At 60.4% G+C, this 57,166-nt stretch carries 53 protein-coding genes (1 of these 53 cut by a window edge); 40 read left to right on the top strand and 13 right to left on the bottom strand.

The genetic code is table 11. The features are described from left to right. The 4 genes from JFT63_RS00005 to JFT63_RS00020 form a co-directional block, all read left to right on the top strand. A partial coding sequence (locus JFT63_RS00005; RefSeq protein ID WP_198843153.1) for an adenosylcobinamide-GDP ribazoletransferase occupies positions 1 to 240 on the top strand: 240 nt, incomplete at its 5' end. Positions 241 to 282: 42 nt separating this feature from the next. Further along, entirely contained in the window at positions 283 to 687 is a 405-nt protein-coding gene (locus JFT63_RS00010; RefSeq protein WP_005790150.1) for a MarR family winged helix-turn-helix transcriptional regulator, read from the top strand. Positions 688 to 750: 63 nt separating this feature from the next. Continuing rightward, positions 751 to 1,950 (top strand): MFS transporter, encoded by a 1,200-nt coding sequence (locus JFT63_RS00015; RefSeq protein WP_167346918.1) that lies wholly within the window; start codon positions 751 to 753, stop codon positions 1,948 to 1,950. A gap of 150 nt (positions 1,951 to 2,100) precedes the next feature. Then, positions 2,101 to 2,652: a glutathione peroxidase gene (locus tag JFT63_RS00020; protein ID WP_198843154.1), complete on the top strand. Its 552-nt coding sequence runs from the start codon at positions 2,101 to 2,103 to the stop codon at positions 2,650 to 2,652. Between the two features lie 65 nt (positions 2,653 to 2,717). Here the strand turns inward: JFT63_RS00020 and JFT63_RS00025 are convergent, their stop codons facing one another. The 4 genes from JFT63_RS00025 to JFT63_RS00040 all read right to left on the bottom strand — a co-directional run bounded on the left by JFT63_RS00025 (position 2,718) and on the right by JFT63_RS00040 (position 5,876). Beyond that, positions 2,718 to 4,001: an OmpP1/FadL family transporter gene (locus tag JFT63_RS00025; RefSeq protein ID WP_057700939.1), complete on the bottom strand. Its 1,284-nt coding sequence runs from the start codon at positions 3,999 to 4,001 to the stop codon at positions 2,718 to 2,720. A gap of 146 nt (positions 4,002 to 4,147) precedes the next feature. Continuing rightward, a complete protein-coding gene (locus JFT63_RS00030; protein WP_198843155.1) occupies positions 4,148 to 4,630 on the bottom strand; it encodes a hypothetical protein in 483 nt (160 codons plus the stop codon). A 275-nt stretch (positions 4,631 to 4,905) separates the two neighbouring features. Continuing rightward, positions 4,906 to 5,130, bottom strand: coding sequence for a hypothetical protein (locus JFT63_RS00035; RefSeq protein WP_005790139.1), 225 nt, complete (start codon positions 5,128 to 5,130; stop codon positions 4,906 to 4,908). Positions 5,131 to 5,570: 440 nt separating this feature from the next. After that, positions 5,571 to 5,876, bottom strand: coding sequence for a hypothetical protein (locus JFT63_RS00040; RefSeq protein WP_198706419.1), 306 nt, complete (start codon positions 5,874 to 5,876; stop codon positions 5,571 to 5,573). Positions 5,877 to 6,333: 457 nt separating this feature from the next. Between JFT63_RS00040 and JFT63_RS00045 the strand changes: the two genes are divergently transcribed. Beyond that, positions 6,334 to 6,657 (top strand): hypothetical protein, encoded by a 324-nt coding sequence (locus JFT63_RS00045; RefSeq protein ID WP_057700936.1) that lies wholly within the window; start codon positions 6,334 to 6,336, stop codon positions 6,655 to 6,657. Between the two features lie 175 nt (positions 6,658 to 6,832). Continuing rightward, entirely contained in the window at positions 6,833 to 8,197 is a 1,365-nt protein-coding gene (gene rmuC / locus JFT63_RS00050) for a DNA recombination protein RmuC (protein ID WP_198843472.1), read from the top strand. Positions 8,198 to 8,330: 133 nt separating this feature from the next. On the opposite strand, the gene JFT63_RS00055 is transcribed toward rmuC, so the two are convergent. The 3 genes from JFT63_RS00055 to JFT63_RS00065 form a co-directional block, all read right to left on the bottom strand. After that, positions 8,331 to 11,801, bottom strand: coding sequence for a hybrid sensor histidine kinase/response regulator (locus tag JFT63_RS00055; protein ID WP_198843156.1), 3,471 nt, complete (start codon positions 11,799 to 11,801; stop codon positions 8,331 to 8,333). Positions 11,802 to 11,919: 118 nt separating this feature from the next. Next, complete coding sequence (locus tag JFT63_RS00060; RefSeq protein WP_198843157.1) at positions 11,920 to 12,303, bottom strand: YbaN family protein; 384 nt, start codon at positions 12,301 to 12,303, stop codon at positions 11,920 to 11,922. Between the two features lie 20 nt (positions 12,304 to 12,323). Beyond that, positions 12,324 to 12,911: a UPF0149 family protein gene (locus JFT63_RS00065; protein WP_057700933.1), complete on the bottom strand. Its 588-nt coding sequence runs from the start codon at positions 12,909 to 12,911 to the stop codon at positions 12,324 to 12,326. A gap of 275 nt (positions 12,912 to 13,186) precedes the next feature. Here JFT63_RS00065 and recQ point away from each other — a divergent pair, with 275 nt between their 5' ends. Then, positions 13,187 to 15,316: a DNA helicase RecQ gene (gene recQ, locus JFT63_RS00070; protein ID WP_186558427.1), complete on the top strand. Its 2,130-nt coding sequence runs from the start codon at positions 13,187 to 13,189 to the stop codon at positions 15,314 to 15,316. Positions 15,317 to 15,437: 121 nt separating this feature from the next. Next, entirely contained in the window at positions 15,438 to 15,872 is a 435-nt protein-coding gene (locus JFT63_RS00075; protein WP_003193007.1) for a MarR family transcriptional regulator, read from the top strand. Positions 15,873 to 15,992: 120 nt separating this feature from the next. Here JFT63_RS00075 and JFT63_RS00080 read toward each other — a convergent pair whose 3' ends face one another. Next, positions 15,993 to 18,182: a patatin-like phospholipase family protein gene (locus JFT63_RS00080; protein ID WP_198706417.1), complete on the bottom strand. Its 2,190-nt coding sequence runs from the start codon at positions 18,180 to 18,182 to the stop codon at positions 15,993 to 15,995. A gap of 84 nt (positions 18,183 to 18,266) precedes the next feature. Here JFT63_RS00080 and JFT63_RS00085 point away from each other — a divergent pair, with 84 nt between their 5' ends. Further along, the gene (locus JFT63_RS00085) at positions 18,267 to 18,554 is read left to right on the top strand and encodes a SelT/SelW/SelH family protein (RefSeq protein ID WP_057700931.1); all 288 of its coding nucleotides are present in this window, start codon (positions 18,267 to 18,269) and stop codon (positions 18,552 to 18,554) included. A 2-nt stretch (positions 18,555 to 18,556) separates the two neighbouring features. Here JFT63_RS00085 and JFT63_RS00090 read toward each other — a convergent pair whose 3' ends face one another. Together JFT63_RS00090 and JFT63_RS00095 are read right to left on the bottom strand one after the other, a co-directional pair. Continuing rightward, positions 18,557 to 19,438 carry a DMT family transporter gene (locus tag JFT63_RS00090; protein WP_186558429.1) on the bottom strand — a complete coding sequence of 294 codons (882 nt, stop codon included), beginning with the start codon at positions 19,436 to 19,438 and terminating at the stop codon, positions 18,557 to 18,559. Positions 19,439 to 19,538: 100 nt separating this feature from the next. Next, the gene (locus JFT63_RS00095; protein WP_198843158.1) at positions 19,539 to 20,288 is read right to left on the bottom strand and encodes a helix-turn-helix transcriptional regulator; all 750 of its coding nucleotides are present in this window, start codon (positions 20,286 to 20,288) and stop codon (positions 19,539 to 19,541) included. 137 nt (positions 20,289 to 20,425) lie between these two features. On the opposite strand from JFT63_RS00095, the gene JFT63_RS00100 reads away from it, so the two are divergent. Continuing rightward, the gene (locus tag JFT63_RS00100) at positions 20,426 to 21,235 is read left to right on the top strand and encodes a UDP-2,3-diacylglucosamine diphosphatase (protein WP_003192999.1); all 810 of its coding nucleotides are present in this window, start codon (positions 20,426 to 20,428) and stop codon (positions 21,233 to 21,235) included. A gap of 177 nt (positions 21,236 to 21,412) precedes the next feature. Here JFT63_RS00100 and JFT63_RS00105 read toward each other — a convergent pair whose 3' ends face one another. The 3 genes from JFT63_RS00105 to phhA form a co-directional block, all read right to left on the bottom strand. Beyond that, positions 21,413 to 22,606 carry an amino acid aminotransferase gene (locus JFT63_RS00105; protein WP_198843159.1) on the bottom strand — a complete coding sequence of 398 codons (1,194 nt, stop codon included), beginning with the start codon at positions 22,604 to 22,606 and terminating at the stop codon, positions 21,413 to 21,415. Next, on the bottom strand, positions 22,606 to 22,962 hold the full coding sequence (locus JFT63_RS00110; protein ID WP_057700926.1) for a 4a-hydroxytetrahydrobiopterin dehydratase: 357 nt from the start codon (positions 22,960 to 22,962) through the stop codon (positions 22,606 to 22,608). The genes JFT63_RS00105 and JFT63_RS00110 overlap by 1 nt, the downstream gene beginning before the upstream one ends. 98 nt (positions 22,963 to 23,060) lie before the next feature. Continuing rightward, positions 23,061 to 23,867 (bottom strand): phenylalanine 4-monooxygenase, encoded by an 807-nt coding sequence (gene phhA, locus JFT63_RS00115; protein ID WP_057700925.1) that lies wholly within the window; start codon positions 23,865 to 23,867, stop codon positions 23,061 to 23,063. Positions 23,868 to 24,123: 256 nt separating this feature from the next. Here phhA and JFT63_RS00120 point away from each other — a divergent pair, with 256 nt between their 5' ends. From JFT63_RS00120 to fliN, 30 genes are all read left to right on the top strand, one after another. Next, positions 24,124 to 25,689: a sigma-54-dependent transcriptional regulator gene (locus JFT63_RS00120; protein WP_057700924.1), complete on the top strand. Its 1,566-nt coding sequence runs from the start codon at positions 24,124 to 24,126 to the stop codon at positions 25,687 to 25,689. 853 nt (positions 25,690 to 26,542) lie between these two features. Next, complete coding sequence (locus tag JFT63_RS00125; protein ID WP_057700923.1) at positions 26,543 to 27,283, top strand: flagellar basal body rod protein FlgF; 741 nt, start codon at positions 26,543 to 26,545, stop codon at positions 27,281 to 27,283. A 62-nt stretch (positions 27,284 to 27,345) separates the two neighbouring features. Beyond that, the gene (gene flgG, locus JFT63_RS00130; protein ID WP_005790105.1) at positions 27,346 to 28,131 is read left to right on the top strand and encodes a flagellar basal-body rod protein FlgG; all 786 of its coding nucleotides are present in this window, start codon (positions 27,346 to 27,348) and stop codon (positions 28,129 to 28,131) included. Between the two features lie 53 nt (positions 28,132 to 28,184). Beyond that, complete coding sequence (gene flgH, locus JFT63_RS00135; RefSeq protein WP_057700922.1) at positions 28,185 to 28,880, top strand: flagellar basal body L-ring protein FlgH; 696 nt, start codon at positions 28,185 to 28,187, stop codon at positions 28,878 to 28,880. Between the two features lie 6 nt (positions 28,881 to 28,886). Further along, positions 28,887 to 29,996 carry a flagellar basal body P-ring protein FlgI gene (locus JFT63_RS00140; RefSeq protein WP_407071374.1) on the top strand — a complete coding sequence of 370 codons (1,110 nt, stop codon included), beginning with the start codon at positions 28,887 to 28,889 and terminating at the stop codon, positions 29,994 to 29,996. A gap of 4 nt (positions 29,997 to 30,000) precedes the next feature. Further along, positions 30,001 to 31,266 (top strand): flagellar assembly peptidoglycan hydrolase FlgJ, encoded by a 1,266-nt coding sequence (gene flgJ / locus JFT63_RS00145; RefSeq protein ID WP_057700920.1) that lies wholly within the window; start codon positions 30,001 to 30,003, stop codon positions 31,264 to 31,266. Between the two features lie 10 nt (positions 31,267 to 31,276). Next, complete coding sequence (gene flgK, locus JFT63_RS00150; protein ID WP_057700919.1) at positions 31,277 to 33,322, top strand: flagellar hook-associated protein FlgK; 2,046 nt, start codon at positions 31,277 to 31,279, stop codon at positions 33,320 to 33,322. A gap of 14 nt (positions 33,323 to 33,336) precedes the next feature. Further along, a complete protein-coding gene (locus JFT63_RS00155) occupies positions 33,337 to 34,947 on the top strand; it encodes a flagellar hook-associated protein 3 (RefSeq protein WP_186558436.1) in 1,611 nt (536 codons plus the stop codon). 276 nt (positions 34,948 to 35,223) lie between these two features. Continuing rightward, positions 35,224 to 36,153: a ketoacyl-ACP synthase III gene (locus JFT63_RS00160; RefSeq protein ID WP_057700917.1), complete on the top strand. Its 930-nt coding sequence runs from the start codon at positions 35,224 to 35,226 to the stop codon at positions 36,151 to 36,153. Positions 36,154 to 36,551: 398 nt separating this feature from the next. Then, the gene (locus JFT63_RS00165) at positions 36,552 to 38,264 is read left to right on the top strand and encodes a flagellin N-terminal helical domain-containing protein (protein ID WP_198843160.1); all 1,713 of its coding nucleotides are present in this window, start codon (positions 36,552 to 36,554) and stop codon (positions 38,262 to 38,264) included. A gap of 76 nt (positions 38,265 to 38,340) precedes the next feature. After that, on the top strand, positions 38,341 to 38,688 hold the full coding sequence (locus JFT63_RS00170; protein ID WP_198843161.1) for a flagellar protein FlaG: 348 nt from the start codon (positions 38,341 to 38,343) through the stop codon (positions 38,686 to 38,688). Positions 38,689 to 38,771: 83 nt separating this feature from the next. After that, positions 38,772 to 40,139, top strand: coding sequence for a flagellar filament capping protein FliD (gene fliD, locus JFT63_RS00175; RefSeq protein WP_198843162.1), 1,368 nt, complete (start codon positions 38,772 to 38,774; stop codon positions 40,137 to 40,139). A 129-nt stretch (positions 40,140 to 40,268) separates the two neighbouring features. Continuing rightward, on the top strand, positions 40,269 to 40,658 hold the full coding sequence (fliS, locus tag JFT63_RS00180; RefSeq protein WP_020302689.1) for a flagellar export chaperone FliS: 390 nt from the start codon (positions 40,269 to 40,271) through the stop codon (positions 40,656 to 40,658). Positions 40,659 to 40,683: 25 nt separating this feature from the next. Further along, complete coding sequence (locus JFT63_RS00185) at positions 40,684 to 40,980, top strand: hypothetical protein (protein ID WP_014719354.1); 297 nt, start codon at positions 40,684 to 40,686, stop codon at positions 40,978 to 40,980. Between the two features lie 169 nt (positions 40,981 to 41,149). Beyond that, the gene (locus tag JFT63_RS00190; protein ID WP_057700913.1) at positions 41,150 to 42,622 is read left to right on the top strand and encodes a sigma-54 dependent transcriptional regulator; all 1,473 of its coding nucleotides are present in this window, start codon (positions 41,150 to 41,152) and stop codon (positions 42,620 to 42,622) included. Positions 42,623 to 42,732: 110 nt separating this feature from the next. Continuing rightward, positions 42,733 to 43,944 (top strand): sensor histidine kinase, encoded by a 1,212-nt coding sequence (locus JFT63_RS00195; protein WP_233102178.1) that lies wholly within the window; start codon positions 42,733 to 42,735, stop codon positions 43,942 to 43,944. A gap of 7 nt (positions 43,945 to 43,951) precedes the next feature. Beyond that, positions 43,952 to 45,328 (top strand): sigma-54-dependent transcriptional regulator, encoded by a 1,377-nt coding sequence (locus tag JFT63_RS00200; RefSeq protein WP_186558439.1) that lies wholly within the window; start codon positions 43,952 to 43,954, stop codon positions 45,326 to 45,328. A 274-nt stretch (positions 45,329 to 45,602) separates the two neighbouring features. Next, positions 45,603 to 45,932 (top strand): flagellar hook-basal body complex protein FliE, encoded by a 330-nt coding sequence (fliE, locus tag JFT63_RS00205; RefSeq protein WP_005790083.1) that lies wholly within the window; start codon positions 45,603 to 45,605, stop codon positions 45,930 to 45,932. A gap of 16 nt (positions 45,933 to 45,948) precedes the next feature. Next, entirely contained in the window at positions 45,949 to 47,724 is a 1,776-nt protein-coding gene (fliF, locus tag JFT63_RS00210; RefSeq protein WP_057700911.1) for a flagellar basal-body MS-ring/collar protein FliF, read from the top strand. After that, on the top strand, positions 47,717 to 48,733 hold the full coding sequence (fliG, locus tag JFT63_RS00215) for a flagellar motor switch protein FliG (protein ID WP_003192957.1): 1,017 nt from the start codon (positions 47,717 to 47,719) through the stop codon (positions 48,731 to 48,733). The genes fliF and fliG overlap by 8 nt, the downstream gene beginning before the upstream one ends. A 10-nt stretch (positions 48,734 to 48,743) precedes the next feature. Next, entirely contained in the window at positions 48,744 to 49,508 is a 765-nt protein-coding gene (fliH, locus tag JFT63_RS00220; RefSeq protein WP_198843163.1) for a flagellar assembly protein FliH, read from the top strand. Continuing rightward, entirely contained in the window at positions 49,498 to 50,856 is a 1,359-nt protein-coding gene (fliI, locus tag JFT63_RS00225) for a flagellar protein export ATPase FliI (protein ID WP_057700909.1), read from the top strand. Before fliH ends, fliI begins: the two co-directional genes overlap by 11 nt. Before the next feature lie 3 nt (positions 50,857 to 50,859). Next, on the top strand, positions 50,860 to 51,309 hold the full coding sequence (gene fliJ, locus JFT63_RS00230; RefSeq protein WP_057700908.1) for a flagellar export protein FliJ: 450 nt from the start codon (positions 50,860 to 50,862) through the stop codon (positions 51,307 to 51,309). A 185-nt stretch (positions 51,310 to 51,494) separates the two neighbouring features. After that, positions 51,495 to 51,800: an STAS domain-containing protein gene (locus tag JFT63_RS00235; RefSeq protein ID WP_057700907.1), complete on the top strand. Its 306-nt coding sequence runs from the start codon at positions 51,495 to 51,497 to the stop codon at positions 51,798 to 51,800. Then, positions 51,797 to 53,515 (top strand): SpoIIE family protein phosphatase, encoded by a 1,719-nt coding sequence (locus JFT63_RS00240; RefSeq protein WP_198843164.1) that lies wholly within the window; start codon positions 51,797 to 51,799, stop codon positions 53,513 to 53,515. The genes JFT63_RS00235 and JFT63_RS00240 overlap by 4 nt, the downstream gene beginning before the upstream one ends. A gap of 30 nt (positions 53,516 to 53,545) precedes the next feature. Beyond that, the gene (locus JFT63_RS00245; protein WP_057700905.1) at positions 53,546 to 53,899 is read left to right on the top strand and encodes an Hpt domain-containing protein; all 354 of its coding nucleotides are present in this window, start codon (positions 53,546 to 53,548) and stop codon (positions 53,897 to 53,899) included. Between the two features lie 162 nt (positions 53,900 to 54,061). After that, the gene (locus JFT63_RS00250) at positions 54,062 to 55,375 is read left to right on the top strand and encodes a flagellar hook-length control protein FliK (RefSeq protein WP_198843165.1); all 1,314 of its coding nucleotides are present in this window, start codon (positions 54,062 to 54,064) and stop codon (positions 55,373 to 55,375) included. 210 nt (positions 55,376 to 55,585) lie between these two features. Next, positions 55,586 to 56,086, top strand: coding sequence for a flagellar basal body-associated protein FliL (gene fliL, locus JFT63_RS00255; RefSeq protein WP_057700903.1), 501 nt, complete (start codon positions 55,586 to 55,588; stop codon positions 56,084 to 56,086). A 9-nt stretch (positions 56,087 to 56,095) separates the two neighbouring features. Beyond that, positions 56,096 to 57,064 carry a flagellar motor switch protein FliM gene (fliM, locus tag JFT63_RS00260; RefSeq protein WP_005790068.1) on the top strand — a complete coding sequence of 323 codons (969 nt, stop codon included), beginning with the start codon at positions 56,096 to 56,098 and terminating at the stop codon, positions 57,062 to 57,064. Positions 57,065 to 57,107: 43 nt separating this feature from the next. Further along, positions 57,108 to 57,166, top strand: partial view of a flagellar motor switch protein FliN gene (gene fliN, locus JFT63_RS00265; RefSeq protein ID WP_057700902.1) — the 5' end (the start) only. The gene runs 409 nt beyond the window's last position; 59 of the gene's 468 nt are visible here — the first part of the coding sequence; its start codon is at positions 57,108 to 57,110; the stop codon falls past the right edge of the window.

Consider the following 57,166-nt stretch of genomic DNA (forward strand, 5'->3'; position numbering starts at 1 on the left):
GGCCAGGCACTGTCGGACCACTTGCCGCGAATTGTCGGTCAGCAGGTGCTGATCCTCAGCGGATTGGCCTGCATCCTGATTGGTGGTTTTAACGGTGGCATCGCGGTGTTGCTGGCGGCGCTGTGTTTTGTGTGGCTGCGTCACTTGATGATCAAGCGCCTTGGCGGCACCACGGGCGACACGGCGGGCGCGCTGTTGGAGCTGCTGGAAGTCGCGGTTCTGGTCGGGCTGGCGCTGTAACGCTTTCTTGCAATTCCTTAACTCCGGGTATATACACGCTCTATGCTTGCCTCCCAATGTTTATGCACCAACCTGCGACGTGCCGCCCGTGGCGTCAGCAGGCATTACGACGGCGCTCTCGACGGCTTCGGGATCAACGTCGCCCAGTATTCTTTGCTGTGTAACCTGCAGCGCCTCGACCAACCGAGCATTTCCAGTCTGGCCGAAGCCATGGGCCTAGATCGCAGCACCCTGGGGCGCAACCTGCGTGTCCTGGAAGGCGAGGGGTTGGTGCAATTGGTCGAGGGTGATGACCTGCGCAACCGCCTGGTGTTGTTGACTGAAAGCGGTCAGCAACGATTGGCCGCTGCGTTGCCGGCATGGGAGGCGGCGCAACAGAAACTGATTGATAAGCTCGGCGCCGAAAAGCGCGAAACCTTGTTGGCCTTGCTGGATGAACTTGCCTGAACGGCGGTTTGTTCGACTACAAGCGGGTATATACCCGCGAGCGGAGAATAAAAAATGACCTCGATGTGGCGCACCAGTGGCTGGATCCTTATGGGGAGTGCGCTGATCCTGGCGTTGTCCTTGGGCGTACGGCATGGCTTTGGGCTGTTCCTGGCGCCGATGAGCAGTGAGTTTGGTTGGGGTCGTGAGACTTTCGCCTTCGCCATTGCCTTGCAGAACTTGATCTGGGGCCTGGCGCAGCCGTTTACCGGCGCCTTGGCCGATCGTTTCGGCGCAACCAGAGCGGTGTTTATCGGCGGCGTGTTGTACGCCGTGGGCCTGGTGCTGATGGGCATGTCCGACTCTGCGTGGTCGTTGTCCCTGAGCGCAGGCTTGCTGATTGGTATCGGCCTGTCCGGCACCTCGTTTTCCGTGATTCTCGGTGTGGTCGGTCGCGCGGTACCGCCGGAAAAACGCAGCATGGCCATGGGCATTGCCAGCGCCGCCGGGTCCTTCGGCCAGTTCGCCATGGTGCCCGGCACCCTCGGCTTGATCGGTTGGCTGGGCTGGTCCGCAGCGCTGCTGGCGTTAGGCTTGATGGTGGCATTGATCCTGCCGCTGGTTGCCATGCTCAAGGATCGACCGTTGCCGGTCACGGTCGGTCAGCAAACCCTGCGTGAAGCGCTCAAGGAAGCCTGCTCTCACTCCGGGTTCTGGCTACTGTCTTTCGGTTTTTTTGTGTGCGGTTTCCAAGTGGTGTTTATCGGTGTGCACTTACCGGCATACCTGGTGGACCAACACCTGCCGGCCACGGTGGGCACTACGGTGCTGGCCTTGATCGGTCTGTTCAATGTGTTCGGCACTTATACCGCTGGCTGGCTGGGCGGGCGCATGTCCAAGCCGCGCTTGCTGACCGGCCTGTACCTGCTGCGGGCGGTGGTGATTGTGTTGTTTCTGTGGGCACCAGTCACTGAAGTTACGGCCTATCTGTTTGGTATGGCGATGGGGTTTCTGTGGTTGTCCACCGTGCCGCTGACCAACGGCACCGTCGCGACGTTGTTTGGTGTACGCAACCTCTCGATGCTCGGTGGGATTGTGTTCCTGTTCCATCAGCTCGGCTCGTTCCTCGGTGGTTGGCTGGGCGGGGTGGTCTATGATCGAACCGGCAACTACGATTTGATCTGGCAAGTGGCAATTTTGCTCAGCCTGCTCGCTGCCGCGCTGAATTGGCCGGTGCGTGAGCGGCCGGTGGCACGTATTCAGGCGCAGATGGAGGCAGCATGAGCATGACAGCGCGTCTTATGCTGTTGGCGGTGGGGATGGTGTTGCTGCTGCTGGCCTGGTGGGGCTGGCAGCGGGGCGGCCTGGCGTTGATGCAACTGGGCATGGCGATCTGTTAAGTTGTGGGTCTGAACCGACTCAAGGACTTTTGACATGCAGATGCGCTGGCTCGCTGTACCCGTCCTGATGGCTATCGGCAGCATGGCGATGGCTGCCAGTTGCCCGCCGTTGCTGGAGGGCCAACTGCCCAAGCTGCGGGCCAAGGAATCCATTGACCTTTGCCAGCAATTCGCCGGCAAGCCCTTGGTGATCGTCAACACGGCCAGCTTCTGCGGCTTTGCCCCGCAGTTCAAAGGTTTGGAAGGCTTATACCAACGCTATAAAGGCGAAGGCCTGGAAGTGATTGGTGTGCCTTCCGATGACTTCAAGCAGGAAGCCAAAAGCGGGGAAGAAACCGCCAAGGTTTGCTACGTGAATTATGGCGTGACTTTCACCATGACCGAGCCGCAGAAGGTCAGGGGGCCGGATGCGGTGCATCTGTTCAAGGTCCTGGCCGAGCAGGCCGATGCGGCGCCGAAGTGGAACTTCTACAAGTACGTAGTGGACCGCCAGGGCAACGTTGTCGCCAGCTTTTCCAGCCTGACCAAGCCGGATAGCCCGGAGTTGATCAAGGCGGTGGAGCAGGCCATAGCGTCCAAACCCTGATTCGCGAGCAATGAAAAGCCCCGCCTCCATTACAGGAGAGCGGGGCTTTTTTACACCTGTCTGAATTAGAAGGTGTAGGTCATGCCCAGGCCGAAACCGTTAGCACTGTTTTCGTACTTGGCCCGATAGCTGGCTGTTGAAGGCGCAGCGGCGGTTTGATTAACCTTCACATCTTCTTCTTTGAGGTACGAGTAGGCCAAGTCGATTGTCATGTTATCCATGACTTTGTAACCCAGGCCCACGCTGAAGATCGTGCGGTCACCAGTCGGAATGCGTGGCGAACGGTTGGTGTTGTTCGTCGGTGACTGGTCGAAGGTCAGGCCGGTGCGCAACACCACCTGCTTGGTCAACTGATACGACGTACCTACAGCGTAGGCCCAGGTGTCATGCCAGTTTTGTTCTTCGGTGATGGTGCCGAGCTGACTAGGTGCGAGCAAGCCGCCTGCGGCTGTTACACCGTCGTTGTTGACGGTGATCTCTTTAAGACGGCTCCAGCGCGTCCAGGTTGCACCACCGTAGAGTTTCCAGGCATCTGTCAAATCCTGAGTGACCGACAGATCGTAGGACTCTGGGGTGTCGATTTTCAGCGAAGCGTCGTAACGGTTGTTACGCAGGAAGGGCTGAGTGGCGGCCGGGCCGCTGACGGTCGTGTGTCCTTCCAGCTTGTATTTGACCTTGGAGTGGTAGGTCAGGCCAACGCGGGTGGTATCGGTTGCCTGAACCAATACGCCGATATTGAAGCCCAAGGCGGTATCGTCGCCCTTGATTTTAACATTGGTATCGGAAACCGCCGGGTTCAGGGTCTTCTCCGATTCCAGTACGCCGGCAATACGGTTGAAGGTCGGGCCAAAACCGACGGAAACGCGGTCGTTGAACGCGTAGCTGACCGTCGGTTGGAAGGTGATGACCTTCACTTCGCTCTTGCTGCCAAAGCCAGAGGCCTGTGCGCCTTTTTCGTAGTCAGTTACCAGCCCGAACGGAGCATAGACACCGAAGCCGACGGCCCACTGATCGTTGAGTTTGTTGGTATAAAAACCAAATGGCACGGCGGTGAAAGGAACCATGTCACCTTTGTTGGTGCCGCGAGAGTTGCCCCCGGTGTTGCTGATATCGGTAGAAGCATCAATGGCAGCAACGCCGCCGGTGATCTGTTGACCTTCCAGGCGTGCCATACCGGCAGGGTTACCGAACACAGTGCTTGCATCATCGGCAGAAGAAGATCGACCTGCAAAACCAGTACCCATCCCGCTGACGCTCTGTTCGTTCAGGGCAAAGCCGCTGGCGAAGAGTTGGGAGGATGCCATGGCAACGGCGAGGCTAAGTGTGGTCTTGAGCATTACTTTTTTCATTATTAGAACTCCGAGGTGATCACCGCAGCGGAAAGTAACAATAAATTTGCGATTGCGCTATAGGCTGTAATGCAGGAGATAGAGCGGTTTTGTAGGACAATCCGACCAGATTTCCGCATTTTTGCCGAATCTTGCAATTTGCCCGGTCAGCAGATCGCCTGTTTTATGGAGGGCGCGCAGCTTTGCCAGGCTTGGGTAAAATCCCGCAGCCGACCTTGAGGATGAAATATTTCTTTCCAGATACGCGCCATGCCCAGTACGTCACCCGGGGCGGGCAGCGTCGGGCGATGTTGTTCTACCAGCAACCAGGCAATTGCCGTGGCGTAACGCAGATTCACCGTCAGCTCCAACTGGGGCGCACTCAGAAAGGCATGTTGACTGGCCAGCCCGCGGACCAGACTTGCGCGGTCCGGGTCCAGCGCCAGGTATTCGTCCCAGAGGGCGCGGTGACGGGGCTCGGTGATGCTATAGAGCCCATGGCCGCGGCGATCATGCAGCGCCGAGCCCAGTTCTGACTGGCTGGCGGCAATGCCCAATAACAAGGACTCGGCAGTTGGGTTATGGCAGCCGAGGTAGGTCAAGGTCGGCCTGATCACATAACGACACAATTCGCTGGCGGCAATACCCATACAAGCCTCAGTCCGTAAATGAGGTCGACGAGCCTGAGAAGGAGGGCTTGGCAGCGGTGAATCGGATCTCAGGCCCGTCGCAAGCGGACGATGCCGCTTGAGTTGAAGTGTAGTGTCATATTCATGATGTAAAGGACTGTTTTTAAAACATCTTATTTATTCAGTTATAACGTTTATATCTATCGGTGCTTAGTAAATGCAGGCCAGCGCCAAATTTAAGGCAATAAAAAACCCTGTTTTTTAGACAGGGTTTTTGATTTCAGCGACGTGGTCGATCAGGCAGTCAGTGCCTGACGGGTACGCTCGATCACGGCCTGCAGCGGTTCTGCGCTGGAGTATTGATCGGGGTACAGGCGTTCGCTGTGACGAGCGATGCCGTGTTCATTGACCAGGGTGAAGCTGAAGCAGCCTTTGCGAGCAGCCATGATCAGGCAGTTCATTGGGGCAAAAGCGTTAGTGAGGGTGCGAATGGCATCCTGAGTGTGGATTTGAGCGTTCATATTATTGGTGTTCCTACAAATGACACGGATAAGAACCGTGCAACGTTAAAACGTTCCAGTAACGCTGATCACCATTGATCAAGCGAAGAACCTGACTGGAACAAAGCAGCCAGTTTGAAGCGCTATTAAATTAGGCGCGCTTGGGCTGGCAGGTAGGTACTTAGGAGGGCAGGCAACACAACAGGGGCAAAGGTTCTGGGCCCGGGGTGAAGATCCTGATCAATTTGCAGGTTGGTTCGGTCAGAGTATTTAAACTTCGCGACACCCTTTGCTTGTTCAAAGGCTGTGTCGTCGCAAGCGATACCTGGAAACCATCGAGGTGGTCGATCCCGTGTGGTTCAGGGGACTTTTTCGACCAGAATTGACTTTCAGCTTGGTACTAACGCCGCGGATAGTAACGGATTGAATCAGGGAAAGGAAGGGGGTAGTAAAAAATTTAATCAGCCGCCGAGCCATCCACGATAGACCAGTACGGTCACAGAGGCAGCCAGGGAGCAGCCCAGTCCGTAGGCGGCGAGGGTAAGGCGCAAGGATTGGCCGGTCTCGATCAGTTTCATGACCTCGTGCAGATCATTGATCCTGCCGTCACCCAGTTCGATGCACAGGCTTGCGGCGGTAAAAGCGGCAAAGAGCAAAATCGCGATGGCGAACAGCGCGCCATCCGGGGAGGGGAGCGCGGCATTGATTCCCAGCGATGTCGCGCAGATGGCCAACAGCAACATGGCGAACAGCAGAATTCCTTTCATCGGCCCTACAGGGTTGCGTTGTCGGTGGCGCAGTGTGGCGAGCCGGGACAGATTTGAAAAGCCCCTGGATTTGTCGTGGCAGTAACATGTTTAACGCGTGTTGAATCAAAAAACGCTGACGTTATAACTCGCGAATGGGTACTTGTGCACATTAGTTGCGGCGCGTGTAACCCTCCTGTTGCTCACCGCGAAGCGCGCCCATTTGCCTGTAATCAAAATTTAAGTCAATGAAAAATCTGGCTTTTTTTTATTGGTGAAAAAATCGTCAGTTTGAGCGGGGGCCCCGTGCCATGGGGCTTTGAGCGAGTTCAAGGAGGGTTGTCCACTGAGTTATCCACAGCTTCTGTGGATTGTCCCAAGCGCTTGCTCTAGAACGGGCGTGCAGGTTTTTTTCAGCTTTACCTGTACGAAAAAAAGAGTAGAGTGGCGCGCCTTCCGTTCTGTCCCACAGTGCTTTATGAAGTTTCGCTCAGTATCACCTTCTGTTACCGACACTCCTCCAACTGTTACCGCACCCAAGCGTTTTTCCTTGAAGGTCGCCTTGTGGCTGCTCGACAGCCCGCGTCTGGGCCAGAGCAGCAACGTCAAGCACTTCGCTGGACGTTTGCTCAAACAGCCTGCCCGGGAAGGGGTGGTAGCCGCGCAGAGTCGTCTTGGCCAGCTGATGTGTCGTGAATGCGGGAACGCCCGCGATCGGCGCATTGGTCATGATCTATTACGCTCGGCCGCTCGCGCCGGCGATCGCCTCGCCCAGCGTGAACTGGGCCAGGTCGAAGACTGAGCTGTCTTCGCGCCCTTTGCTTGGTTACCCTTGTTCTTTTTTGGTGATGGCAGAAATGGCTATGGTTTTTGACTGGACCAGTATTGCCCTGGGGCTTGTTGGCGCAGCCGTACCTTTATTGGCGCTGTGCTGGCAGATTCAGCGACGCTTGAACGCGCGCACCACCGGTTGGGAACTGCTGGAAGAGCGCCTGGCAAACGCGCAGCTGGCCCAGGAAGGGCTCGCCGCCCAACTGGATGCCAGCCGTGATGAAATCAGCGACCTGAGCCAGGCCAATGCCGCCAAGCAAGCCGACCTGGCGGCACTGGGCCGCGAAGTCGAACTGTTGCAGATCGACCGCGATAACGCCCGCGATGCCGCCCATGCCTGGAACCTCGATCGCAGCGCCAAAGAAACCGAACTGCGCCGCCTCGATGCGTTGGCTGCGGCCCTGAGCGCGGAACTGCGCGAGCAGCAGGAGAGCCATCAGCAGCGCCTCACCGACCTGCAAGGCTCACGGGACGAGCTTCGTGCGCAGTTCGCCGAGCTGGCCGGCAAAATTTTTGACGAGCGTGAACAGCGCTTCGCCGAGACCAGCCAGGAACGCTTGGGCCAGTTGCTCGATCCACTCAAGGAGCGCATCCAGTCCTTCGAGAAGCGTGTGGAAGAAAGCTATCAAAACGAAGCCCGTGAGCGGTTCTCCCTGGCCAAGGAGCTTGAGCGCCTGCAGCAATTGAACCTGCGCCTGTCGGACGAAGCCACCAACCTGACCCGTGCGCTCAAGGGCCAGAAAACCCAAGGCAACTGGGGGGAACTGATTCTTGAACGTGTGCTGGAACACGCGGGCCTGGAAAAAGGCCGCGAATACCAGACGCAAGTCAGCCTCAAGGGCCCGGATGGCGAGCGCTTCCAGCCGGACGTGCTGATCATGTTGCCGGGCGACAAGCAGGTGGTGGTCGACTCCAAGGTCAGCTTGACCGCCTATCAACAATACGTCGCGGCGGATGACGACGTGATTGGCCAGGCGGCGTTGAAGCAGCATGTGCTGTCCTTGCGTAATCACGTCAAAGGCTTGGCCGGCAAGGACTACAAGCGTCTGGAAGGTTTGCACAGCCTGGATTTCGTTCTGCTGTTCGTCCCGATCGAGGCCGCCTTCTCCGCGGCCTTGCAAGCTGAACCGAATTTGTTCCAGGAAGCCTTCGACCGGCATATCGTGATTGTCAGCCCTACCACCTTGCTCGCCACCCTGCGGGTGATCGACAGCCTGTGGAAGCAGGAGCGACAGAGCCAGAACGCCCGGGAAATCGCCGAGCGTGCAGGTTGGCTGTACGACAAGTTCGTGCTGTTTATCCAGGACCTGGACGAAGTGGGCAACCGACTGCAGCAGTTGGACAAGGCTTACAGCGCGGCGCGCAACAAACTGACGGATGGGCGTGGGAATCTGGTCAGCCGTACCGAGCAGTTAAGATTGCTCGGCGCCCGAGCCAGCAAGAGCCTGCCAGCGGATTTGCTGGAGCGAGCAATGACGGATTCGGATGGCGTGGCGCATCTCCCCGAATAGACTTGGGGCCAAATGTGGGAGAGGGCTTGCTCCCGATTTGTAGGAGCGAGCTTGCTCGCGAAAAACCCATAGGCGCCGCGTTTATTCAGGAAACACGCGTTATCGTTGACGTCTTTCGCGAGCAAGCTCGCTCCTACAGAGGCAGATGCCTGCTCAATAGGGCCCGCAACGCCGCCGGTTTCACCGGCTTGGCCAGGTAATCCAGCCCCGCCCCATGCACCTGCGCCACCATCTCCGGGCGTCCGTCGGCACTGATCACCACGCCTGGGATCGGCTCGGCCAATTGGGCCCGCAGCCAGCCCATCAGTTCGGTGCCGGTTTCGCCGTGGTCCAGGTGGTAATCCACCAGCGCCAGTTGTGGTCGCATACCGTCGGCCAGCAGCGCTGCGCACTGGGCCTGGTCGGTGGCCGTCCAGACTTCGCAGCCCCAGCGCGTCAGCAGGCTGCGCATACCGATCAGAATGCTTTCCTCGTTATCCACGCACAGCACCCGCGCACCGCTCAGGGGCAGGCCATTCTCTACGGCGGCTTTTGGCTGAGGGCTTGCCTGGTTGCGCGCCAGCGGCACGCACACGCTAAACACGCTGCCTTTGCCCGGCCACGAGCGCACGCTCAGGCGATGGCCCAGCACGCGGCACAGTCCGTCGGCAATCGCCAGGCCCAGTCCCAGGCCCTTCTCGGCGCGGGTCTGGTGGCTGTCCAGGCGCTTGAACTCTTCGAAAATCACCTTTTGCTTATCCGGTGGAATGCCCAGGCCTCGATCCCATACTTCCAGGCACAGTTCACCTTCGCGTCGACGTACGCCCAGCAACACAGGACCGTCGGCATAACGGAAGGCATTGGTCAGAAAATTCTGCAAGATCCGCCGCAGCAACTTGATGTCGCTGTCCACCCGCAGACGGCTGCCGCGCCAACGAAAGCGCAAGCCTTGCTCATGGGCCAGCGCCTTGAATTCTGCGCCCAGTGTGTCGAATAGCTCACTGAGTACAAAGGGCTGGCGTTGTGGGTTGATCTTGCCGTTTTCCAGGCGCGATATATCCAGCAAGTCGCTGATCAGGTCTTCGGCCGAGCGCAACGAGCTGTCCAGATGCTGCACCAACTGCCGTGCCTCGTCGGACAGGCCATCGTGCTGGTGGGAGAGGGCGGCGGAGAATAACCGCGCCGCGTTCAACGGTTGCATCAGGTCATGACTGACTGCCGCCAAAAACCGCGTCTTCGACTGACTGGCAGATTCGGCCACGCCTTTGGCGTCGGTCAGCGCCACGTTGAGCTGCGACAGCTCATGGGTGCGCTCGGTCACGCGTTGCTCCAGGCCCTCGTTGGCCTCGGTCAACGCTTGTTCGGCTTCGCGGAACGCGGTGATATCGGTGAAACTCATGACAAAACCGCCACCGGGCATCGGGTTGCCGATCAACTCGATTACCCGGCCATTGGGGAACAGGCGCTCGGAGGTATGCGCGCGACCCTGGCGCATCCAGTGCAGGCGTCGCGCCACATGCACCTCGGCTTCACCCGGCCCGCACAAACCGCGCTCGGCGTTGTAGCGAATGATGTCGGCAATCGGCCGGCCAACGCTGATCAAACCGTCCGGGTAGTTAAACAGCTCCAGGTAGCGGCGGTTCCAGGCCACCAGCTTGAGCGACTGGTCCACCACGCTGATGCCCTGGGTGATGTTCTCGATAGCGCCTTGCAGCAGGGCGCGGTTGAATTGCAGCACCTCGGAGGCTTCGTCGGCGATGCGTACGACGTCCTCCAGCTGCATTTCCCGCCCTTCGATCGCAGCTTTCACCACTGCCCGCGTCGAGGAGGCGCCGAGTACGCCGGCCAACAAACGCTCGGTATGGGCGATCCAATCGTTGTCGGCATTCTGGTTGGGGTTAAAACCTTTGCCCTGGCGATAGGCGAAGCGGATAAAGCTCTGCTGGGCACGCTCCTCACCGACAAAGCGTGCAGCCAGGCTCAGCAGGTCGCTGATCTGCACCGACAACATGGATCGTGCGCTGGCGCGCTGGCTGATTTCCTGGCCGATAAAACGGCCTGCCTGCCAGTGTTCGGAAACCCGCGTACGCGACAGCATCGACACCCACACGAAGAGGGTGAAGTTACCCGCCAGGGAGCACACGGTGCCCAAGGTCAGCGACGTCACCGACAGCCCGAATGGGTGGGAGTGCATCCAGGTCAGGCCGGGGAAAAGGCTGAGCGACCAGCCAAGACTTTTCGCCGTCACCGGTAGGACCAAGGTGTAGAACCACAGGAAAGTCCCGGCGGCCAGACCGGCAAATACACCACGGCGGTTGGCCTGCTTCCAGTAGAGCGCGCCGAGCATCGCCGGTGCCAGTTGGGTCACGGCGGCAAAAGCGATCTGGCCGATGGTGGCCAGGCTGGCGGTCGAGCCCAGCAGGCGGTAGCTCACATACGCCAGCAGCAGAATGATCACAATGCTCACCCGGCGTACCGAGAGCATCCAGTGGCGGAACACTTCGAACGGCCGTTCGGCGCTGGAGCGGCGCAGCAACCAGGGCAGCAGCATGTCGTTGGAGACCATGGTCGACAACGCGATGCTCGCCACGATGACCATGCCGGTGGCTGCCGACGCCCCGCCGATGAATGCCAGCACGGCGAGGGCCGGATGGGCCTGGGCCATCGGCAGGCTGATCACGTAGGAGTCGGGCAGCACTGAACCGGGCAACAGCATTTTGCCGCCCAGGGCGATGGGCACTACAAACAGCGCGGCGAGGATCAAGTACGCCGGGAACACCCACTTGGCCAGGCGCAGATCCTGCGGGTCAATGTTCTCGACGACGGTCACATGAAATTGCCGGGGCAGGCAGATGATCGCCATCATCGCGACGCCGGTCTGCACCACCATTGAGGGCCAGTTGATGGTTTCTTTCCAGTATTCCTCCAAGCGCGGCGCGAGCATGGCCTGGCTGAACAGATCGCCGAAACCGTCGTACAAGCCGTAGGTCACAAACGCACCGACCGCGAGAAATGCGAACAGCTTGACCAGGGACTCAAAGGCAATCGCCAACACCATGCCCCGGTGGTGTTCGGTGGCATCGAGGTTGCGCGTACCAAACACGATGGTAAACAGCGCCAGCACCAGCGACACGATCAAGGCGGTGTCCTGAGCCCGGGTGCCGGTGGTGTCGGGTCCGGCGCCGATCAACAGGTTTACGCCCAGCACAATACCTTTGAGTTGCAGGGCGATGTAGGGCAGCACGCCGACCAGACAGATCAACGCCACCACCACCGCCAGGGATTGGGATTTACCATAGCGAGCGGCGATAAAGTCAGCGATGGAGGTGATGTTTTCCTGCTTGCTGATCAGGATCATCTTCTGCAGCACCCAGGGCGCCAACACCAGTAACAGCACGGGGCCCAGGTAGATCGGTAAAAACGCCCACAGCTGCTCGGCGGCTTGGCCTACCGCTCCGAAGAACGTCCAGCTGGTGCAGTACACCGCCAGCGACAAGCTATAGACCCACGCACGCACCCGTGGCGGCAGCGGCGCATGGCGGCGGTCACCGTAAAAGGCGATTGCAAACATAATGGCCATATAGGCCAGGGCAACGGCGGCGATCAGCCCGCTGGACAGCGTCATGGTAACTCCGAGCATAAGAACACCCGGGCATTCCGGGCCCGGTTGGACAGTCTCGCATGATGCCTGTTGTTAGTCAGTGTCGACCAAGGTCGTGTGGGATCTAATGTCGCAGGTGCGTTCAGCGCGGGGGCAGGGTTTTCTGGCGCAGGATGTAGATCGTCACCAGCACGGCGCTGGTCAGCATGAAGCCGCGAGCCCACGGCAACGGCACCAGGTAACAGGACAGCGCAATGCTCAGCCACATCAGGCCGATGGCGTAGACCTTGCCCTTGAGGGGAATGCCGTTGCCCTCCAGGTAATCACGAATCCATGGGCCCAGCCGTGGGTGGTCCACCAGCCAGTGGTAGAAACGCGGGGAGCTTCGAGCGAAGCAGGCGGCGGCCAGCAGCAGAAAGGGCGTGGTTGGCAGTACCGGCAGGAAAATGCCGATCACTCCCAGCGCTACGCTCAGCCAGCCGATGGCCAGCAGTACGTAGCGCAGGAGCAGTGAACGGTTGCCCATGGGTGCCACGGGCAAGCGACTCAGTGGTGACGTGGCTTGAGGATCGCCGGTTTTTCGTCAGGCGCGTTGCACAGCAGATACAGCGCGGTCAGGGCTTCCGGGATCTGCACGATCATGTCGTCCATCAAGTTGGCATCGGCGGCGATGTCGGAAAACTCTGCTTCTTCTTCGAACAAGCCCGAGCCGACCATGATCGGCAGGAGCATTTCGCTGACTTCTTCTTCAGCGGTTTCGAACCAGGCGGCTTCACGCAGGAACACGCCTTCCATGAAGCCAATGCACCAGCCGCGCAGGTCGGAGTCATCCGGGTCGTCGCCCAGGTCGAGGTCGCATGGCAGCTCGAACTCTTCGTCGGCGGCCAGTTGGCGTGCGATGTGGGCCTTGAGGGCGATCAGGGTGGATTCGATCTCTTCGCGCTGGGCGGCGTCGCTGTAATGAGGCTCTTCAGCGAACAGTGCGTCGATCCATTCACGGTCCGGGACGGGGTCGGAGCAGATCGACAGGGCGGTCAGGTAGCCGTGGGCGGCCACGTAGTCCAGCGCCTCGTCATGCAGCTCATCGGCGTCGAGGAAGGCTTGCAGGCGGGTTAGTTGCTCAGCGAAGGACATTGAAGGGCTACCTTGGGAATAAACGATGCTGAATTCTAGGCTTTCTTGAGCGCCCAGGCCAGCCGCACGGCATATTTGCCCGGTTTTAGAGCGAGCGTCTATTCGTCAGTCGCGCCCTTTGGCCTGTGACGCTCGGGTATACTGCCGCGTTTTGTGATGCCCCTGCAGGCCCAGCGCCAATCCGGGAAAACTTCGCTTACGGATTATTTTCCGTGAAAGCGCGTTTTTTCGGCCAGCCTGTACAGAGGGATTTCGGCACCATTTTGGAGTTTTACATGCTCGATCAGGCTCAACGCGTCCTCAAGGACATCTTCGGCTACGACAGTTTTCGTGGCCGCCAGGGTGCGATCATTGAGCGCGTGGCCAAGGGCGGCGATGCCCTGGTACTGATGCCTACCGGTGGCGGCAAGTCGTTGTGCTTCCAGGTACCTGCGCTGTTGCGCAATGGCCTGGCGGTGGTGGTATCACCGTTGATCGCGTTGATGGACGATCAGGTTGCCACCCTCGAAGAGCTGGGCGTCGCCGCCGCTTCCCTGAACTCCACCCTCAGCGCCGAGCAGCAACGCGACCTGGCCGCGCGAATCAAGCGCGGTGAAGTGAAGATGTTGTACCTGGCGCCGGAGCGTCTGGTGCAGCCGCGCATGTTGGCCTTCTTGCAGAGCCTGGAAATCGCCCTGTTTGCCATCGACGAAGCCCACTGCGTATCGCAATGGGGCCACGATTTCCGTCGCGAATATTTGCAGCTGGGTCAATTGGCGCAGCTGTTTCCCGACGTGCCGCGCATCGCCCTGACCGCCACGGCCGACAAGCGTACCCGTGAAGAGATCGTCGAGCGCCTGCACTTGCAGAACGCCGAGCGTTTCCTGTCCAGCTTTGACCGGCCGAATATCTTCTACCGCATTGTGCCCAAGGAGCAGCCACGCAAGCAGTTGCTCGCGTTCCTCTCCGAGCGGCGCAGCGATGCGGGTATTGTCTACTGCCTGTCACGCAAGAAGGTCGATGAAGTCGCCGCGTTCCTGTGCGAGCAAGGCTACCCGGCGCTGCCTTACCACGCCGGCCTGCCCAATGAAACGCGCTCTGCGCACCAGAAACGCTTCCTGAACGAGGAAGGCCTGATCATGGTGGCGACCATTGCCTTCGGCATGGGTATCGACAAATCCAACGTGCGTTTCGTGGCGCACATGGATCTGCCCAAGTCCCTTGAGGCTTACTACCAGGAAACCGGTCGTGCCGGCCGTGATGGCTTGCCGGCGGATGCCTGGATGGTCTACGGCCTGCAGGACGTGGTGATGCTCAAGCAGATGCTGCAGAACTCCGAAGGGGACGAGCGCCACAAGCGTCTGGAGCAGCACAAACTCGACGCCATGCTTTCGTTGTGCGAAGAAACCCGCTGCCGCCGTCAGACGCTGCTGGCGTATTTCGACGAAGATATGCCGCAACCTTGCGGCCACTGCGATAACTGCATGGATGGCGTGCAAACCTGGGACGCGACCGAGCCGGCTCGTCAGGCATTGTCGACGATCTATCGCACCGGCCAGCGCTACGGCGTGGGTCATCTGGTGGATGTGTTGCTCGGCAAGGACAACGAAAAAGTGCGCAGCTTCGGCCACGAGAAATTGTCGGTCTACGGTGTCGGCAAGGCCCGTGCCGAAGGCGAATGGCGTTCGCTGTTCCGTCAGATGGTTGCCCGTGGCCTCGTCGACATTGATATCGAAGGCTATGGCGGGCTGCGCCTGAACGACAGTTGCCGGCCATTGCTCAAGGGTGAAGTTAGCCTGGAACTGCGCCGCGACCTCAAGCCGCAGACCACCGCCAAGAGCAGCAGCACCAGCCAGGCCAGCCAGCTCGTACGGGGCGAGGAGCGCGAGCAGTGGGAGGCGTTGCGCACCCTGCGACGCAAACTGGCGCAGGAACACAGCGTGCCGCCCTACGTTATCTTCCCCGACTCCACCTTGCTGGAAATGCTGCGCGAGCAACCGACCACCATGGCCGAGATGGCTCGGGTCAGTGGTGTGGGTGCGCGCAAGCTGGAGCGCTACGGCCAGGCCTTCCTGGAAGTACTTGGCGGCCAGGCAGAAGCGCCGAAAGAGATTGCCGATATACGCCACGAACTGATCAGCCTGGCCCGCGCCGGCATGACCCCGATCCAGATCGCCGGCCAGCTGCAATGCTCGGAAAAAAACGTGTATACGCTGCTTGCCGAAGCCATTGGCAAACAACAGTTGTCGCTGGAGCAGGCCCTTGATTTGCCTGAGGATTTACTCGGCGAAATCCAGGATGCCTTCCTTGATGGAGAAGGCGAATTGCCACCTGTGGTGGAGATCGCCCCGTTGTTCACCGGGCGTGTTCCCGAGGGTGTTTTGTACTGCGTGCGTGCCGCTTTGCAGTCGGAATTCGAAATTTAGTGTGGCAATTACGACAATGTAACGAATCAGTACATACCGGGCCTTGCCTACTGGCATGGCTCATGCTTAGCTGACTAATAATTAGCCACATTTTATTTTCAGTCTTAAACATGAGTTTTTTATGCCGTTAACCGATCAACACCGTTTTGGCATGCAGTTGGCGCAAATGTCCCGAGGTTGGCGCGCCGAGCTGGATCGCCGTTTGGCGGGGCTGGGCCTGTCCCAGGCGCGCTGGCTGGTATTGCTGCATCTGGCCCGTTTTGTCGAGGCACCTACTCAGCGAGAACTGGCACAAAGTGTCGGCGTCGAAGGGCCGACCCTGGCACGTCTGCTCGACAGCCTGGAAGGCCAGGGCCTGGTGCAACGCCAAGCCGTGGTGGAAGACCGCCGGGCCAAACGCATCTTGTTGTGTGATACCGCTCAACCGCTGATCGATCAGATTGAGACCATCGCTACGGCGTTGCGCCATGAGTTGTTCGTGGGCGTGAATGAGGAAGACTTGAGGGTGTGCATGCGTGTGCATGAGCACATCCTGGCGAACCTGGAAAAGTCCTGATCTAAATAATGTGGGAGCTGGCTTGCCTGCGATGACGGACATTCAGTCAAGTGATTAGCTGACTGACGCACCGCTATCGCAGGCAAGCCAGCTCCCACATTGGGTTTAGTGTTCGGCTTCTTAGAACGTCTGTCCCAGGTTCAAGTACACGGCCTTCTGATTATCGTCATTGAACCCATAGCTGAAATTCAGTGGCCCCAGTGGCGTATCAAACCCCAGGAAGATACTCGCGGCGTTGATATAGCCGCTGTCGAACTCATTGTCGTTGTTCCACGCCCGGCCCCGTTCCAGTGAGGCGCCCAGGTACAACGGGAAGTCCAGCGGCAGGTACGAGCGCGGGGTCAGCCGGCGGAAGTACACCGCACGCATCAGGCTAATGTTCTGGCCTGAAATTGCATCCTGACGAAAGCCCGACAATTGCCGCGCCCCGCCCAGCAGGAAGCTGGAAATCACCACATCCGAATTATCCAGCGTGCGTCCATAACGTCCGCCGAGTATCAGGGTGTCCGGGCCATGGCTCATGGCCTTGTCCAGTTTGAACTCCCACTGACGGTAGCGCTGGTCCGAACCCAGGCCAGGTTCGAACTCGCGAAAGGCCAGGCCGATGTCCTCACCGCTGTGCGGAAAGTAGACGTTGTCGAGGGAGTCGAAGGAATACTTAAGCTCATAGAAGCCTTCGCTGAAACTCACGCTCGGCTGGTCGCGCTCGCCGATACGCACATCCGCCTTGCCCCACGCCTCACCTACGCCGAAGCGGATTTCGCCGCTGTTGCCGATCTGGCGTCCAACGTTCAAGCCGAAGCCATAGCGCTCCAGGCGATATTCTGAGATGGGATCGTTGTCCAGAATCAGCTCGACGTTCTGCGCCTCGGCTCTGATATAAGGCGCGACGAAGTAGCGAGAGCCGGTGTCCATCGGCTGGTAGAACTCGCTGTACAGCTCCTGTCGATCACCGATCTGCACCCGCGTCAGCCACTCCGCGCCGAGGCGGTTGATGCCGTTCACTCGATAGCTGGCACCAAGGTTGAAGGCGCTGTCGCCGCGCATGTCATCCGACAGGTTCAAGCCCAGGCGCAGGTAGTCGGTGCCGCTGCGCTTGCCACGTGCGCTGATCACCAGGGTATTGTCCTGGCCCTTTTTGACCACGCGGTATTGCACCTGCTCGAAGTAATCCAGGCCGTACAAGGTGCCCATGTCCGACTGCAGACGCCCCAGGTTCAGCGGTTCGCCCAACCCCTGGCGAATGTAATAGCGGATCACGTCGTCGCTGACTTTGGAGTCGTTCTCCACCTTGATGGCGGTGATCACCGGGGTGCGCTCGCCCGGGGTGCGTGCAGCCACCAGTTGCGCGTCAATGGGCTCGACAGGTCGCAGGTTCGCCAGGCGCACATCAAGGGCGCGGGTGGCGCGGTAACCGGCGTCGATCATGTCTTTGGCGCGGCCGAAGTCGGTCACGCCATAGGCGGCCAGAGGCGGTTGGATCAGCACATCCTTGGGGTTCAGGGCCTTGAGTTGCTCCTCGGAATTGCGCCGGGTCATCAGGGTGATGGACTGGTTGAGCACGTCCACCACAGTTGCCAATTGCTTGCGCGAGCGCAGCGGGGTGCCGATGTCGACCACGATGGCAATATCGACGCCCATCTCCCGCGCCACGTCCAACGGGATGTTGTCAGTCATGCCGCCGTCAACCAGCAGGCGACCGTCCAGCTCCACCGGGGCGAACACGGCGGGGATCGACATGCTGGCGCGTATCACCTGGGGCAGGTGGCCCTTGCTGAACACGACTTTTTCGCCGGTGGTGATGTCGGTGGCCACGGCGCGGAAGGGAATCGGCAGCTTGTCGAAGTTACGGGTGTTGCTGCTGTGGGCAAACATGCTTTCCAGCAACAGCGCCAGGTTCTGGCCCTGGATCACGCCCAGTGGCAGGCCCAGGCTGCCGTCGTCGCGAAAACTGAGTTTCTGCTTGACCAAAAAATCCCGGTCATCCTGTTTGCGCCGGAACGGTACGTCCTCCCGCGGCGGTGCGTCCGACAGCGCCTGTTGCCAATCAATGCCCAGCGCCAGCTTCTCCAGCTCGTCGATCTTGTAGCCCGATGCGTACAGCCCGCCAATCACCGCACCCATGCTGGTGCCGGCAATCGCATCGATATGGATACCCTGTTCCTCAAGCGCCTTGAGCACGCCGATATGCGCCAGGCCACGGGCGGCACCGCCGGACAACACCAGGCCGATCTTGGGGCGGGGTGCTTCCAGGGCGTCGGCAAGCAGGGGAACTAAGCACAGGAACAGGCAAGACAGCAGGCGGCGCATCATCAATCTCAAGGCTGGGCGATAAAGGCCGCTATTATAGCCACTCGATCCGCCGAGCCCGTAACGTCAGGAACCTCTCAAATCATGTCCGCAAGCAAACCCGAGATCGTTATCACCTATTGCACCCAATGCCAGTGGTTGCTGCGCGCCGCGTGGCTGGCGCAAGAGTTGCTCAGTACGTTTGCCGATGACCTGGGGCGCGTGGCGCTGGAACCGTCCACCGGTGGCGCCTTTCGCATCACCTGTGATGGTGTGCAGATCTGGGAGCGTAAGGCGGATGGTGGTTTTCCCGAGGCCAAGGTGCTTAAGCAGCGAGTGCGCGACCAGATCGATCCGCAGCGCGATCTGGGGCATAACGACCGTACCGCGTAAGGTCAGACTACTGCTGGTTGCTTGGCCTGGCTGGCGCTGCCCATCAGGCCGGAGAGTACGATGGCGACGATGATCAAGGCGCCGCCCAGCAACATGCGCAAGGTTGGGGTTTCGGCAAACAGCAGCCAGGCCAAGGTAATGCCGTAGACCGGTTCCATGGCAAACACCACCGAGGCGGTGCGCGCCTTGATCACGGCGAGGCTGGCGACGAACAGGCTGTGGGCCAGGCCAGTACAAAACACTCCCAGCAGCCCGATCCACAGCCAGTCGATTGCACGCACATCCGCCAGCCCCGGTGCGGCCACCGGCAGCAGGCACGCGGCGACCACGACGTTCTGGCAAAGGGCGGCCTGTACCGCCGGAATGCGCCCGGAACTGGCGCGATTGTTCAGCGACAACAACGAGAACAACAGCCCCGAGGCGATGCCCCACAGCAGGCCGCCCGTGGCCTCGCTGGCGAGATTGAAGTCCGGGGTCACCAGCACCAGGCCAACGGTGACCAGAACCACCAGCAGTACTTCATTGGCGCGAATGCGCTCGCGGAAGATCAGCCCCTCAAGGATCACGGTAAAGGCCGGAAACGCGGTGAACCCCAGGGTCGCCACGGCCACGCCGGCGACTTTGACGGCGATAAAGAACGTCACCCAATGGGCAGCCAACAACACGCCGCTGACCAGCAGCCGGCGCCAGTCACGCATCTCCAGTTTTTTCCAGGGAGCGTTGCTGGCAAAGCGCGCAAAGACCGCCAGTGCCAGCACGGCAAACGCCGCCCGGCCAAATACGATGATGGCGGGGGAGGCCGCCGCCAACTTGCCGAATACGCCAGTGAGGCCAAACATCAATGCGCCGATATGCAGGGCGCCAAGGGCTGAGCGGGGAGTCATTGCGTTCCTTGATCCAACAGGGGGTGACAGCCTCGCAGTCTAGAGGGTTGGCGAGTGGGCGTCTGTCGAGGGTGGGGTGATTTTTAGCGCAAGACTCTTGCTAGTCCGCTCGACGCAACGCCCCAGGCGAGGCGCCAAAAAACCGTAGCATGGCCGCGCAAAATGCACTTTGCGAGGCGTAGCCGACGCGCTCGGCAATCTCGCCGATGGGCAGGGAGGTTTCGCGTAACAGCCTGAGCGCCATGTGCAAGCGACGATTGCGTAGATAGTCCATCGGCGTCTGTCCGCATTCAGCCATAAACCGGGCATGCAGGCGCGGCACGGACAAATCGGCAATCCGTGCCAGGTCGGCCACCTGGAGCGGACGCGCCGCATGGCGCTCGATATGGGTATTGAACGCAGCATAAGGCAGGCGCCGGCCAGGCAGCGGTTGGGCCTGAGGGTGGTTGAGGCTGGCCAGTAACAACACAGCGCCTTGCTGGACGATCAGCGGGTCGTGCACCGGGCTTTGTGCCAGCCACTGCACCAGTTGGTGTTGCCGGGCATCCAGCGCCAGGTGCGCGGGTTGGTCGAGCAAGCGGCGGCTGGCGTCGGCATGTTCGCCCAAGGATTGCACCACCCAGTGCTCAGTCGGTACATCCAGCACCAGGCAGTGGCTGCCATCGCGGCTGATGCAGGCATGATGGGTGGAGAAGGGCAGCACCATCACGCTGCTTTCGCGCACCTGGCTGCCACGGCCATCCACTTCCAGGTCCAGGTGCCCGGACAGGCCGAACATCAACTGCGCATGGTCATGGCTGTGGGCAATGGGTGCTTCGAGATAGTGGCGTAGCGTGAGGGTCGGGCTCATCGCGGTCTCCAGGGCGGCAAGTTGTCAGTCTACAACGCTTGGCGAGCGACGAGCGCTGTCATCAGACTGACGCACGCTTGTCATGGGCTATTAATCGCCAAGGCGCAAGCTCGCCAAAACAGCGTCGAGGGATGCCCATGACCCGTGCCGAGTTCACCAAGCCCAGCCGCAAGCAACGGGTGCGAACCCTGTGGATTTCCGATGTGCACCTGGGCACTCGGGATTGCCAGGCCGAACACCTGTCGCACTTTCTCAAGGGCTACCACGCCGACAAGGTCTACCTGGTCGGTGACATCATCGACGGTTGGAAAATGCGCGGCGGCATGTATTGGCCCCAGGCTCACACCAACGTGATCCGCCGCTTGCTGACCATGGCCAAACGTGGCACTGAGGTGATCTATGTCACCGGCAACCATGACGAGTTCCTGCGTCGCTATTCCAAGCTGATCCTGGGCAATATTCAGTTGGTCGATGAGGCTGTACACGTCACCGCCGATGGCCGTCATTTGCTGGTGATTCATGGCGACCAGTTTGATGTGATCACGCGCTATCACCGCTGGCTCGCCTTCCTCGGCGACTCGGCCTACGAATTCACCCTGACGCTGAACCGCTGGCTGAATCACTGGCGTGCGCGGTATGGCTACGGTTATTGGTCGCTGTCGGCGTACCTGAAACACAAGGTCAAGACGGCAGTGAGTTTTATCAGCGATTTCGAAGAGGCGATTGCCCACGAGGTGACCAAGCGGGAATTGCACGGGGTGGTGTGCGGGCATATTCACCATGCCGAGATTCGCAAGGTGGGCGAGGTGGATTACCTCAACTGCGGGGATTGGGTGGAGTCGTGCACGGCCTTGATCGAGCACTGGGATGGGCATATCGAGTTGTATCGGTTGGCGGATGCGCAGGCCAAAGAGGCACTGCTAAAGGCCGAAATGGTCGCTGGCTGAACCCCCTGCGTGCTTATAAAAGTGGGCGCTGGCTAGGTATCGCACACGGATTCAGCGTCCGGCATCAATCCCCTGTGGGAGCGGGCTTGCCCGCGATGGCGGTGGGCCAGGCAATTAATCTGCAACTGAACCACCGCCATCGCAGGCAAGCCAGCTCCCACACGTAATCCTGTTGCTTCAGTTGGAAACGTCGGCGATGGCTTGCGCCAGCAACGTCAAGCGCGTTGCATCAACCCCGGCCACGTTAGCCCGCCCCGAACTGACCATATACACACTGTGCTTTTCGCGCAGTTGCTTGACCTGCTCGGCACTCAAGCCGGTATAGGAAAACATCCCACGCTGCGTGCCGATATGTGCGAATTTCTCGGCCAGGCCATGGGGCGCAAGCGCTTCCACCAATCCTGCGCGCAGATGGGCGATCCGCGAACGCATGGCCTCGACTTCCTCGCTCCACTGCTTTTTCAGCTGTGCATCACCGAGGATGGTCGCCACCACGGCAGCACCGTGATCCGGCGGTGTCGACCACAGGTTGCGGGCGATGTTCGCCAGTTGGCTGCGCACATCGGTGAGCTTATCCGCGTCCGCCGCACACACAATCAATGCGCCGACCCGGTCGCGATACAGGCCGAAGTTCTTCGAGCAGGAACTGGTGACCAGCACTTCCGGCAACTCGGCGGCAAACAGCCGCACCGCCCACGCGTCCTGCTCCAGGCCATCGCCAAAGCCCTGGTAGGCGAAGTCGATCAACGGCAGCAGCTGGCGTTCACGCACAATCTGCAACACTTGGCGCCAGTCATCCTGGGACAGGTCGAAGCCGGTCGGGTTGTGGCAGCAGGCGTGCAGCAGCACCACGTCACCCTTGGGCACCGTGGACAGAGTCGCCAGCATCGCCGCTACATCCAGCCGGTTGTCGCTGCCCACGTAAGGGTAATGACTCACTTTGAGCCCGGCCTTGGCGAAGATGGTTTCGTGGATCGGCCACGTCGGGTTGCTCAGCCACACGCCGCGACCAGGCAGGTTCTGGGCAATGAAGTCGGCACTCAAGCGCAAGGCGCCGGTGCCGCCTGGGGTTTGCGTGGCGCCGGCACGGCGATCGCGCAGCAAGCTAGAGTCGGCGCCGAGCACCAGCTCGCTGATCAGCGCACCGAAGGCTGCGTCGCCATGGCCGCCGATGTAGGTCTTGGTCACTTGGGTGTCGACCAGGCGCTGTTCCGCCAGCTTCACCGAGTGGGGAATCGGTGTCAGGCCCTGGTCGTCCTTGTAGACGCCCACGCCCAGATCGAACTTGTTCGGGTTGGCGTCCTGGGCGTACAGGTCCATCAACCCGAGGATCGGGTCGCCGGGTACGCGGTCAATCGCATCGAAATGCATTACTTGCGGCCCTCGGCGCTCTTGGCCACTTCGTCGGTGCGCGCGGCCATGATGAAGTCGTTGCGGTGCAGGCCCTTGATGGAGTGGCTCCACCAGGTCACGGTGACTTTGCCCCATTCAGTGAGCAGGCCAGGGTGATGGCCTTCGGCCTCGGAGATCTCACCCATGGCATTGGTAAAGGCCAGGGCGAACTTGAAGTTCTTGAACAGGAAGACCTTTTCCAGCTGCATCACGCCGTCGCGCACTTCGATATTCCAGTCAGGGATCTGCTTAATCAGCACCGGCAGTTCTTCATCGCTGACTTGCGGGGCATCGGCGCGGCAGGCTTCGCAGTGGGCTTGGTTCAAGGTGGTCATGGAAGGTGTCCTGAATTCGAATGATTGAAGGTCAGTGGCATTACCCTAAAGCAACGCGGGGCCAGGGAACAGACTCACCTGGCCTTAAAACGAAAGGTTCACGCGGCGTTGGGTTTGGGCGGGACTGCCTTTGGGGTGAAGAGCGGTGCGTGCAGACCCAGCTGCATACCGCGCTCGACCATGCCCATGATGTCTTCCTGCGCCACGTCGAACAGGCGCTTGAGCTCGGGCAAGACGAAGTACAGCGGCTGCAGAATATCGATGCGATAAGGGGTGCGCATCGCTTCCAGCGGATCGAAGGCTTGGTGCTCGGGCTCGTCCGACAGGCAATACACACTTTCTTTAGGCGACGACAGAATGCCCCCACCGTAGATGCGCCGCCCTTCGGGAGTGTCCACCAGGCCGAACTCGATGGTCATCCAGTACAGGCGCGCCAGGTACACCCTTTGCTCCTTGGTGGCCGCCAGACCGAGCTTGCCGTAGGTGTGGGTGAATTCGGCAAACCAGGGGTTGGTCAGCAGCGGGCAGTGACCGAAGATCTCGTGGAAAATATCCGGCTCTTGCAGGTAGTCCAGTTCTTCACGGGTACGAATAAAGGTCGCCACCGGGAATTGCTTGCTGGCGAGCAGTTCAAAAAAGGTCTGGAAGGGAATCAGCGCCGGCACGCGGGCGACTTGCCAGCCGGTGGTGTCGGCCAGCACCTTGTTGATCTCGCCCAACTGCGGGATGCGGTCCAGCGGCAGGCCGAGCTTGTCGATGCCGTCCAGGTATTCCTGGCAGGCGCGGCCTTCGATCACTTTGAGCTGGCGAGTGATCAGCGTGTTCCACACCGCATGTTCTTCAGGCGGGTAGTGGATAAAACCTTGCGCATCGGGCTCGCGGGCCACGTAGTGCGTCTGCTTCATACGGCTCTCCTGCTAGGCATTCGTTCTTGTTATGTCCTGCGATGTCTCTATTGATAACCCGATGCGCGCGAGAATCCAGTTCCCTCAATGTCGTTGTGTAGGAAAAATTACCGATAATTGTAAAGTATTCGTTACGAATGGGCGTTCTCCCACAGTAGTGGGCTGGGAAAATCCAGAGTCCTGTCACATAATCTTGACGACTATCTTCGCCCAGCGACAAAAAGACGCGGCGCCTACTCACTCTTCGAGTCTTTCCATGCGTATCAAAGTGCACTGCCAGAACCGCATCGGCATCCTGCGGGATATCCTCAACCTGTTGGTGGAATACGGCGTCAACGTCGCCAAGGGCGAGGTCGGCGGCGAGCATGGCAATGCCATCTACCTGTTTTGCCCGAACCTGGTGAACATGCAGTTTCAGGCGTTGCGCCCGCAGTTCGAGGCGATTGCCGGGGTGTTTGGCGTCAAACGGGTCGGGTTGATGCCCAGTGAGCGACGGCACATGGAGCTCAACGCGCTGCTGGGTGCCCTGGAGTTCCCCGTGTTGTCCATCGACATGGGGGGTTCCATCGTTGCCGCCAACCGTGCGGCGGCGCAGTTGCTGGGGGTGCGAGTGGATGAGGTGCCGGGGATTCCGCTGTCGCGCTACGCCGAGGACTTCGATTTGCCGGAACTGGTGCGTGCCAGCAAATCGCGGATCAACGGTTTGCGGGTCAAGGTCAAGGGTGACGTGTTTTTGGCGGATATCGCTCCACTGCAATCCAGTGAGCATGATGACAGCGAGGCCATGGCCGGTGCTGTATTGACCTTGCATCGCGCTGACCGTGTCGGTGAGCGTATCTACAATGTGCGCAAGCAAGAGCTGCGCGGTTTCGACAGCATCTTCCAAAGCTCCAAGGTCATGGCCGCAGTGGTCCGCGAAGCGCGGCGCATGGCACCCTTGGATGCACCGCTATTAATAGAAGGCGAAACAGGTACCGGCAAGGAACTCCTGGCCCGTGCCTGTCACCTGGCCAGCCCGCGGGGGCAGTCGCCGTTGATGGCGCTCAATTGTGCGGGGTTGCCCGAGTCGATGGCCGAGACCGAGCTGTTCGGCTACGGTCCTGGTGCCTTTGAGGGGGCGCGAGCTGAAGGCAAGTTGGGGCTGCTTGAGCTGACAGCGGGCGGTACGTTGTTTCTTGATGGGGTAGGGGAAATGAGTGCGCGCTTGCAGGTGAAACTGCTGCGCTTTCTGCAAGACGGCTGCTTTCGCCGGGTGGGCAGTGATGAAGAGGTGTACCTGGATGTGCGGGTGATCTGCGCGACCCAGGTAGATTTGTCGGAACTCTGCGCCCGCGGCGAATTTCGCCAGGACCTTTATCACCGCTTGAACGTGTTGTCGTTGCATATCCCGCCGTTGCGCGAATGCCTGGATGGGTTGGCGCCGCTGGTTGAGCACTTCCTGGATCAGGCCAGTCGGCAGATCGGTTGCCCACTGCCCAAGCTGGCCCCTGCGGCCATGGACAAACTCAGCCACTACCACTGGCCGGGCAACGTGCGGCAACTGGAAAACGTGCTGTTCCAGGCGGTGTCGTTGTGCGAAGGCGGCACGGTCAAGGTTGAGCATATTCGCCTGCCGGACTACGGCGTGCGCCAGCCCCTTGGCGATTTTTCTCTGGAGGGGAGCCTGGAAGTCATCGTCGGGCGCTTTGAGAAGGCGGTGTTGGAAAGCCTGTATGCCGAACACCCGAGCAGTCGCCAGTTGGGCAAGCGCCTGGGGGTGTCGCACACCACCATTGCCAACAAACTGCGTGATTACGAAGTGCTCAAGGCTGATCGCAGTTAAAACGGTGGGAGCTTGCTCCTGTGACGGCCGGCGCTGATCTAACTGACGCACCGCGATCCAAATGTGGGAGCTGGCTTGCCTGCGAAGACGGCCTAACAGTCAACACAGTTGGATCGGGTACATATCCGATATTTAGGTAACGGCCACTTAGGGTTCCGCCCTGACGGCGGCTCACTTTTGAACAGCGCAAAAGTAAGCAAAACGCTCTTGCCCCACCACTCGGCACCTCGCCTAGGCTCGGTGTGCCCGTAATCCGCCAGTGATTTGGGGGGCCGCCGCCACGCGCCATCCATGGCGCGGGGCGGCTAAACCGGCATCCCTGCCGGTTTACCCCCCCAAATCCCTGTCGAATTCCGGCCAGCGTGGTTTAACGGGGCGCCTAAGATCAAAAGCAGATCAAGATCAAGAGCGGCTCGCTTCGCATCGTGGGTACCGTCTGCTGCTACAGCCCACTGTCAGTTGACATGTCAGTGCCTGTTCCACCGCTATCGCAGGCAAGCCAGCTCCCACATGGGTTGGGTATTGCCCACGCAATCAGCGCCCGGCATCAATCCCCTGTGGGAGCGGGCTTGCCCGCGAATGCGGTAGGTCATTCAACATATCAGTGACTGAGCCACCGCATTCGCGAGCAAGCCCACATTTGAGCTCTGTCGTTTTTCAGGCCGGGGTTTGCCGCAGGCGGCAGTAGTCCGCCGTTTTTTCGACTCGCTCTCCTGCCTCAAATCATCTGACCTCGCCGCTAACCCCCGCCCCGCCTGGACTTTCTCCTCTTTTTAAAAGTTGGTTCGCAAATTGCTTAAGCCACCTCAGTACAGCGGTGGGCGGCAAGCGTCCGTCAGAAAGAGGAAAGAGCGTGGACAAGTACCTTTATGTGGCAATGACCGGCGCCAGCCAGAATGCACTGGCGCAGAAGGCCCATGCCAACAACCTGGCGAACATTTCCACCAACGGTTTCCAACGTGACCTGGAGCAGGCGCGTTCGATGCCGGTGTTCGGTGACAGCTTTCCGGCGCGGGCGTTTGCCTTGACCGAACGTCCGGCTACCGACTTTTCCCCGGGCGCGATGATCGAGACCGGCCGAGACCTGGACGTAGCCGTCAGCGGCGACGGCTGGATGGCCGTGCAAACCCCGGATGGCGGCGAAGCCTACGTGCGCAGCGCCAGCATGAACGTGGATGCGCTGGGTGTGCTGCGTGCCGGCAACGGTATGCCGATCATGGGCAACGGTGGCCCGATTGCCGTGCCGCCCCAGCAGAAGATCGAAGTGGGTGCCGACGGCACCATCAGCATCCGCGCCATGGGCGAAGGCCCGCGGGTGATGGCGGAAGTGGACCGCATCAAGATGGTCCAGCCCGACCTCAAGAACATGACCAAGGGCCTGGACGGCACCATCCACACCAAGGATGGCCAGCCGGCCCAGGCCGACGCGAACGTCAAGTTGACCTCGGGTTTCCTGCAGGCGAGCAACGTCAATGCGGTGGAAGAAATGACTGCGGTGTTGGCGCTTTCCAAGCAGTTCGAGCTGCACATCAAGATGATGAACAGCGCCAAAGAAGACGACCAGGCCATGACGCGCGTCATGCAGATGAGCTGATTCAAGCCCATTAACTAATTTGCAACGTAGCGCCAACCATCCGGCGCACGAAGGAGAACAGCATGCTTCCGGCTCTATGGGTTGCCAAGACAGGCCTGTCCGCCCAGGACACCAACCTGACCACCATTTCCAACAACCTGGCGAACGTGTCGACCACGGGTTTCAAACGTGATCGCGCCGAGTTCCAGGACCTGCTCTATCAGATCAAGAAGCAGCCAGGCGCCCAATCCACCCAGGACAGCGAATTGCCGTCGGGCCTGCAATTGGGTACCGGTGTGCAGATCGTCGGCACCCAGAAAAACTTCAGTGCCGGTAACCTGCAGCAAACCGGGCAGCCGCTGGACATGGCCATCAATGGCCGTGGTTTCTTCCAGATCCTGCAACCGGATGGGACTACCTCCTACACCCGCGACGGTACGTTCCACCTGGACTCCAACGGCCAGATCGTCACCGCCAACGGTTTCGCCCTTGAGCCTGCCGTGGTGGTTCCGGCGGATGCCAAGACCTTCACCGTCGGCAACGACGGCACCGTGTCGATCACTGTGGCCGGCAACCCGGCGTCGCAAGTGATCGGCAACCTGCAAACCGCCGATTTCATCAACCCGGCCGGCCTGCAAGCGATGGGCAACAACCTGTTCCTGGAAACCGCCTCCAGCGGCGCGCCGCAAATCGGCACCCCGGGCCTGAACGGGTTTGGCACCACACTGCAAAGCACCCTGGAAACCTCCAACGTCAGCACCGTTGAGGAGATGGTCAACATGATCACCACCCAGCGCGCCTACGAGATGAACTCCAAGGTGATTTCCACCGCCGACCAGATGCTCTCGTTCGTCACGCAGAATCTGTAATCACGTCTATGGGGCGCTTTTGACGGCGCCTGCAACACCATGAGGTAAGGGTCATGAATCGCTATGTTTCCGTTTTGGCATTGAGTGGGATCGCCGTGCTTGCGGGCTGTGTCGCCCCTACGCCAAAGCCCAATGACCCGTACTACGCGCCGGTGTTGCCCCGCACGCCGTTGCCGGCGGCGGCCAATAACGGCTCGATCTACCAGGCCGGTTTCGAACAGAACCTCTACAGCGACCGCAAGGCCTTCCGGGTCGGTGACATCATCACCATCACCCTCAACGAGAAGACCCAGGCCAGCAAGAACGCCAACTCGCAGATCGGCAAGAACAGCAAGACCAGCATTGGCCTGACCTCGCTGTTTGGCGGTGGCCTGAACACCAACAACCCGCTGGGCAGTGGTGACCTGAGCCTGGACGCCGGTTACAGCGGCGACCGTGCCACCAACGGCAAAAGTGCGGCGGGGCAGGGCAACAGCCTGACCGGTTCGATCACCGTGACCGTGGCCGACGTATTGCCCAACGGCATCATCGCCATCCGCGGTGAAAAGTGGATGACCCTCAACACCGGCGACGAGCTGGTGCGCATTGCCGGCATGGTTCGTGCCGATGATATTTCCACCGACAACACTGTGCCGTCGACGCGTATTGCCGATGCGCGCATCACCTACTCGGGGACGGGTTCGTTTGCTGATGCAAGCCAGCCGGGCTGGTTCGATCGTTTCTTCCTTAGCCCGCTGTTCCCTTTCTAGGTGGCCATTTTGAATTTCAAACAGCTGATGGCGACGGCACTCCTGCTGGCCTTGAGCGCCGTGGCCCAGGCCGAGCGACTCAAAGACATCGCCAGTATTTCCGGCGTGCGCTCCAACCAGTTGATCGGCTACGGCCTGGTGGTGGGGCTCAATGGCACGGGTGACCAGACCACCCAAACGCCGTTCACCCTGCAGACCTTCAACAACATGCTCTCGCAGTTCGGTATCAAGGTGCCGCCAGGCTCGGGCAACGTGCAGTTGAAGAACGTCGCCGCAGTGTCGATCAGTGCCGATTTGCCGCCGTTCTCCAAGCCGGGCCAGGTGGTGGACATCACCGTTTCGTCCATGGGCAACTCCAAAAGCCTGCGTGGCGGCACCTTGCTGATGACACCGCTCAAAGGTATCGACGGCAACGTCTACGCCATCGCCCAGGGCAACCTGGTGGTGGGCGGGTTTGACGCTGAAGGCCGCGACGGTTCGAAGATCACTGTCAACGTACCGTCGGCCGGGCGCATTCCAGGTGGCGCCACGGTTGAACGCACCGTGCCGAGCGGTTTCAACCAGGGCAACAGCCTGACCCTGAACCTTAACCGCTCCGACTTCACCACCGCCAAGCGCGTGGTCGACAAGATCAACGACATGCTCGGCCCTGGCGTGGCCCAGGCCATCGACGGCGGTTCGATTCGCGTCACTGCGCCACTGGACCCAAGCCAGCGCGTGGACTACCTGTCGATCCTGGAGAACCTGGAGGTCGATCCAGGCCAGGCCGTGGCGAAAGTCATCATCAATTCGCGTACCGGCACCATCGTGATTGGCCAGAACGTCAAGGTCTCGCCGGCGGCGGTGACCCACGGCAGCCTGACGGTGACCATCACCGAAGACCCGATCGTCAGTCAGCCTGGCCCGTTGTCCAATGGCCAGACCGCCGTGGTCCCACGCTCGCGGGTCAATGCCCAGCAAGAAGCCAAGCCGATGTTCAAATTCGGCCCCGGTACCACGCTGGACGAGATCGTCCGTGCGGTGAATCAGGTGGGCGCAGCGCCCGGCGACTTGATGGCCATCCTCGAAGCTTTGAAACAGGCCGGCGCCTTGCAAGCCGACCTGATCGTGATCTGAGGCCATGGCCATGGATATGCGCAAGAGCGGCATCAGCAGCACGGCAGACTCGGGGTCTTACTCCGACCTGAACCGGCTTAACCAGCTCAAAGTCGGTGACGACAAGAACAGCGAAGGCAACATGCGCAAGGTGGCGCAGGAGTTCGAATCGCTGTTTTTGAACGAGATGCTCAAGTCCATGCGCTCGGCCACCGATGCCCTGGGCAAGGACAACCCGTTGAATACGCCGGCGGCCAAGCAGTACCAGGAAATGTACGACCAGCAGCTGGCGGTATCGATGTCCCGCGAGGGCGGTGGTATCGGCCTGGCGGACGTGCTGATGCGCCAGATGCAAAAGAACAAACCGGTAGAGGCCCAGGCCGCCACCTTGCAAGGCCCGGCGGCGGATGCGCCGGTGAAGAAAGTCGATGTGCCGACCGAGATTGCCGCCGGTACCCAGGCCGAAGGCCCGTTGGGGCGCTCCAATGGGCAGCGCCCATTGTGGGCCTATCGCGTGGCGGAGCCGCAGGCAGGCGCCGTTGCGTCCCACAGCAACGACATGGAGCTGATGAATCAGCGCCGTATCGCCTTGCCCAGCAAGCTGACCGACCGTTTGCTTGCCGGCATCGTGCCCAGCACCCAGGTCGAGGCCAAGGCCGCGCCGCTGCGCAACAGCGCCGCCGATGACAACGTCATCAACAGCAGTGCGCGCACCTTTGCCGTACCCAGCGGGCGCATGCAGGTGTATGGCCGAGCCATTGCCCAGCCACCGCTGGCACCGGCCAAGAAAGCCTTCAGTTCCCAGGATGAGTTCGTCGCCACCATGCTGCCGATGGCCAAGGCCGCCGCCGCACGGATTGGCATCGACCCCAAATACCTGGTGGCCCAGGCGGCGTTGGAAACCGGCTGGGGCAAATCGGTCATGCGTGCCGAAGACGGCAGCAGCAGCCACAACCTGTTCGGCATCAAGGCCGGCCAGAGTTGGCAGGGCGGTCAGGCCCGCGCGATCACCAGCGAGTTTCGCGATGGGGCGATGGTCAAGGAAACGGCGCAGTTCCGCTCCTACAGCTCCTACCAGGACAGCTTCCACGACCTCGTGACCTTGCTGCAAAGCCATGATCGCTATAAAGAAGTTGTGAAATCAGCCGACAACCCGGAACAGTTTGTACGCGAGTTGCAAAAAGCCGGTTATGCAACCGACCCGGATTACGCCAGCAAGATTTCGCAGATCGCAAAAACCATGAACAGTTACCAGAACTACGCTGCCGCTGGCGCAACCACACATTTATAAGGTCTGAACCATGAGTTTGCTCAGTATCGGGATGTCAGGGCTCAACGCCGCTCAAGGATCGCTATCGGTCTTGAGTAACAACATCGCCAACGTGAACACCCCGGGGTATTCGCGTCAGCAGACCACGCAAAATACCAACGCGTCGAACCCGTTTGGCGGCGTGTTCATCGGCACTGGCACCACCCTGGCCGACGTGCGCCGGGTGTACAACGAATACCTGGACACCGCCTACCAGAACAGCACGGCCCTGAACAACGATGCCAAGGCGTACCTGGATCAGGTCGGCGCCGTCGACAAAGTGCTGTCGGACAAAACCACCGGTCTGTCTTCGGTACTCAGCTCGTTCTTCGCCACCCTGCAAACCGCAGCGTCCAACCCCAGCGACCTGTCGGCCCGCCAACTGCTGGTGACCAACGCCCAGACCCTGAGCAGCCGTTTCAACGCGATCTCGACGCAGTTGACCCAGCAGAAAGAGACCATCAACAACCAATTGGGCAGCATGAGCGAACAAGTCAATCAATTGACTGCCTCGATTGCCTCGCTCAACAAGCAGATCACCCAAGTGCAGGGGGCATCGGGCAATGCACCGGCCAACCTGCTGGACTCGCGTAACGAGGCAGTGCGCTCGCTCAATCAGTTGATCGGCGTCACGGCCACCGAGAAGAACGGCCAGTTCAGCGTGACCACCGGCAGCGGCCAGTCGCTGGTGGAAGGCGGGATTTCCAACACGATTTCGGCGGTGCCGAGCAAAACCGATAACAGCCAGTACACCATCCAGCTCGACATGAACGGTACCGCTCTCGACCTGGGCGGTGTGATCAGTGGCGGCAGCATCGGTGGCCTGCTGCGTTATCGCAGTGATGCCCTGATGCCGGCCATCAACGACCTGGGCCGTATCGCCATCGCGACCGCAGACACCATCAATAGCCAACTGGGCCAAGGCCTGGACCTCAATGGTGACTTCGGCGTTTCGCTGTTCAAAGACATCAACAGTGCCGCCGCCATTGCTTCGCGCAGCCAGGGTGCTTCGGGCAACAGTGCCGGGTCAGGCAACCTGAACGTGACAATCAAGGACAGCAGCCAGTTGTCCACGTTTGACTACACCGTGACCTTCAGCGACAAGACCGACCCCAACAAGGTCACGGTACTGCGCTCGGACGGCAAGGCCATGGGCACCTTTGACATGGGCTCCACGCCGCCGCCGACCATGGATGGCTTTACCCTGGCGCTGGATGGCAAGGGCACCATGGCGTATGGCGACAGTTTCAAGGTCAGCCCGACCGCCACCGGCGCAAGCGGTATTGGTGTGGCGCTCACCGATGCGAACAAGCTGGCGTTTGCCGGCCCGTTGAAGGGTACCAGCAGCACGACCAACAGCGGCACGGGCACGTTTACCCAGCCATCGTTGACGGCGCCGTTGGATATCCATGGCGGCACCGACACCGCACAACTGCGCGCCGGTATTGAAAACTCGATGCCGGTGAAGATGGTATTCGGCAAGCCCGCCGCCGACGGCACGCAGTCCTATACGATCAGCGACTCCAAGGGCAACCCGATCGGCACGGGCTCGATCATCCCGGGGCAGGGCAACAAGATCACCGTCGACGTGCCGATGCGCGACGCCAGCGGCGCAGCCATCCCCGGCAAGAGCTTCAAGTTCGACACCACCGTCAATGGCTCCCCGGCAGACGGCGACAGCACCACCTTCGCCTTCAACAGTGGCGGCAAATCCGATGGTCGCAATGCCCAGGAGCTGCTGAACCTGCAAACCAAGGCCACCGTCGGCATGGGCGAGGGCAATGGCGGCACCAGCCTGGTGGGGGCCAACAGCAAGCTGGTCTCCACGGTCGGCGCCAAGGCCAGCCAGGCCGGGGTCGACAGCGCCGCCACCGGTGCGTTGCTGAGCGCCAATAAAGATGCGCGCAACTCGGTGTCCGGGGTCAACCTGGATGACGAAGCGGGTGACATGATCAAGTTCCAGCAGTACTACACCGCGTCGTCGCAGATCATCAAGGCTGCGCAAGAAACCTTCACCACACTGATGAATGCTCTTTAAGGGAGGCTGGGACGATGCGTATTTCTACACAGCAGTATTTCGAGACCAGCTCTGCCAAGTACCAGAGTAACTATTCCAGCGTGGTCAAGGCCCAGGACCAGGCCAGCACCGGTATCCGTGTGCAAACCGCTGCAGATGATCCGGTGGCGGCGGCGCGGCTGCTGATGCTGCAACAGCAGAAAGACATGCTGGCTCAGTTCAATGGCAACATCAGCACGCTGAAAAACTCGCTGACCACCCAGGACGGCGTGCTGGAAAATATCAATATCGCCATTCAAAGGGCCAGTGAGTTGGCGCTCAAGGCGGGTAACGTCGGCATCAGCGACGCTGACCGCAAGTCGACCGCCGCCGAAATTGGCGCCATTGAAGACCAGGTCCTGGGCCTGCTCAATACCAAGGACGCCAGCGGTAATTACCTGTTCTCCGGGAGCAAGACCGACACACCTCCCTACACCCGCAACAATGACGGCACCTACAGCTACCAGGGCGATGACACGCCGTTGAGCCTGAAGATTGCGGAAAACCTGTCGGTTGCCATGGGCAACACCGCCAAGAGTATGCTGGAAAGCTCGGCGAATACGGGCCGTACGCAAACGGCACCGATCCTCGTGCCGCCAGCTGTCGATGATGGCAAGGTCACCGTGTCTGCGGGGCTGATCGCGGCCAACACCAGCTATAACAGCAGTTTTTCTGACGGTCAGCCGTATAAGCTGACCTTCACCAGCAGCACCCAATATGTCGTAACGGACAATGCCGGCAAGGACATCACCTCGGAGATTCCGGGCAACGGCACCTTCGATGCCACCAAGGAAGGCGGTTCGAGTATCAATCTGCGTGGGGTCAAGTTCGACATCGGTTTGAACCTGGGCAAAGACGCCCTGGGCAAAGATATACTGCCCGGCGCGCCGTCGGACGCTATCGTCAAGGATCGCGAGTTCAGCCTGTCGGTCAAGCCGGACACTTTCAGCGTTTCGCGCACCCCGAGCAATTCGTCCACTGCCCAATTGAGCGGCGGCACGGTGAGCGATCCGGCGGCTTACGCCAGCACCTTTCCCAACTCGGGTGTCGTCGTCAAGTTCGGCGCGGCCGGTGCCTATGACCTGTATGCGCAACCCTATACCGCAGACAGCAAATCCATCGCCAGCGGCACCCTGGCGGCCGGCGCAACCACCATCACGGCGGCAGGGGTGACCTTCGATGTCACCACCGCACCGGCGCCGGCAGCCGGTGACCAGTTTTCGATCAGTGCCACCAGCAACAAGAACGAGAACGTCCTCGACACCCTGAGCCACTTGCGCAAAATCCTGGAAACGCCGTCAGACGGCAACCCGGCGGCGCAGAAGGAACTCAAGGATGTGGTGGCCAAGTCCATTGGCAACCTGACCAATGCCTACAGCCAGATCGACCAGGCACGCGGCTCCCTGGGCGCGCGCCTCAATGGCCTGGATATTCAGTCCAAGGAAAACATCAGCCTGGACCTGGCCAATACCACCACCATGAATGACCTGGGTAATGTCGACTTCGCCGAAGCCGCCATCAACCTGAGCTTGCAGCAAACCATGCTGCAAGCCTCGCAGTTGGCCTTTGTGAAAATCTCGCAGCTGAGTCTGTTCAACAAGATGTAATCGGCGCTGTGCACGACGGCCCAGCCTGGAAACAGGCTGGGCCGTCGTCGTTTGCGGGGCCAAATTGTTGAAAGGTTTTGCATAAACCACGCACAATTGAGTGACCTGTGAGTCATAAAGCGCATCTTCACTGTATCGTGTGAAAAGGATAAGTCGTCACAGGGCCTTCATCGGGCGGCTTTCAGCGGGATTTTTATGGGGTTATCCCCTTTATTGTCAGCACTTCCGGCATAGCCCGAGGGGTGTTCTCCAGCTATTTAGTATTGGGAAGCCACAATGATTGGCATAAAAAGCATCGCCAGTTACGTGCCGGCGGACGGGATCGATAACTACGCCCAGGGTGCCAAGTTCGCCAAGGATGAAGAATTCATCATCGGCAAGATCGGTTCGGCGTTCCTGCCGCGCAAGGAAGCGGCACAGGAAACCTCGGATCTGTGTGTCGAGGCGGTCAACGCCTTGTTTGCCAACAACCCGCAATTGAAGCGCGAGTCCATCGACGCGCTGATCGTCGTCACCCAGAACGGCGATGAAGAGGGCCTGCCTCACACCGCCGCCATCGTGCAGGACAAACTGGGCCTGCCAACCCACGTTGCCGCGTTCGACATCTCGCTGGGCTGCTCCGGCTACGTCTACGGCATCTACGCGATGAAGGGCTTCATGGAAGCCGCGGGCCTTAAAAACGGCCTGCTGATTACCGCAGACCCGTACTCCAAGATCGTCGACCCGGAAGACCGCAACACCACCATGCTGTTCGGCGATGCCGCCACCGCCACCTGGATGGGCGTAGACGCGCCGTGGTTGCTCGGCAAGTCCAAGTTCGGCACCGACGGTTCCGGCGCGCCCCACCTGAAGGTCAGCGACGGCGTGTTCTTCATGAACGGCCGCCAGGTGTTCAACTTCGCTTTGCTCAAAGTGCCGGCGCACTTGCACGAGCTGCTCGCCGAGTCGGACCTCAAGGCCGATGACATCGATGCGTTCTGCATCCATCAGGGCAGCGCGGCCATCGTCGATGCCGTGGCACGCCGTTTTGAAGAGGCGCCGGTGGACAAGTTCATCAAGGACATGGTCGAGACCGGCAACACCGTGTCGTCGAGCATCCCGCTGCTGCTGGAAAAGCACGTGATGGACGCCACCTGGAAGCGCGTAGCAATCAGTGGTTTTGGCGTGGGCCTCTCGTGGGGCTCGGCGATTCTCTATCGTCCGTGATGCTTTAGCCGCTGCACAAAAAAACGCCGATGATCCCACGATCATCGGCGTTTTTTTGCGCCCCCCTGTAGGAGCGAGCTTGCTCGCGAAGAACGTTAACGATAACGCGGGCATTCAGAATGCACGCGGCGTTCTCAGGTTCTTCGCGAGCAAGCTCGCTCCTACAAGGGGGGCTGTCTTGAAGGCGAAGTTTTGGCGCCAGTAACCCGTGATTACGGGCGTTTCACGCCTCTATAAGGCCTTGAAATACAAGGGCTGGCACAGGGCTACTAAAAAAAATCAAAAAAATCCTCAAGCAACCGGCTACCACGACGATAACTATTACGTAGGTTCTCTAGGCCACACCCGGCGGTCGCCAGGGCCGGAAGCCGCAGTATCCAAATCACGAGGATTTCGTCATGGCATTATCAGTAAACACCAACATCACCTCCCTGGGTGTCCAGAAGAACCTGAACAAAGCTTCCGACGCTCTGAGCCAGTCGATGAACCGTCTGTCCTCCGGCCTGAAAATCAACAGCGCCAAAGACGACGCTGCCGGCATGCAGATCGCCAACCGTCTGAACAACCAGGTCAAAGGCCTGAACGTTGCCATCGCCAACGCCAACAACGGCGTGTCGATTGCCCAGACCGCTGAAGGCGCGATGCAAGAATCCACCAACACCCTGCAGCGTCTGCGTGAACTCGCCCTGCAAGCGGCCAACGGTGATAAAAGCGACGCTGACCGTGTTTCCCTGCAGCAGGAATTCACCGCTAAAGTGGGCGAGCTGAACCGTATCGCCAGCACCACCACCTTCGGTGGTCGTAACCTGCTGGACGGTTCGTTCAGCAACGTAGCCTTCCAGATCGGCGCCAACGCCAACGAGACTATCTCGTTCGGTATGACCGACATCAGCTCGACTGCGCTGAAGGGTAACTACAAAGAAGCGGCGGTTGATGGCGCTGCGATGAAAGGCCTGGCTGCTACCGCTACTGGTTCGGTATTGGGCAATAGCGCAATGAAAATTGGCGCAGCCGCAGCATCCGCTACCGTTGCTACCGACGCGTTCACTATCAACGGTACTGAAATTGCTCTCGGTGTTGCCGCCGTAGGTGTTCCGGCAGCTACTGCTGCACTGACTGCCATCAACGCTCAAACCGCAACCACTGGCGTTACCGCTACTGCCGATGCCGCTGGCGTCGTAACCCTGACCTCGAAGAATGACATCGTTCTGGGTACTTCGGGCGTGACTGGTGCAACAGACGGTCTGGCCAAACTCGGTCTGGGTGCAGCAGCCACCGTTCCTTCCAACAGCAACCTTAAAGCTGACGGTGCCATCTCTGTCAATGGCACCGCCGTGACTTGGGCTGCTAATGACACCATGGCTACCGTGTTGACCAAGCTTGAAAACGCGGCAGGTGGTGCTGCTGCAGGCGCTTCGGCCACGTTCACCGACGGCCGTGTCAAATTGACTTCGGGTGACGGTGCAGACATCAAGCTGTCTAACACTTCGAGCGGTTCGCTGTCCCAGTTGGGTCTGTCGGCCGGCACTACCCAAGCCAAACTGACCGCTGACACTTCGATTGACGTAAACGGCGTTGAAGTCAAGTTCAAGAAGGGTGACACCGCTGACGCAGTTGTAGCTTCGATCAACAGCGCCAGCACCGGTGTTCAAGCCAGCAAAAACGCTGACGGTACCCTGAACCTGTTCGCCGACAAAGACATCACCATCAAGGACGGCAGCGCCGGTACTGGCCTGGCTGCACTGGGTCTGACTACCGTTGCTAGCAACGGCACCAAAACCGCCGTCACCATGGAAACCAGCGTTTCCGACCTGAACATCCTGACTGCCGCTTCTTCGCAGCAGGCCATCCAGGCTCTGGACGACGCCATGCAGCAAATCGACAGCCAGCGTTCGCAGCTGGGTGCCGTACAAAACCGCTTCGCCAGCACCGTGGCCAACCTGCAGAGCATTTCGCAGAACTCCTCCGCTGCCAAAGGCCGCGTAGAAGACGCTGACTTCGCTTCTGAAGCCGCTGAGCTGACCAAGCAACAAACCCTGCAACAGGCTTCCACTGCGATCCTGTCCCAGGCCAACCAACTGCCATCGTCTGTTCTGAAGCTGCTTCAGTAATAGCGCTAGCGGTTAAATAACGGGAGGGTGCGTTTAACAACGTGCCCTTCCGTTTTTTCAGTTTGGAGGTGGTGACATGGACATGAGCATCAAGCTGACCTCGTCTTACCCCGCAGCTACGGCCCCGGCCAACCTTGGCGCAGTGGTGTCCCAGGCCAAGCCTGTGGCCAGCAATGAGCCGATCAAAAGTGAAGAGCCTCAGCGCGTGGCGCTGGAAAAGGCTGTTACCGATATGCGTGAGTTTGTGCAGGCTTCCCAGCGCAACCTGGATTTTTCCATCGATGACTCCACCGGCAAGGTAGTGGTCAAGGTGATCGCCACCGACAGTGGTGAAGTGATTCGACAGATCCCATCGGAGACCGCGCTGAAATTGGCGCAGAACCTGAGCGATGCCGGCAGCCTGCTGTTTGATAGCAAGGCTTGAGTTGGCACGAAACATGTTTCTGATTGCGGTCTAAGCGTTCAAGCGCCAAAAAAACGGCCGCCGCAGGACAAGGAGAATGACAAATGGCTAGTTCAACGATTTCCGGCCCTGGTTCGGGCTACGACACCCAGGCTATCGTCAAGGCGTTGGTCGGTGCCGAGCAGGCACCCAAGCAGGCTCAGATCACCAACGAGCAGAAAAAAGCCACCGTGCAGTTGTCGGCTGTGGGCTCGGTCAAGACAGCGTTGGAGGCCTACCAGGCGGCGATCACCAAGTTGAACAATGCCTCGGCCTTCAACGGGCTGGCGGCGTCTTCTTCGGAAGAGAAAAACGCCAAGGTCACGCTGACTGACGGTGCATCCAGCGGCAAGTACCTGTTGAAGATCGCCAACCTTGCGACCGCCTCGAAAGTCACCACAGCGGTGAACGTGGACGGCGCGTCGGGCAAGGCCAACAGCACGGATGAAGACCAGACGCTGACCATCAACCAGTCGGGCAAAAGCTACGACGTGGTGATCCCTGGCGGCGCGACCTTGCAGCAGGTGCGCGAGTCGATCAATACCCAGCTCTCGTCCCAAGGCATCAGTGCCAACGTACTGAGTGACTCTAATGGCGCGCGGCTGGTACTGACTTCGACCACCATGGGCGAGGGCACCGACATCACCCTCAGCGGTGATTCGCAACTGGCTACCGGGTACGACAAAGGCACGCCGCCGACCAACGCCAAGTACTCCATCGACGGCATTGAAATGTCATCGAACAGCAACAAGATCACCTCCGCGATCAGCGGCGTGACCCTGGACCTGTTGGACACGGTAGACATCACCAAGCCGACCACCATCACCGTGGCCAGCAACACCGACACCCTGAAAACCTCGGTGCAGTCCTTCGTCAGCGCTTACAACACGCTGATGACGGCGATCAACACCCAGACCAAAGTCACCGCCACCGGCGATGCCTCCACCACCACCGCAGGTGCGTTGACCGGCGATGCCTCGATGCGTCAATTGGTCAACAGCCTGCGCTCCGAGCTGGTCAACGGCTCCGGTGCGGGCACCATGACCAGCCTGGCGCAGATGGGCATCACCACCGACCAGAAAACCGGTCTGCTGAGCCTGGATGACAAAACCTGGGACAAGGCCGTGGTCAAGGGCGCTGGCGATATTGCCAAGCTGTTCACTGGTGACACTGGCTTAATCACGCGTATGAACAAGGCGACCAAGAGTTACGTGGGCACCACGGGCACTCTGGCGACTCGGGCGACCGATCTCAACAACAAGTTGACCGACTTGACCAAAGAGACCGACGACCTGACGCGGCGCATGGATGCCTTGCAGAAGTCCCTGACCGCCAAGTACACGGCGATGGACACCATGATCGCGCAGATCAACGCCAGCAGCTCCAGTATCCTGACCACCCTCAACTCGTTGAACAATCCGAAGTCGAACTGATAAACGGTGTGTGCAGGGCCCCATTTTGAGGACCCTGGCGCAGGGTGCTGGATTAAAGTTTTGGTTGTCACGGTCGAAAAACTGGTTAAGCAAACCTATTCGATTGTCGCCCAGTTACGAGGTAGCAACATGAACCCAATGAGAGCCCTTCGTCAGTACCAGAAGGTCAACGCCCACGCTCAAGTCTCCGAAGCCAGCCCGCATCGTCTGGTGCAAATGCTGATGGAAGGTGGCCTTGATCGCATGGCGCAGGCCAAGGGTGCGTTGAGCCGCGGGGACATCGCGCAAAAAGGCCTGATGCTGGGCAAGGCGATCGAGATCATTTCCGGCCTGCGTGATGGCCTGGAGCCGGAGAAAGCCGAAGATCCGGCCGCGATCCAGCGTCTGGATGCCCTGTACAACTACATGGGCAATCGCTTGGTCGAGGCCAATCGTGTCAACGACGCCGAGATGATCGACGAAGTCGCCCGCCTGCTGATCACCGTCAAGACCGGCTGGGATGCCATCGCTCCACAATAAGGCCGATCGCCTTGAGGGACACATCATGAGCCACGCACTGCAACGCATCGACGAAACCCGCGAAGCCCTTCTCGGCGCGCTGGCCGAGCGCAATTGGGAAGCTGTGGGCGAGTTGGACCTGGGTTGCCGGGCGGTGATTGATGAGGTGCTCAGCGAAGCACCGGTAGACGAGGGCGCATTGCGCGAGAAGCTGGAAAGTTTGTTGGTGGTCTACCAGCAGTTGCTGGAGGTGACGACCGGCGAGCGCCAGGCGATTTTCGAAGAGATGTCGCAGATCAACCAAGCGAAAAATGCGTCAAAGGTTTACCATCTGTTCGGTTGAACGGGCGCAGTTAATCCGCACGGCGCGTCATATATTTGACTGTGCCAGCATTTTTGACTTAACTAGTGCTGTTTTCAGATTTCAGACGTCTAGTAGGTAATAAATCTTACAGACGTCTAGATTGCCCTCATTCCGGGGCAGGAAGTTTTACTAGGGAAGTTGCTATTGCATGTGGCGTGAAACCAAAATTCTGCTGATCGATGACGATAGCGTCCGCCGCCGCGATTTAGCGGTGATTTTAAATTTTCTTGGTGAAGAAAATTTACCCTGCGCCAGCCACGATTGGCAGCAGGCAGTCAGCTCGTTGGCATCGAGCCGTGAAGTCATTTGTGTGTTGATCGGGACGGTAAACGCTCCTGGCGCAGTTCTGGGCCTGTTAAAGACACTGTCAACCTGGGATGAGTTCCTTCCGGTGTTGCTGATGGGCGATATTTCTTCTGTGGACCTGCCGGAAGACCAGCGCCGCCGCGTGCTTTCCACCCTGGAAATGCCGCCCAGCTACAGCAAATTGCTCGATTCGCTGCACCGTGCCCAGGTCTATCGCGAGATGTACGACCAGGCCCGCGAGCGCGGCCGTCACCGTGAACCCAACCTGTTTCGCAGCCTCGTCGGCACCAGCCGGGCGATCCAGCATGTGCGCCAGATGATGCAGCAAGTGGCCGACACCGACGCCAGTGTGCTGATCCTCGGCGAGTCGGGCACCGGTAAGGAAGTGGTAGCGCGCAACCTGCACTATCACTCCAAGCGTCGCGACGGACCTTTTGTGCCGGTCAACTGCGGGGCAATCCCGGCAGAGCTGCTGGAAAGCGAATTGTTCGGCCACGAGAAGGGCGCCTTTACCGGGGCGATCACCAGCCGTGCCGGGCGCTTCGAGCTGGCCAATGGCGGCACCCTGTTCCTTGACGAAATCGGCGACATGCCGCTGCCGATGCAGGTCAAGCTGCTGCGCGTGTTGCAGGAGCGCACCTTCGAACGCGTGGGCAGCAACAAGACCCAAAGCGTGGACGTGCGCATCATTGCCGCGACCCACAAGAACCTCGAAAGCATGATTGAGGTCGGCAGCTTCCGCGAAGACCTGTACTACCGCCTCAACGTATTCCCCATCGAGATGGCCCCGCTGCGCGAGCGTGTGGAAGACATCCCGCTGCTGATGAACGAGCTGATCTCGCGCATGGAGCACGAAAAGCGCGGCTCTATTCGGTTCAACTCCGCGGCAATCATGTCCCTGTGCCGCCACGGCTGGCCGGGCAACGTGCGTGAGCTGGCCAACCTGGTGGAGCGCATGGCGATCATGCATCCGTACGGGGTGATCGGCGTGGTCGAACTGCCGAAGAAATTCCGCTACGTCGACGATGAAGACGAGCAACTGGACAGCCTGCGCAGCGACATGGAAGAGCGCGTGGCAATCAACGGTCATACCCCGGACTTCGGTGCCACCGCCATGCTGCCGCCCGAAGGCCTTGACCTCAAGGACTACCTCGGCAACCTGGAACAGGGGTTGATTCAGCAGGCCCTGGACGATGCCCATGGCATCGTTGCCCGAGCCGCCGAGCGTCTGCGCATCCGTCGCACCACCCTGGTGGAGAAGATGCGCAAGTACGGTATGAGCCGCAAAGAAGGTGATGAACAGGCGGATGATTGACGCCTGTTTTTCAAGCCGCTGATTTATCAGCGGTTTTTTTTCGGCACGGGTATTGCTACAGCCCTCGCAACGTTCCGTTTAACTGACGGTCAGCCAAGCGAGAGAGCATCATGCCCCACGCCGCCCAACTATCTTCGGCCCCTGCCATCCAGGGGCTGGTTTCGCCTGTAGAACCGCCGACCCGCCAGGGCCTGGAACAGGCGTTCTCGCAGTTCAGCCAGATGTCGAGCCAACTGACCGACTCCTACAGCCTGCTTGAGGCGCGGGTGTCGGAGCTCAAGGGCGAGCTGGCGGTGGTCAGCGCCCAGCGTATGCAGGAGCTGGCGGAAAAAGAACGCCTGGCCAACCGTCTGCAAAACCTGTTGGATCTGTTGCCCGGTGGCGTGATCGTCATCGATGATCAGGGCCGCGTGCGCGAAGCCAACCCGGCCGCCTGCGACCTGCTGGGCCTGCCGCTGGAAGGCGAGCTGTGGCGCCATGTCATCACCCGCTGCTTCGCGCCGCGAGAAGACGACGGCCACGAAGTCTCCCTCAAGGACGGGCGCCGCTTATCTATCGCCACTCGCTCCCTGGACGCCGAACCGGGCCAGTTGGTGCTGCTCAATGACCTGACGCAAACCCGTCACCTGCAAGACCAGTTGGCCCGTCATGAGCGGTTGTCGTCGCTGGGCAGGATGGTCGCCTCGTTGGCGCATCAGATCCGTACGCCGTTGTCGGCGGCGTTGATCTACGCCAGTCATTTGACTGATGAGCAATTGCCCGTGGCCACCCAGCAACGCTTTGCCGGGCGTCTCAAGGAGCGCCTGCACGAATTGGAGCACCAGGTGCGCGACATGCTGGTGTTCGCCCGCGGCGAATTGCCGCTGACCGACCGCGTCACGCCTGCCGGGTTGATGCAGGCCCTGCAAGCGGCAGCGGCGACCCATGTGCAGGGCGCCAACCTGCGTTGGCAATGTGACAGCCATCAGGGCGAGTTGCTGTGCAATCGCGACACCCTGGTCGGCGCGCTGCTCAACCTGATCGAAAACGCCACCCAGGCCAGCGGTGCGGATGCGCGCCTCAAGGTGCACCTCTACACCCGCGAACAAACCCTGCGCCTGTGTATCAGCGACAGCGGCAGCGGCATCGACCCCCAGGTGCTGCAACGCCTGGGCGAACCGTTTTTTACCACCAAGACCAACGGCACCGGCCTGGGCCTGACCGTGGTCAAGGCAGTGGCACGCGCCCATCAGGGAGAATTGCAGTTGCGCTCCCGGTTGGGGCGCGGCACCTGTGCATTGATGAGCTTGCCGCTGTTTTCCAGCGCGGCAAGCGCGGAGTAAAAGGATGATGGCTATCAAGGTTTTATTGGTGGAAGACGATCGCGCCCTGCGTGAAGCATTGGCTGACACGCTGCTGTTGGCGGGCCATGACTATTGCGCGGTCGGCTCTGCCGAGGAGGCCTTGGCGGCGGTTGAGCAGCAAGCCTTCAGCCTGGTGGTCAGCGATGTGAACATGCCCGGCATGGACGGCCACCAGTTGCTCGGCCTGTTGCGTGCGCGCCAGCCGCAACTGCCGGTGCTGCTGATGACCGCCCATGGCGCTGTGGAGCGGGCGGTGGACGCCATGCGCCAGGGGGCGGCAGATTACCTGGTCAAGCCGTTCGAGCCCAAGGCGCTGATCGAGCTGGTGGCCCGACATGCTCTGGGCGTAGCGTCGGCGGGCGAGGGCGATGGCCCGATTGCCTTTGAACCAGCCAGCGCGCAATTGCTGGAACTGGCCGCGCGGGTGGCGCGCAGTGATTCCACTGTGCTGATTTCCGGCGAGTCCGGCACCGGTAAAGAAGTGCTGGCGCGCTACATCCATCAGCAGTCCAGCCGTGCCCTGCAACCGTTCATTGCGATCAACTGCGCGGCGATCCCCGACAACATGCTCGAAGCCACGTTGTTTGGTCATGAAAAGGGCTCGTTCACGGGCGCCATTGCAGCTCAGGCCGGCAAGTTCGAACAGGCCGACGGCGGCACCATCCTGCTCGACGAAATCTCGGAAATGCCCCTGGGCCTGCAAGCCAAGTTGCTGCGCGTGTTGCAGGAGCGTGAAGTGGAGCGCGTGGGCGCACGCAAGCCGATCCAGCTGGATATTCGCGTGGTTGCCACCACCAACCGCGACCTGGCGGGCGAAGTGGCGGCGGGGCGCTTCCGTGAAGACTTGTTCTACCGGCTCTCGGTGTTCCCCCTGGCCTGGCGCCCATTGCGCGAGCGCCCGGCGGATATCATTCCGTTGGCCGAGCGCCTGCTCAATAACCACGTCAAAAAAATGAAGCACGCCCAGGCGCGGTTGTCGCCCGAGGCCCAGGCGTGCCTGATCAGCTACCCATGGCCAGGCAACGTGCGCGAGCTGGACAATGCCATCCAGCGTGCGCTGATATTGCAGCAGGGCGGTTTGATCCAGCCGCAGGATTTCTGCCTGGCCATGGGCAATGGCGCTGCGCCGTTGCCGAGCCTGGCCCCCGCCCCTGTGGTCGCCGAGGCAGAATCGGCCGGTGCGCTGGGCGATGACCTGCGTCGCCGCGAATTCCAGATGATCATCGACACCCTGCGCGCCGAACGCGGGCGCCGCAAAGAAGCGGCCGAGCGCCTGGGCATCAGCCCACGCACCTTGCGCTACAAGCTGGCGCAGATGCGCGATGCCGGCATGGATGTGGAAGCCTATCTTTTCGCCACATGACCAATGCTCTGTGTAGGAGCGAGCTTGCTCGCGAAGAACCCATAGGCGCCGCGGGCATTCTGGAAGCACGCGTTATCGTTGGCGTTTTTCGCGAGCAAGCTCGCTCCTACAAAAAACCGTGCGGTAAGAAGGGCCGAAAACGTGCGGTAACAAGTTCGACAAGCTTTGTCGCCTTTTCTTACGAGTTGTCACAGAGCTGGCACCCTTGTTGCTACCACCCCTAGTAACCGCTGCGTAGTGTCAAAAAATTGCGGGTCGTCGGAGAGAGAAGGTCATGAGCCAGGGTATTGAGTTCAATCGGTTGATGTTGGATATGCGCGCCATGCAAATGGATGCCATGGCTCAACCGAAATCCGTCGCGCCAGCGCCGGAATTGGGCCAAAGCAGTTTTGCCGACATGCTCGGTCAGGCAATCAATAAAGTCAGTGATACCCAGCAGGCCTCCAGCCAGTTGGCGACGGCGTTCGAGATCGGTAAAAGCGGCGTGGACCTCACCGATGTGATGGTCGCTTCGCAAAAGGCCAGTGTGTCCTTCCAGGCCTTGACTCAAGTGCGTAACAAGCTGGTTCAGGCTTATCAAGACATCATGCAGATGCCGGTTTAAGGGCGAGATTTAAGTCATGGCAGAAGCAGTCTCCGACAACCTCCCCGCCAAGGCAGACGGCAAGCCGCCGTTGTTTGGCCTGTCGTTCCTGGAAAACCTCTCGCAAATGACCATGCTGCGTCAGGTGGGCCTGATGGTGGGCCTGGCAGCCAGCGTGGCGATTGGTTTTGCCGTGGTGCTGTGGTCGCAGCAACCCGATTACCGCCCCCTGTATGGCAGCCTGTCGGGCATGGATTCCAAGCAGATCATGGAAACCCTCGCCGCTGCCGACATCGCCTACACCGTGGAGCCCAACTCCGGCGCCTTGCTGGTCAAGGCCGATGACGTGGCTCGCGCACGCATGAAATTGGCCGCCGCGGGTGTGGCGCCGTCCGACAGCAACATCGGTTTCGAGATTCTCGACAAAGACCAGGGCCTTGGCACCAGCCAGTTCATGGAGGCCACCCGTTATCGCCGTGGCCTGGAAGGCGAACTGGCGCGTACCATTTCCAGCCTCAATAACGTCAAGGCTGCCCGCGTGCACCTGGCGATTCCGAAGAGCTCGGTGTTCGTGCGCGACGAACGCAAGCCCAGCGCCTCGGTACTGGTCGAACTCTTTGCCGGCCGCTCCCTGGAGCCTGGCCAGGTACTGGCGATCGTCAACCTGGTGGCAACCAGCGTTCCCGAATTGAGCAAGTCGCAAATTACTGTGGTGGACCAGAAGGGCAACCTGCTCTCCGACATGGCCGAAAACTCCGCGCTGACCCAGGCCGGCAAGCAGTTCGACTACAGCCGCCGCATGGAAAGCATGCTCACCCAGCGTGTACACAACATTCTGCAACCGGTGCTGGGCAACGACCGCTACAAGGCTGAAGTGTCGGCCGATGTGGACTTCAGTGCCGTCGAATCGACTTCCGAGCAGTTCAACCCGGACCAGCCGGCCCTGCGCAGCGAGCAGTCCACCAGCGAACAACGCACCGCCAGCAATGGCCCGCAAGGTGTGCCGGGCGCCCTGAGCAACCAGCCACCGGCGCCGGCCTCGGCACCGCAGACCACCGGTGGCGCTGCCGCTACCGCTGGCGCGATCCAGCCTGGTCAGCCGCTGTTGGATGCCAACGGCCAGCAGATCATGGACCCGGCCACCGGCCAGCCGATGCTCGCACCGTATCCTGCGGACAAGCGTAACCAGTCCACCAAGAACTTCGAACTCGACCGTTCCATCAGCCACACCAAGCAGCAACAGGGCAAGATCAATCGCCTGTCGGTGTCGGTAGTGGTCGATGATCAGGTCAAGGTCAACGCAGCCGATGGCGCCGTGACCCGCGCGCCCTGGACCGCCGATGAATTGGCGCGCTTCACCCGCCTGGTGCAGGACGCCGTTGGTTTCGATGCCAGCCGTGGCGACAGCGTCAGCGTGATCAACATGCCGTTCTCAGCCGAGCGCGGTGAAGTGATCGCCGATCCGGCGTTCTACACCCAGCCGTGGTTCTGGGACATCGTCAAACAAGTGCTGGGCGTGTTGTTCATCCTGGTGCTGGTGTTTGGCGTGCTGCGCCCGGTGCTCAACAACATCACCGGTGGCGGCAAGAAGCAACTGGCACTGGCCGGTGGCGACGTCGAGTTGGGTGGCATGGGCGGCCTGGATGGCGAACTGGCCAACGACCGCGTCAGCCTCGGCGGCCCGCAAAGCATCCTGTTGCCAAGCCCGAGCGAAGGCTATGACGCTCAGTTGAACGCAATCAAGAGTCTGGTGGCAGAAGACCCGGGCCGTGTGGCCCAGGTCGTGAAAGAGTGGATTAACGCAGATGAATGATCGAGCCGCTGTGGCCAAGCTGTCCCGGGTCGACAAAGCCGCCGTGTTGCTGCTGTCCCTGGGTGAAACCGACGCTGCCCAAGTGCTGCGCCACATGGGCCCCAAAGAGGTCCAGCGTGTCGGCGTGGCCATGGCGCAGATGCGCAATGTGCACCGCGAGCAAGTCGAGCAGGTGATGAGCGAGTTCGTCGAAATCGTCGGCGACCAGACCAGCCTGGGCGTCGGCTCCGACAGCTACATTCGCAAGATGCTTACCTCGGCGCTGGGCGAAGACAAGGCCAACGGCCTGATTGACCGCATCCTGCTGGGTGGCAACACCAGCGGCCTGGACAGCCTCAAGTGGATGGAACCGCGCGCGGTGGCGGACGTGATCCGCTATGAGCACCCGCAGATCCAGGCGATCGTGGTGGCCTACCTCGACCCGGACCAGGCCGGTGAAGTGCTTGGCCACTTCGACCATAAAGTGCGCCTGGACATCATCCTGCGCGTGTCGTCGCTCAACACCGTGCAACCGGCGGCGCTCAAGGAACTCAACACGATTCTGGAGAAGCAGTTCTCCGGCAACTCGAATGCCTCGCGCACCACCCTGGGTGGCATCAAGCGCGCGGCCGACATCATGAACTTCCTCGACAGTTCGGTCGAAGGCCAGTTGATGGACTCGATCCGCGAGATCGACGACACCCTGTCCGGCCAGATCGAAGACCTGATGTTCGTGTTCAACAACCTGGCCGATGTCGACGACCGTGGCATCCAGGCGCTGCTGCGCGAAGTGTCCTCGGACGTGCTGGTGCTGGCCCTCAAGGGCTCGGACGAAAACGTCAAAGAGAAGATCTTCAAAAACATGTCCAAGCGTGCGTCCGAATTGCTTCGCGACGACCTGGAAGCCAAGGGCCCGGTGCGCGTCAGCGACGTGGAAACCGCGCAGAAGGAAATCCTCACCATTGCCCGCCGTATGGCCGAAGCCGGAGAAATCGTTCTCGGCGGGAAGGGCGGCGAAGAAATGATCTAAGGCGCCCTGCATGTCGAACAAAGATGAGACGCCCAGCGATCTGATTCGCGCGCGGGATGTCGGTGGGTTCGACATCTGGTCGTTGCCCAGCTTCGACCCCCATGTGCCCGAGCCCGAGCCAGAGCCGGTTGAAGAATTGCCGGTGGAAATGGAAGAAGTGCCGCTGGATGAAGTGCAGCCACTGACCCTCGAAGAACTCGAAGCCATTCGCCAGGAAGCCTACAACGAAGGCTTTGCGGCGGGCGAGAAAGACGGTTTTCGCAGCACCACCCTCAAGGTCCGCCAGGAAGCCGAGGCAGCGCTGAGTACCAGGCTGGCCAGCCTGGAGCGGCTGATGGGCCACCTGTTCGACCCGATTGCCGAACAGGACACCCAGCTGGAGAAATCCATGGTCGGCCTGGTGCAGCATATTGCCCGTCAGGTGATCCAGCGTGAATTGGTGCTGGACTCCAGCCAGATCGAAAGCGTGATGCGTGAGGCCCTCAAGCTGCTGCCCCTGGGCGTCGGCAATGTGCGGCTGTACATCAACCCGCAGGATTTCGAGCAGGTCAAAGCCTTGCGCGAGCGTCATGAAGAAACCTGGCGCATCGTCGAGGATGCCGCGTTGCAGCCAGGTGGCTGCCGCGTTGAAACCGAACACAGCCGCATCGATGCCACGGTGGAAACCCGCATCAGCCAGATCATGGCCAAATTGTTGGATCAACTGCATGAGCAAGCCCTGCACCCGGCAGCGCCTGACGTGAGCGTGGACCTGGACGCCCCCGATGCGCCTTGATCGCACCAGCTTCGCCAAGCGCCTGGGCAGCTACGCCGAGGTGACCGAGTTGCCCGGCCAGCCGATCCTTGAAGGGCGCTTGTTGCGCATGGTCGGTCTGACCCTTGAAGCCGAGGGCCTGCGCGCCGCCATGGGCAGCCGCTGCCTGGTGATCAACGACGACAGCTACCACCCGGTGCAGGTCGAAGCCGAAGTGATGGGCTTTTCCGGCAGCAAAATTTTCCTGATGCCGGTGGGCAGCCTGGCCGGTATCGCCCCCGGTGCGCGGGTGGTACCGCTGGCCGACACCGGCCGCTTGCCGATGGGCATGAGTATGCTCGGCCGTGTCCTCGACGGCGCCGGGCGTGCCCTGGATGGCAAGGGTGGCATGAAGGCCGAGGACTGGGTGCCGATGGACGGCCCCACCATCAACCCGCTCAACCGCAACCCCATCAGCGTGCCGCTGGACGTGGGCATTCGCAGCATCAACGGTTTATTGACGGTCGGGCGCGGCCAGCGTCTGGGCTTGTTCGCCGGTACTGGCGTGGGTAAGTCGGTGTTGCTGGGCATGATGACGCGCTTTACCGAGGCCGACATTATCGTGGTTGGGCTGATCGGTGAGCGGGGCCGTGAGGTCAAGGAATTCATCGAGCACAGCCTCGGTGAAGAAGGGCTCAAGCGCTCGGTGGTGGTGGCGTCGCCTGCGGACGATGCGCCCTTGATGCGCCTGCGCGCGGCGATGTACTGCACACGCATCGCCGAGTATTTCCGCGACAAGGGCAAGAATGTGCTGTTGTTGATGGACTCGTTGACGCGTTTCGCCCAGGCCCAGCGGGAAATCGCCCTGGCCATCGGCGAGCCGCCGGCCACCAAAGGCTATCCGCCGTCGGTGTTTGCCAAGCTGCCCAAGCTGGTGGAGCGCGCCGGTAATGCCGAGGCCGGCGGTGGCTCGATCACAGCGTTTTATACGGTGTTGTCCGAAGGCGACGACCAGCAGGACCCGATTGCCGACTCGGCGCGGGGCGTGCTCGACGGCCACATTGTGCTGTCGCGACGCCTGGCCGAAGAAGGGCACTACCCGGCCATCGACATCGAAGCGTCCATCAGCCGGGTGATGCCGGCGGTGGTCACCCCTGAGCATATGGCGCGGGCCCAGCAGTTCAAGCAGCTGTGGTCGCGTTACCAGCAGAGCCGCGACCTGATCAGTGTCGGCGCCTATGTGGCCGGCGGCGACCGCGACACCGACCTGGCCATCGCCTTGCAACCGCAGTTGGTGACCTACCTGCGCCAGGGGCTCAATGACAAGATCAGCATGGGCGAAAGCGAAGCGCATCTGCAGTCGATCTTCGCCCCCGCGCCAGGCGGTTAAGTCATGGCCAATAGCCGCGCCGCGCGCTTGGCCCCGGTGGTGGACATGGCCGAAAAAGCCGAGAAAACCGCCGTGCAACGCCTGGGCTATTTTCAAGGCCAGGTGCGCCTGGCCGAAAGCAAGCTGGGCGACCTGGAGCGCTTTCGCCTGGAGTACCAGCAGCAGTGGATCGAGCGTGGCAGCAAGGGTGTGTCGGGCCAGTGGCTGATGGGGTACCAAGGCTTTCTCAATCAGCTTGAAACAGCCGTCGGCCAACAGCGCCAGAGCCTGGCCTGGCACCAGAACAACCTCGATAAAGCCCGGGAGAGCTGGCAACAGGCGTTTGCCCGGGTTGAGGGGCTGCGCAAGCTGGTGCAGCGCTATATCGACGAAGCCCGGGCGATCGAAGATAAACGCGAGCAAAAACTGCTCGATGAACTCTCCCAGCGCCTTCCCCGCCAGGAACAGTTCTAACCGGCACCACAAATCCAGTGTGGGAGCTGGCTTGCCTGCGAAAGCGGAGGTTCAGTTAAAGATTCAGTGGCTGACACGCTGCCATCGCAGGCAAGCCAGCTCCCACAGTCGATTGACTGTGTTGCTCAGATGCGGTTCAGCTGCTACACCTTGTTGCACAGTGCCAATGACAAGGAAGCCGTCACATGCTCATAGCGTCAGAAGTATCCCTGGATGGGAAGAAGTTGACGATCGCAATCAAGGGCCGGTTCGATTTCGGCAGTCACCATGCGTTTCGGGAGTCCTACGAGCGTTTCTACAAGGTGCCCGAGGTCTACGTGGTGGACTTGAAAGAAGCCACCTACATGGACAGCTCCGCCCTGGGTATGCTCCTGCTGCTGCGTGACCATGCCGGTGGTGATAAAGCCCAAGTGCAGGTGATCAACAGCAACTCCGATGTGCGCAAGATCCTCGCCATCTCCAACTTCGACAAACTGTTCCACATCCGTTGAGCGCCTTGGCCCCGGTCCTTGAGGCACTGACTATCCTGATCGCCGAAGACAGCGCCGCCGATCGGCTGTTGCTGTCCACCATCATCCGTCGCCAGGGCCATCAGGTGCTGACTGCCAGCAATGGTGCCGAAGCGATTGAGGTGTTTGCCCGCGAGCGTCCGCAACTGGTGTTGATGGACGCACTGATGCCGGTCATGGACGGCTTTGAAGCCGCACGGCAGATCAAGCAACTGGCGGGGGAGGCGCTGGTGCCGATCATCTTCCTCACGTCGCTGCGCGAAAGCGAAGCCCTGGCCCAGTGCCTGGACGCCGGTGGCGATGACTTCCTGCCCAAACCCTATAACCCCTTGATCCTGGCGGCGAAGATCAACGCCATGGATCGCCTGCGCCGCCTGCAAGCCACGGTATTGCAACAGCGCGACCTGATCGCCAGGCACCACGAGCACCTGATGCATGAGCAGCGGGCAGCCAAGGCGGTGTTCGACAAGGTTGCCCACTCCGGTTGTATCAATGCGGCGCCCAATATCCGCTACCTGCAATCGCCCTATGCATTGTTCAACGGTGATCTGCTGCTGGCGGCCTATACGCCGTCCGGCGACATGCATGTGCTGCTAGGCGACTTCACCGGCCATGGCTTGCCGGCCGCCATCGGCGCCATGCCGCTTGCCGAAGTGTTCTACGGCATGACCGCCAAGGGCTACGGCCTGACGCAGACGCTGCGGGAAATGAACGCCAAGCTCAAACGCATCCTGCCGGTGGACATGTTCTGTTGCGCCACCTTGTTGTGCCTGAGTGCTCAGCGCCGTGCAGTTGAGGTGTGGAACGGCGGTATGCCTGAAGGCTATGTGCATGAGGTGGCCACCGGCAAGCGCACACCGCTGATGTCGCGGCATCTGCCCCTGGGCGTGCTGTCGACGGAAAGCTTCGATGACAGCACCGAGGTCTGGCCCATGGCCCTGGGCGACCGGGTGTTCCTGCTCTCCGATGGCGTGCTGGATACTGCTGACGCCAATGATCAACTGTTCGGTGCCGAGCGCTTGCAGCAAGTGTTCGCCGCCAACCGCGAGCCCGACCGTCTATTTGAGGATATCGAGCAGGCGCTGGCGGCGTTTCGCGGGCGCGCGCGTGATGATGTCAGCATGGTTGAGATCACCCTGCTGTCCGGCCAGGCGCCGCGGGTGGCCGAGCCGATGTATGCCGACAGCGGCCAGTCATGCCCGCTGGATTGGTCGGTGAGTTTCGAGTTTCGCGCTCAGACGCTGCAGCGCTACAACCCGTTGCCGTACCTGCTGCAACTGCTGCTGGAGATCCATGGGCTGCGTGAGCAGAGCGGGTCGCTCTACAGCGTGATGGCCGAGTTGTATTCCAACGCCCTGGAGCATGGTGTGCTGGGCCTGGACTCACGGCTCAAGCGCGATGCGCAAGGTTTTGCGCAGTATTATCATCAGCGCAATGAGCGTCTGGCGCAGCTGAGCAGTGGGTACGTGCGCGTGGATGTGCAGGTGGTACCGACCGACAGGGGCGGCAAGTTGACCTTGTGTGTCGAAGACAGCGGGCCGGGTTTTGACGTCGAGCAGGAGCTGGCAAGGCCCCTGGATATTGACCGTCTGTCTGGGCGAGGCTTGAACCTGGTGCGTCAACTAAGCAGCGTTGTACGCTGGTCTGAAGGCGGGCGCCGTGTCTGCGTAGAGTTTTGCTGGGAAGCTCTGGCATAATCCGCCGATTCTTGATCAAGGAGCGAGCAAGTGGCTGAGATTCATCTGGACCCCGACGTGTTGTCGGACTTGCAGGAAGTCATGGAGAGCGAGTACCCGACGTTGCTCGACACCTTCCTCGATGACTCGCAAAAACGTGTCGAAGAATTGCGTAAGGCCGGGGCTGACGCCAAGGCGTTGGGGCGCATTGCCCATAGCTTCAAAGGCAGCAGCGGCAACCTTGGGGCGGTGCGGTTGGCGCAGTTGTGTCAGCTTCTGGAGACCGAGGCCGTTGAGGCTGCGTCGGACCTGGGCGCGCTGGTTGATCAGATTGATCATGAGTTTGCGCTGGTCAAGCCGCTGTACGAGTGTAGGAGCGAGCTTGCTCGCGAAAAACGTCAATGATAACGCGTGCTTTCTGGGTAAATGCACTGCCTTTGGGTGCTTCGCGAGCAAGCTCACTCCTACTTTGAATCTGATATTCCAGGTACTTTGCAAACCTGGCCCGACTCTTGCTCTATCTCCACAGACTGCATCCCCGACCCCATGCAGTGGAGAACCTTACCCATGCCAGTCGCCCCTAATTCGCTCCTTCAGGCTGCCCCTGCGGCCAAGCCTTCCGCGCCGGCCGCCAACCCGCCGGTAGCGGCTGCAGCCCCGCGAGACAAGGGCGCAGGCTTTGCGCAAGTGTTCGCCAACCAAGGCTCCAAGCCGACGTTGAAGGGTGACGAGACCCCCAATAAAGTCACGCGTGACAAGCCTTCCGATACCGGCGCCAAACCGGCTGCCGGCAGCGACAAGCCTGCCGCCAGCAAGCCGGCGGTTGCCGATAGCGGCAATCCCTTGCCTGCCAAGCCGTCGGCCAAGCCCGATGCCAGCGCGGACGCCGAGGGCGATAAACCCGGCGATCCGGCCCTGGCGCAGCCAACTGCGGTAGACCCTGTTGTCGACCCCGCAGTGATCGCTGCGGTAACGCCGGTGGCGGTGCCCGTACAAGCGTCGGCGGTTATTGATGAGGACGCCAAGGCCCTGCCGCTGGTTGCCGTGGTCGATGAGGCCCAACAGCCTGCCTTCGACCCAGAGGCCGACCCCCTGGATGCCATGCCGGCTGTGCGCCTGGCGATGGAGCAGGGTGGTCACGTGTCGGCCAGCAGCCAGGCGCCGCAGAAAAGCGCCGCCGCCCCTACGGATCAACCGACCGCCGCGCAGAACTTTGCCGCCGGCCTGGCCACGATGGTCGACCAGCAAGCCACCAAGGACAGCACCGACCAGGGTGGCGACAAGGCCTTCGGCGCGTTGATCGATGACGGCCTCAAGGACCTCAAAAACGCCAACAGTGACACCCGCGTGGACGACTTCGCCAACCGCCTCGCCGCGCTGACCCAGGCCGCCACGCCCAAAACCGCCAACGCCTTGCCGCCGGTTGCCAACGCGCCGCTGGCCATGCATCAGAGCGGCTGGACCGAAGAGGTGGTCAACCGCGTGATGTACCTCTCCAGCGCCAACCTCAAGTCGGCCGAGATTCAGTTGCAACCGGCTGAGCTGGGGCGTCTGGATATCAAGGTCAACATGACGGCAGACCAGCAAGCCCAGGTCAATTTCATGAGCGGCCATGCGGTGGTGCGCGAAGCGCTGGAAAGCCAGTCTGGCCGCCTGCGTGAAATGTTTGCCCAGCAGGGAATGGGGCAGGTGGATGTCAACGTCTCCGACCAGTCCCGAGGCCAGGAACAGCAGCAACAACAGGCCCACACCCGTGGCGTGAGCGCCAGCGGCAACGGTGGACGTGGTGGCGACAGCGGCAGCCAGGTGGAGGTGGCCGAAGCAATCGCGCCGGTGACCCAGACTGTGATCGGCTCCAGCGCTGTCGACTACTACGCCTGACGTCCTGTCCAAACCCGGTCAGTGGGGGAGCTGGCTTGCCTGCGATGGCGGTGTATCAGTGACACACATGTGCATTGACCCACCGCCATCGCAGGCAAGCCAGCTCCCACATTTGATTTAGGTTGCCTTCGCCTCGGCCAACTCTGGCATAACACTTGCTCTTGCCTTCCCGTAGATCTATGAATCCCCGAATAGTGACGGATTATTGGCATGGCGAAGAGCGACGACGCAGCAACTCCCCCCGCAGGCAAAGGCAAGCTCAAGCTGATCCTGTTGATTGTGCTGGGCCTGCTTTTGGCTATCGGTGCCTCGATTGGCGGCACCTGGTACATCATGCACCGCAGTGCAAGCACACCGGCGCCCGCCGCCGAAACCGCCACTAACGTCAAGCAACCGGCAATCTTCGAGCAGATGCTCCCGGCGTTTGTTGCCAATTACAACGTCAACGGTCGTCAGCGCTACCTGCAAGTGAGCATTACCTTGCTGGCGCGCAACCAGGCGGACCTGGATGCCCTCAAAGTGCATATGCCGGTGATCCGCAACAACCTGGTGATGCTGTTCTCGGGGCAGAGCTTCGACAGCCTGGCCACCCCAGTCGGCCAGGAAATGCTGCGTCAGAAGGTCACTGCCAGCGTGCAGGAAGTGGCCCAGAAAGAACTCGGCAAAGTCGTGGTCGAGCAGGCGCTCTTCACTAACTTCGTATTGCAGTAGGATCACGACATGGCCGTGCAAGACCTGCTGTCCCAGGATGAAATCGACGCGCTGTTGCATGGCGTGGACGATGGTCTGGTACAGACCGAAATGGCTGCCGAGCCCGGCAGTGTCAAAAGTTATGACCTGACCAGCCAGGATCGCATCGTCCGTGGACGTATGCCGACCCTGGAAATGATCAACGAACGTTTCGCTCGCTACACCCGTATCAGCATGTTCAACATGCTGCGCCGTTCGGCGGACGTGGCGGTGGGCGGCGTGCAGGTCATGAAGTTCGGCGAATACGTGCACTCGTTGTACGTGCCCACCAGCCTCAACCTGGTCAAGATCAAGCCGCTGCGCGGTACGGCGCTGTTCATCCTCGACGCCAAACTGGTGTTCAAGCTGGTGGACAACTTCTTCGGCGGCGACGGCCGTCACGCCAAGATCGAAGGGCGTGAATTCACCCCCACCGAACTGCGTGTCGTACGTATGGTGCTGGAACAGGCCTTTATCGACTTGAAGGAAGCCTGGCAAGCGATCATGGAAGTCAATTTCGAGTACATCAACTCGGAAGTGAACCCGGCCATGGCCAACATCGTCGGCCCCAGCGAAGCCATTGTGGTGTCGACCTTCCACATCGAACTCGATGGCGGTGGCGGCGACCTGCACGTGACCATGCCGTACTCGATGATCGAGCCGGTGCGCGAAATGCTCGATGCCGGTTTCCAGTCCGACCTCGACGACCAGGACGAGCGCTGGGTCAAAGCCCTGCGCGAAGACCTGCTGGACGTCGATGTGCCGCTGAGCGCCACCGTCGCCCGTCGACAGTTGCGCCTGCGCGATATTTTGCACATGCAGCCCGGGGATGTGATCCCTGTCGACCTGCCGGAAGAACTGATCATGCGCGCCAACGGCGTGCCGTCATTCAAGGTCAAGCTCGGTTCCCACAAAGGCAACCTGGCGTTGCAAGTGGTTGAGCCGATCAACCGACGTTGATGCATCCCCTATTTATGATTGTTAGCTGCGCCGAGGACATGTAATGGCTACCGAACACGAAAACACTTCCGCCGAAGACCAGGCCCTGGCTGACGAGTGGGC

The organism is Pseudomonas sp. MF7453 (assembly GCF_016405455.1).
Lineage (GTDB): Bacteria > Pseudomonadota > Gammaproteobacteria > Pseudomonadales > Pseudomonadaceae > Aquipseudomonas > Aquipseudomonas paralactis.

Excerpts from the sequence above, each read along its gene's own strand:
- JFT63_RS00010 (WP_005790150.1), top strand. The coding sequence starts at position 283 with ATGCTTGCCTCCCAATGTTTATGCACCAACCTGCGACGTGCCGCCCGT.
- JFT63_RS00015 (WP_167346918.1), top strand. The coding sequence starts at position 751 with ATGTGGCGCACCAGTGGCTGGATCCTTATGGGGAGTGCGCTGATCCTG.
- JFT63_RS00020 (WP_198843154.1), top strand. The coding sequence starts at position 2,101 with ATGCAGATGCGCTGGCTCGCTGTACCCGTCCTGATGGCTATCGGCAGC.
- JFT63_RS00025 (WP_057700939.1), bottom strand. The coding sequence starts at position 4,001 with ATGAAAAAAGTAATGCTCAAGACCACACTTAGCCTCGCCGTTGCCATG.
- JFT63_RS00030 (WP_198843155.1), bottom strand. The coding sequence starts at position 4,630 with ATGGGTATTGCCGCCAGCGAATTGTGTCGTTATGTGATCAGGCCGACC.
- JFT63_RS00035 (WP_005790139.1), bottom strand. The coding sequence starts at position 5,130 with ATGAACGCTCAAATCCACACTCAGGATGCCATTCGCACCCTCACTAAC.
- JFT63_RS00040 (WP_198706419.1), bottom strand. The coding sequence starts at position 5,876 with ATGAAAGGAATTCTGCTGTTCGCCATGTTGCTGTTGGCCATCTGCGCG.
- JFT63_RS00045 (WP_057700936.1), top strand. The coding sequence starts at position 6,334 with ATGAAGTTTCGCTCAGTATCACCTTCTGTTACCGACACTCCTCCAACT.
- JFT63_RS00055 (WP_198843156.1), bottom strand. The coding sequence starts at position 11,801 with ATGACGCTGTCCAGCGGGCTGATCGCCGCCGTTGCCCTGGCCTATATG.
- JFT63_RS00060 (WP_198843157.1), bottom strand. The coding sequence starts at position 12,303 with ATGGGCAACCGTTCACTGCTCCTGCGCTACGTACTGCTGGCCATCGGC.
- JFT63_RS00065 (WP_057700933.1), bottom strand. The coding sequence starts at position 12,911 with ATGTCCTTCGCTGAGCAACTAACCCGCCTGCAAGCCTTCCTCGACGCC.
- recQ (WP_186558427.1), top strand. The coding sequence starts at position 13,187 with ATGCTCGATCAGGCTCAACGCGTCCTCAAGGACATCTTCGGCTACGAC.
- JFT63_RS00075 (WP_003193007.1), top strand. The coding sequence starts at position 15,438 with ATGCCGTTAACCGATCAACACCGTTTTGGCATGCAGTTGGCGCAAATG.
- JFT63_RS00080 (WP_198706417.1), bottom strand. The coding sequence starts at position 18,182 with ATGCGCCGCCTGCTGTCTTGCCTGTTCCTGTGCTTAGTTCCCCTGCTT.
- JFT63_RS00085 (WP_057700931.1), top strand. The coding sequence starts at position 18,267 with ATGTCCGCAAGCAAACCCGAGATCGTTATCACCTATTGCACCCAATGC.
- JFT63_RS00090 (WP_186558429.1), bottom strand. The coding sequence starts at position 19,438 with ATGACTCCCCGCTCAGCCCTTGGCGCCCTGCATATCGGCGCATTGATG.
- JFT63_RS00095 (WP_198843158.1), bottom strand. The coding sequence starts at position 20,288 with ATGAGCCCGACCCTCACGCTACGCCACTATCTCGAAGCACCCATTGCC.
- JFT63_RS00100 (WP_003192999.1), top strand. The coding sequence starts at position 20,426 with ATGACCCGTGCCGAGTTCACCAAGCCCAGCCGCAAGCAACGGGTGCGA.
- JFT63_RS00105 (WP_198843159.1), bottom strand. The coding sequence starts at position 22,606 with ATGCATTTCGATGCGATTGACCGCGTACCCGGCGACCCGATCCTCGGG.
- JFT63_RS00110 (WP_057700926.1), bottom strand. The coding sequence starts at position 22,962 with ATGACCACCTTGAACCAAGCCCACTGCGAAGCCTGCCGCGCCGATGCC.
- phhA (WP_057700925.1), bottom strand. The coding sequence starts at position 23,867 with ATGAAGCAGACGCACTACGTGGCCCGCGAGCCCGATGCGCAAGGTTTT.
- JFT63_RS00120 (WP_057700924.1), top strand. The coding sequence starts at position 24,124 with ATGCGTATCAAAGTGCACTGCCAGAACCGCATCGGCATCCTGCGGGAT.
- flgG (WP_005790105.1), top strand. The coding sequence starts at position 27,346 with ATGCTTCCGGCTCTATGGGTTGCCAAGACAGGCCTGTCCGCCCAGGAC.
- flgH (WP_057700922.1), top strand. The coding sequence starts at position 28,185 with ATGAATCGCTATGTTTCCGTTTTGGCATTGAGTGGGATCGCCGTGCTT.
- flgJ (WP_057700920.1), top strand. The coding sequence starts at position 30,001 with ATGGCCATGGATATGCGCAAGAGCGGCATCAGCAGCACGGCAGACTCG.
- flgK (WP_057700919.1), top strand. The coding sequence starts at position 31,277 with ATGAGTTTGCTCAGTATCGGGATGTCAGGGCTCAACGCCGCTCAAGGA.
- JFT63_RS00155 (WP_186558436.1), top strand. The coding sequence starts at position 33,337 with ATGCGTATTTCTACACAGCAGTATTTCGAGACCAGCTCTGCCAAGTAC.
- JFT63_RS00160 (WP_057700917.1), top strand. The coding sequence starts at position 35,224 with ATGATTGGCATAAAAAGCATCGCCAGTTACGTGCCGGCGGACGGGATC.
- JFT63_RS00165 (WP_198843160.1), top strand. The coding sequence starts at position 36,552 with ATGGCATTATCAGTAAACACCAACATCACCTCCCTGGGTGTCCAGAAG.
- JFT63_RS00170 (WP_198843161.1), top strand. The coding sequence starts at position 38,341 with ATGGACATGAGCATCAAGCTGACCTCGTCTTACCCCGCAGCTACGGCC.
- fliD (WP_198843162.1), top strand. The coding sequence starts at position 38,772 with ATGGCTAGTTCAACGATTTCCGGCCCTGGTTCGGGCTACGACACCCAG.
- fliS (WP_020302689.1), top strand. The coding sequence starts at position 40,269 with ATGAACCCAATGAGAGCCCTTCGTCAGTACCAGAAGGTCAACGCCCAC.
- JFT63_RS00185 (WP_014719354.1), top strand. The coding sequence starts at position 40,684 with ATGAGCCACGCACTGCAACGCATCGACGAAACCCGCGAAGCCCTTCTC.
- JFT63_RS00190 (WP_057700913.1), top strand. The coding sequence starts at position 41,150 with ATGTGGCGTGAAACCAAAATTCTGCTGATCGATGACGATAGCGTCCGC.
- JFT63_RS00195 (WP_233102178.1), top strand. The coding sequence starts at position 42,733 with ATGCCCCACGCCGCCCAACTATCTTCGGCCCCTGCCATCCAGGGGCTG.
- JFT63_RS00200 (WP_186558439.1), top strand. The coding sequence starts at position 43,952 with ATGGCTATCAAGGTTTTATTGGTGGAAGACGATCGCGCCCTGCGTGAA.
- fliE (WP_005790083.1), top strand. The coding sequence starts at position 45,603 with ATGAGCCAGGGTATTGAGTTCAATCGGTTGATGTTGGATATGCGCGCC.
- fliF (WP_057700911.1), top strand. The coding sequence starts at position 45,949 with ATGGCAGAAGCAGTCTCCGACAACCTCCCCGCCAAGGCAGACGGCAAG.
- fliG (WP_003192957.1), top strand. The coding sequence starts at position 47,717 with ATGAATGATCGAGCCGCTGTGGCCAAGCTGTCCCGGGTCGACAAAGCC.
- fliH (WP_198843163.1), top strand. The coding sequence starts at position 48,744 with ATGTCGAACAAAGATGAGACGCCCAGCGATCTGATTCGCGCGCGGGAT.
- fliI (WP_057700909.1), top strand. The coding sequence starts at position 49,498 with ATGCGCCTTGATCGCACCAGCTTCGCCAAGCGCCTGGGCAGCTACGCC.
- fliJ (WP_057700908.1), top strand. The coding sequence starts at position 50,860 with ATGGCCAATAGCCGCGCCGCGCGCTTGGCCCCGGTGGTGGACATGGCC.
- JFT63_RS00235 (WP_057700907.1), top strand. The coding sequence starts at position 51,495 with ATGCTCATAGCGTCAGAAGTATCCCTGGATGGGAAGAAGTTGACGATC.
- JFT63_RS00250 (WP_198843165.1), top strand. The coding sequence starts at position 54,062 with ATGCCAGTCGCCCCTAATTCGCTCCTTCAGGCTGCCCCTGCGGCCAAG.
- fliL (WP_057700903.1), top strand. The coding sequence starts at position 55,586 with ATGGCGAAGAGCGACGACGCAGCAACTCCCCCCGCAGGCAAAGGCAAG.
- fliM (WP_005790068.1), top strand. The coding sequence starts at position 56,096 with ATGGCCGTGCAAGACCTGCTGTCCCAGGATGAAATCGACGCGCTGTTG.